The sequence below is a fragment of the Rahnella sp. CJA17(1/100) genome, from assembly GCF_963881615.1.
In the GTDB taxonomy this organism is placed as follows: domain Bacteria; phylum Pseudomonadota; class Gammaproteobacteria; order Enterobacterales; family Enterobacteriaceae; genus Rahnella; species Rahnella aceris.
On sequence record NZ_CAWOJA010000011.1, the window covers coordinates 170,393 to 228,063 of the forward strand.

Consider the following 57,671-nt stretch of genomic DNA (forward strand, 5'->3'; position numbering starts at 1 on the left):
TGAAAATTTATTAACCCAGATACAATAATTACTTATAAAACTAACGCATTAAAACAAAGAGGCTCACGCAGGAATTGTGTAATAGGTTGTAATATTATCCTGACGCAATTGATATCAATATTGGTTTGTGTAGAATCAGAGTCACTAATTTAATGGCACATATCTAAAGTGAGCACATCATGGACAACGCATTAAACGTTTTGAATAATATCCGTACACTTCGGGCTCAGGCTCGCGAAATGCCTTTGAGTACTCTGGAAGAAATTCTTGAGAAACTGACTGCCATTGTTGAAGAAACTCGCGAAAATGCCAAAGCGCGCAGTGCGCAGCAACAAGAGCGCGACGAAAAATTACTGAAATACCGCGAAATGTTGGCAAACGATGGCATCGCGATTGATGACCTGCTGGGCCACCAGAGCGCGAAAGAAACCACTAAAGCCAAACGTAAGCCACGTCCGGCCATTTACGAGTACACAGACACTGACGGTTCTAAAAAGACCTGGACGGGTCAGGGTCGCACGCCTTCTGCCATTAAAGCAGCGCTGGATGGCGGCGCTACACTTGAAAGCTTCCTGATCGCGCGCTGACCTCACGGCTGATGTGCTGCGCTTTTCTGCCCCGCTTTTTAGCCGGGCAGAAAAACGTACTTCACCGCCAGTTTTTATTCTGCTGTTCCCCCTTTTAAAAATTCTCGCGTTTCTGGGGATTTTTTCCTTTTCATTACTCTCCGTCATTGTTCTTAAGGTAAGCTTAAGTCTGCATAAGTAAGGTTAACGTCTCTTCGTTTACCGGAACTTCTATGCGTACCCGATATTCTTTCGTTCAAATTATGCTCCACTGGCTGGTGTTTGTGTTAGTCGTACTGACCTATGCCACGATGGATATAAAAGGGTGGTTTGCAAAAGGCACGCCAGCGAGGGAGTTATTAGCCCTTACGCATTACAGCCTGGGATTTTGCGTATTATTCCTGATGTGTATGCGTCTGTTTGTTCGCGCAATGTATGTCACGCCGCCGGTTAAACCCGTGTTGTCGCGCTGGCAGCATTATTTGTCAGGTTCGGCTCATGTACTTATATATCTGATGTTTTTAAGCTTGCCGGTGCTGGGCATCTTGTCACGTTATTATGGCGGCCATGACTGGACGATGTTTAACATCCTTATGCCTAAAAGTGTTTTTCCGGATCTCCCTTTACAGAAACAGTTTAAAACGCTGCATGAATGGCTCGCGAACGCCGGGTATTATCTTATCGGATTACATGCTCTGGCTGCCCTCTGGCATCACTATCGCCGGCGCGATAACACGCTAATCCGGATGTTACCTTCGCGAAAATAACCCCCGGATGCGTGGGTCTGAGAAACCGTTGCAAGTTTCGGGTATCAACGGAGCGATTAACGTGACGGAAGGAACAATGATGATATCCAGTGCGAGGGGGCATATTGCCTGCTAATAAATGCGGCAGTATCCTAAAGCCCTTCTAATCAAAAGGATATTGAAATGGATACTACTGAAACACTGGGCGGTACATACTTTTATCACGGCAACGACAATGTAATGAAAGAAGAGTTGTTCTGGTTAATCTTCTTGGAATCTTTCTCAAATCACACCGGTATAGAAATAGAAACTGCCGCAACCATCATTGCAGGAGCGCCACTTATACCAAAGCGGAAAGTCTTAGGTTCAAAGGGAAGCAGGACAAGCATTGCATCAAAAATGTCACGCAGAATCTTTAAGGATGCCAAGCTTCCAAGTAATCTAAAAATTCCCACAATCGCCTATGGTCAGGTTAGGAACACAAATCAGATTGGTACGATTGTTGGCCGCTGGGTTCCGTATTTAGGCTACGCTCAGGCGGTAATAATTTGTGCCATCGTGGCAAAGGATACACGCGATAAATACAACCTCATCGCCTATCCTCAAGACCGCATTGCATGGACGTACTTCTGATGCAAGTGGATGAAAATGAGATTCTTCAATACATCACGGAAAAATACAGTGAGTGGAGAAAGCCAGTTAGCAAGGACTGGACGTTTCAGGAACACTTTAATTTAGTGACAGACGAATTAGGGGAAATGCTGACTGACCTGTTCACTCGGTATAGCATCAGCTATGAAAATTTTAATCTCGACAATTATTTTGAGCCTGAATTGCCGTGGTGGTGGTTTCGGCTTAGGAGAGAGTATAAAAATAAGGTGTACAAGCCTCTTACGGTCGAGATGATTATCGAGTCAGCCAAAGCTGGTAAGTGGCTTTACGATTAAGGGGCATCGCGCCCCTTTTTTCACATTATGCCGTCTGGCGGTCGTTCCATGAGTCGGCAAAAATAATGTTGCCGTCGTTATGCTTCCACGTGATTTTTTCGTAGCGTAACTCTACGGTTTCCAGATGGTTATCCTGTGGATTATCGCTTCCGGCCATAGCTGGCGAAATCGAAACGATCCTTAACTTCTCTAGCAGCATGTTGAAGTATTCAACCTCCCGGCCAGCATCGTTGATGCGGTACCATTTAATCTCGGCAGATTCGAGACTCTGACCAGTTGCCACCGCTTTATAGATGTAGGGGCTGGAACAGTCAAAGTCCTTCACGATCAGCAAAGGGGAATGCATGCGCGTTCCTGTAACTTTGCCCGTCGCATTATCAGTAGGGATCATCAGATTATGGTGAAAGCCCTTCACTTCAATACTATGCTCACGACCGATAACATCCACACCGCCTTTAATCAGTGCGCCGCCATCATCCTTCAACCATAAGTATGCTGGTATAGCCATAGTCACAAACTCCTTTTCATTAGGTTCAAAATAAAGAAACCGCCCCTGGGGGCGGTTCTCTAATGCTACTTCCCTTGAGTGAAATTAATGTTGACCTGATTGCCAGTTATCTGCCAGCCCTCATGTCCAATACCATTAAAACCACCCAATACAATGAGCAATGCATAGATGCACTTTTTCATTGAAACGGCCTCAATTGAAACCGCTTGCCACGTTTGATTTGCCAGAGAACCCACCGTAGCACAAGCGATGTAGGTCGCCTGTTTAACGGTACTGTGAATCTTTTCTGAATCTGGCACCCAGAGCTACCCGGCGAAAAGTCCACGGAGATAGTATCAAGGCAAAGAGGAATTTAATTTGATCTCAACACTTAAGTGAAATTTATTGATTAATCGAATGTTGAATCTGAAATCGCATGCGTTAAGAAAAACGTAACATAACTCCGATTTGTGCGAACAAACCTGAGGTTTGTTCAAGATCAACTGTTACGAAGAACGTAACATAAATTGTGGTCACAAATTGCATTTTGCGGTAACTTTGTGCATGTAGGTCGCCTGTTAGGTGTTAGACCGCTAATCGAAGCACCGCATTGAACCCGCCTGATGGCGGGTTTTTTGTTTTTGTGGGTGAGGGGTCGTCTGCGTTAAAGATAGACAATGTGTGGCTGTCTGCGCATTTCTGCTTTTGGGGCAATCGTAGGAGTAATGCAGCGCAATAATGGGAAATCGCAGATTTTGAAAACGCCCGTTCAGCATTTTAAAAATGCACAACAGGCGGAAGGCTTTTAGTGAGATTCGTGGTTTTCCTGATACACACACAAATGCGTATACGCCGCCTGTAACAGCGGAATAGTAATCCCCACACGCGTTGCGCGCTCAACCAGATCGCCAATAATCTGCTCTGCTTCGATGGGGTAACCCTGCATCATATCGCGGTACATGGAGGAGGTCTGCGGTGAGTTTTTATCAGTGACAGCGTCCCTGACTTTTGCCACGGCAGCGGCGCGTTCCGCGTAGCCAAAGGCTTTCATGGTGGTCAGCGCCTCGGTGACAATGGCATTCGCAAACTCCGTCCCGCCCGGCGCAGAAGCCACCTGGCCGATATTGCCGCGCATGGAGCAGGTGATCGCGCCGAAGCTTGAAAGCAGCAGCCACTTCTCCCACAAATCACTGATAATGGTTTCAGAAAGCACCGCCTCGATATCCGCACTCTGGAATGCCTGATCGACTTTCAGGATGCGTTCAGTTTTTTCGCCGGAGAGTTCACCGTAAATAATCTGATGCATTGGCGTCATCTGGTGAATATGTCCGTCAGTATCCAGCGTCGCGTTGATTTTGCACAAACCACCGATTAACGCATGTTCACCAAAACGCAGGCTCAGCGTCTCCATATGTTTCATTCCGTTCAGCACCGGCATGACCATCGTGTTTTCACCTACTACCGGCGCGATATCTTTCATTGCCGCTTCCAGCCCGAAACTTTTTACAGTCAGCAAAATCAGGTCATAAGGCCCGGTCAGCTGCGATGCCTGTAAGACATTGGGCTGGAAATGGAAATCACCGTGCGGACTGTGAATGGTTAGCCCGTCCTGCTGAACGGCCTGCGCCCGTTTTTCACGTAAAAGAAACGTCACATCCTGCCCGGCCTGCGCCAGACGGGCGCCAAAATACCCACCGGTCGCACCAGCACCCACCACTAAAATTCTCATGCGTTATCCTTTTTTATCAAGACATTCAGAAACCCTGTGTTTGTTTAAACTACGGGAGGAGGGCGGCAGGGATCAAGAGCCATGATGAATGAGGGATTTTTGAAGATTTTGCCGCGTGATACTATGCCCCATCACTATTTCAACAAGGAGCACTGAATGGCAGGTTATCAGCCTCCGTACAGTATCACACCGCATATCCTCAACCGGGTTGTGGACGTCGGGGAATTGCTGGGGCGTTGGGCTGCGCATGCTGAACAGTCATCTGTGCTGCTGCGAAAAAAAAACCGTATCCGCACGATTCAGGCTTCACTCGCTATCGAACACAACAGCCTGTCGACACCGCAGGTGACCGCCATTATGGAAGGCAAACGCGTGCTGGCGCCGCAAAAAGATATTCAGGAAGTGCGTAACGCCATTCTGACGTACGAACAGTTACCGGCATTGAAAAGTCATCGTCTTGAGGATGTTCTGAAAGCTCACCAGACGCTGATGCTCGGACTGGTGGATGCGCCCGGCCACCTGCGCAGCGGCAATGTGGGTGTGTATCGTGACAATCAGCTGATTCATATGGCACCACCGGCCGGGCAACTCCCGCGTCTGATGTCAGATTTGCTGAACTGGCTGAAGGAAACGGATATCCACCCGCTCATCGCCAGTTCGATTTTCCATTATGAGTTTGAATTTATTCACCCGTTTGCCGACGGTAATGGCAGGATGGGGCGCTTATGGCAGACGCTGATCCTCAGCCAGTGGCGTTCAGAGCTCGCCTGGCTGCCGGTAGAAACGCTGATCCATAATCAGCAGCAGGATTACTACCGCATTCTTGGCGAATGCGATCGCGCCAGCGACTACACGGCATTTATCAGTTTTATGCTCGATAACCTGGCGGAAGCGTTACGTGAAGGCATTGAAACGCAATCCTCACACTGAACGTCAATGACTCATTCGACACCCCCCGCCCGAAGACGGGGGAGTTACACCGCTATTTCCCCCGCGCCAGAACCTTGCGGTACAGCACCGGCAGTGAAATCACCACGATCAACATCGCACCGACAATCACCGACATCACGATACCCGGCACATTCAGCAGACTGAGGCCGAAAGTCAGCAGCCCCATCAGGAACGCGGCAATAATTACGCCGGTCATGCTGCCGGAACCACCGAGCACGCTGACACCGCCGAGCACGGCCATGGTAATCACGCTCAGTTCCCAGCCAAGTGCCAGTGTTGGCCGCGTGCTGCCAAGCCGTGAGGTCAGCAGCACCGCTGCCAGTCCGGACATTACGCCGACCAGCACGAACAGCGTCAGATTATGGCGTTTCACGTTAATCCCGGAGTACCACGCGGCGACCGGATTGTTGCCGATGGCATAGGTGCGGCGTCCAAAGTTAGTTTTGTGCAGCAGGAAATAAAACACCGCGCCCAGCACCAGGAATAGCGCAAATTCAAACGACAATGGCCCCCAGACATAGCCCTGACCAAACCACGCGAAACTGGCGGGATATTTATTCAGCGACTGATCGCCGAGCAGCACGTAGGTGATGCCACGGAACAAGCTCATGGTGCCGATGGTAATCACGATAGACGACAGATTCAGCCGGGTGACCAGCAGGCCGTTAATCAGCCCGCACAACAGGCCGACGCTCAATCCGACACCGACCAGCGCCGGTGTTGGCAAACCGGCCTGCGCGCAGAATCCCATAATGGTGGAACTCAGCGCCATGGTTGAAGCGACCGACAAATCGATTTCCCGGGCGATAATCAGCATCGCCATCGGCAGCACAATGATGGCTTTTTCGGTGAAGTTAAACGTTGCGTCCGACAGATTCCATATATTGAGGAAATACGGCGAGGCGAACGCATTCACCACAAATACCAGCAGCGTCACAAGCAGTAAAAATCCTTCCCAGCACATCAGGCGGCGGAAAAACGGCGTGACAGCCATGGTGGTGTTTTCTCCGGCAGCGGAATGCGGCGTGTTGCGCGACGTTAAGGTCTTGTTCATGATCTTACCCCGGTTTCAGTTCGCACAGGCTGGACGGCGGGAGAGTGGCGCAGAATCAGCCGTCCTTTACGTTTGTTGGCGCGTTCGTTGAGGATGACGGCAATCACAATCACGCCGCCGGAAATCGCCATCTGCCAGAACGGTGACACTTCAATCACCGGCAGGGCATTGTTGATGACGCCGAGGAACAGCGCGCCCAGCAGGCAACCGACCACCGAGCCGATGCCGCCCATGGTGCTGATCCCGCCAATGACGCAGGCTGCAACAATTTGTAATTCAAAGCCGTTGGCGACGTCCACGTAAGCCACGGCGAAGCGTGAGATCCACAGATAGCCGCAGAAACCCGCCAGTGCGCCGGAAAGGCAGAAGCTGACGAACTGCATTTTGCCTGCGTTGATGCCGGTGTAATACGCCGCCGTGGCGTTGCCGCCAGCCGTGTAAAGTGCGCGTCCGGTCCGGCTGTAACGCAGGAAATACGCCACCAGAATCAGCGCGGCAATCGCACACCAGCCAAGCAGCGGCAGACCAATAAAGGTGGCGCGTGGCAGACTGAGGAATTCCGGGCTCATCTGATGGGCATTGATCCAGCCGCCGTTGGAAAGCAGGAAGATAATGCCGCGATAAATGCTCATGGTGCCGAGCGTCACCACAATCGGCGGAATACCGACTTTCCATACCAGGAGGCCATTAATCGCCCCCATCACCAACCCGAGTACGGTTGCCAGTAACACCAGTGACCACACCGGAATATCCGGATGATGGAAGTTAATCAGCGCGACGATCATGCCGGTCAGCGCCAGATTGGCGGCCATCGACAAATCGATACCTTTGGTCAGCAAAACCATCATCTGCCCGAGCGCCAGGATGATCAGAATCGAGGTATCGTTAAACATCTCCAGCAGGTTTCCGGCACCGATAAACTCCGGCGAGCGGGCGCCGACGCCCAGCACCATCAGTACGATGACCACCGCCAGCAGCAGCTCGCGATATTTCAGCAGGTTCTTGATCATGCTGCCTCCTCGCCCGCGCCGCTGGCCGCACTGACAATCATTTCTGCGCTGGCTTCACCGGCGTTGAATTCCGCCACCATCAGCCCTTCGTGCATCACGATGATGCGATCGGCCATGCCCATCACTTCCGGTAGTTCTGACGACACCATAATCACCGCCAGCCCGCGACCCACCAGTTCCGACATAAACTGATGCACTGCCGCTTTCGAGCCGATATCAATGCCTTTGGTCGGTTCATCGAGAATGATGATGTCCGGTTTGGTCGCCAGCCATTTGGCGATCACCACTTTCTGCTGATTTCCGCCCGACAGCGTGCCGACGGCCTGTTTCCAGCTTGACGCTTTCACCTGCAACCGTCTGGCGTAATCATCGGCCAGCGCCCACTCTTTTTTGTCGTTGAGCACGCCGCGCGGATTAAGCTGGCTGAGCTGTGGCAGGCTGATGTTCTGGCTGATGGGCAAATCAATAATCGCGCCTTGTTTCTGGCGCTCTTCCGGCACATACACAATCCCTGCGCGGATGGCCTGAGAAGGACGGGAAAAATGGTGTTCTTTGCCGTTGATCAGAATTTTGCCGCCGTTCGGTTGCGTGACGCCAAATAACGCCTGCATCAGTTCGGTTCTTCCCGCACCGACCAGCCCGTAAAAACCGAGGATTTCGCCTTTGCGCAGTGAGAAGTTAATGCCTGCGAATTCGGTCGGATGGCTGAGGTTTTGCACTTCCAGTACCGTGTCGCCCGGTTTGCAGTTCACTTTCGGGTAAGCCTGACTGACTTCACGTCCTACCATCATGGTCACCATCTGCTGTTCGCTGATGTCGCTGATTTTGCCGGAGCCGACATAGCTGCCGTCGCGCAAAACGGTGTAGTAATCGGAAATGGAGAAGATCTCGTCGAATTTGTGCGAGATAAACAGAATCGCTTTACCCTCCTGTTTCAGGCGTTCGACAATCTGATAAAACTCAACGATTTCATGCTGAGACAGGGCGGCAGTGGGTTCGTCGAGAATGACCACCTGCGCATCAAACGACAGCGCACGGGCGATGGCCACCATATGGCGCTGCGCGATGCTTAACTCTTTCAGAATGGCATGCGGATCAATGTTTACTTCCAGACGCGTCAGAATATCGCGTGCCTGCTGATGCATCGCCGGCCAGTTCAGACGTTTAAAAATGCCGCGGTAAAGATAGTGACCGACGAAGATATTCTCGGTCACGGAAAGCTCGTCAAACAGCACGGTTTCCTGATGAATGGCGGTGATGCCGATTTTGTGTGCGGATTCCGGATTCGGCAGTTTTATCGGAATGGCTTTATAGTGCAACTCGCCTTCTTCCGGCTGATAAATGCCGGTCATGACTTTCACCAGCGTCGATTTCCCCGCGCCGTTTTCGCCAATCAGGGCGGTTACTTTTCCCGGATACAAATCCACATGAACGTTATTTAACGCCCTGACACCCGGAAAGACTTTGCTGATGCCCTTCAATGACAACAACGGTGTCGCTGAATCACTCATGGAGTTTCCCCTGTCTGGCTAAGTACAACAAAACGGCTGAACGGTAACCCGGTCAGCCGCATTCAGGATCAGAAGATTTTAGAGAATTTATCGATGTTGCTGGCGTCGTAGACAAACGGTTCAGCCATGGCGCCGCTGCCGTCTGCATCGAGTTTCACTTTGCCTAAACGGCCCATGCTGGCTTCGGTTTTAGTGGCGGTGCCTTTCACTAAATCATCAGCCAGATAAGTGGCGGCGTAACCCAGATCAATCGGGTTCCAGATGGCAAAACTTTTGGTGGCGCCCGATTTTACTGCGCCCGCCATTTCAGACGGCAGCCCCAGTCCCGTTACGTAAACCTTGCCGATTTTGCCCTGATCTTTCACTGCCTGTGCGGCCGCCACGATACCCACGGAAGAAGGGGAAATAATCACTTTCAGGTCCGGATAGGATTTCAGCAGGCCAATGGTTTCGCGGTAGCTTTTATCTGACAGATCATCGCCATAAGCGACCGTCACCAGATTCACCGAAGGGTATTTCGGCAGCACTTTTTTCATTTCCGCAATCCACAGATTCTGGTTGGTGGAGGTTGGCGTGGCGCTCAGGATGGCTACATCGCCTTTTTCTACGTTCAGGGCTTTCAGCGCATCGGCGGCCAGTTTGACGTTGGTTTCGCCAATCAGCGCGTTGTTAGACGGATTAAGGTGGATCTGGCGGCCCTCTTTGGCGACACCGGAATCCCATGACACGACTTTAATGCCGCGCTGCATGGCTTTTTTCAGCACCGGCACCAGCGCATCCGGGTCATTGGCGGAGACAGCAATGGCATCGACGCCCTGGGCGATCAGGCCATTGAGCACTTCTATTTGCGCCTCGGCGGTGGTGGTGGTCGGGCCGGTATAAATCACTTTCACATCGCCCAGTTCTTTAGCTGCCTGCTGTGCGCCAACGTTTGCTGCTTCAAAAAAACCATTACCCAACGATTTTGCTACCAGGGCGATCTTCACTTCTGCCGATGCCGCGCCTGCCAGCAGGATGCTGCTCGCCATCAGGGTAAGGCTCAGTACGTGTTTTAATTTCATTTTTTGTACTCCGCATAAGTCCGCATAAAGTTTAACGACCAAAAAGTTGCCGACGCGCCAGGCGCATGATCACGACTCTAGGAGGTTGCTGACAGCCTCACCTTTCCGCGAGTGCCAGTTCAGTGCGAACTATGGCAAAGACGCAAAGGTTTGAGCGAACAACCTCACAATTTGATAACAATCTTATTTCAGGCAGGCTAAACGGTCAGAAAAACACACATTACCGGTTTCAGAAAACCGCACTGAAATAAGGCATAAAGCTACGCAGAACGCCGGATTACACCGGATTTCATCAGGCGGGAAATGTTTTGTTCAAAAGCGGCTGGCGGATCACAGTTTCAGCCCGATGGCTGCCCCGGCGACGACTAAGATATTACGATAGTGTTAATAAGGAGTCGGAAATGACCGTGTTACGCAGTAGTGAGTATTTCCCCTCAGGAGATTTCCCGGTCGCCATTGAACCCCGTTATCCGCAGGAAACTTTTCCTGAACATCATCATCAGGATTTCAATGAAATTGTCCTGGTCGAGCAAGGTACCGGCACGCACGTTTTTAATGACCAGCCGCTGATCCTCAGCGCGGGGAGCGTCTGTTTTGTGCGTCACAGCGACCATCATCTTTATGAAGATACCGAAAACCTGCATCTGACCAACGTGCTGTATCGCAGCCCGAACGCGTTTCGTTTCCTTAATGGCGTCGGTGATTTATTGCCGCAGGAAGTGGACGGGGTGTATCCGGCGCACTGGCGCATCAGCCCGACTCAGATTGTGCAGGCCAAAACGCTGATTAATTTGCTGGCGCGACAACCCGCCATGCAATCGCCGGAATCTCAGGCTCAGCAGGAATTATATTTTATGCAGCTCTTATTATTGCTGCGCAAAGGCAGCCGTGATGTCGGATATCGCGGGCAGGGCGGTGACCTGAACAATGTGCTGGACTGGATGAATGAACATTATGATGAGGAAATCGACTGGCCGGCACTGGCCGCGCAGTTCTCGATGTCGCTGCGTACCTTGCATCGTCAGATGAAACAACAAACCGGCTGCACACCGCTCAATTACCTCAACCGCCTGCGTCTGCTCAATGCGCGCAACATGCTGCGTTTCAGCGACAGCCCGATCACCGAGATTGCCCACAACTGTGGTTTCTGCGACAGCAATTACTTCTCCACATTGTTTAAACGTGAATTTGGCTATGCACCCAGAAGTGTTCGTCAGTATCAGTAAGCGGAACCCTGTATTTTGCAAAATTGTTATGTCGGGCCGTCCGACCATGACATTTTTGCCATTTCTTAAAGTTAAGTGGCAATCACGGAAAGGTAAAAACCAGACGGATAGAACAGGCTGTTAAAACTTCACAAAAAAGAACTTTTTTATTAACAACTCGTTCATCAACTCTATCCGTATTTTGGAGACCCTTACATGAGCACAGTTCAGAAACGTATGTACATCAACGGCGAGTTCGTTGAAAACACCGACGGTAAGTGGATCGACGTTGTGAACCCGGCGACAGAACAGGTGATTTCGCAGATCCCTGAAGGCTCAGCAGAAGACGCCAGAAAAGCCATTGATGCAGCAGAAGCGGCGCAGCCGGGCTGGGAAGCGTTACCTGCGGTAGAGCGCGGCGTGTGGCTGCATAAAATCGCCGACGGTATTCGTGAGCGCGAAGCTGAACTGACGGAAACCATTATCGCGGAAGGCGGCAAAACCTACGGCCTGGCGCAAACCGAAGTACTGTTCACCGCCGACTACCTTGATTACATGGCGGAATGGGCACGCCGTTACGAAGGCGAAATCATTCAGAGTGACCGGCCAAATGAAAACATCTTTGTGTTCCGCAAAGCCATCGGCGTGACCACCGGTATTCTGCCGTGGAACTTCCCATTCTTCCTGATCGCCCGTAAAGCCGCCCCGGCGCTGATCACCGGCAATACCATCGTCATCAAACCGAGTGAAATCACGCCAAACAACGCGGTGATTTTCGCGGAAATTATTCACAAAATTGGCCTGCCAAAAGGTGTGCTGAATATTGTCACCGGCTACGGCCCGACCGTCGGGCAGGAACTGGCGGCGAATCCTAAAGTCGGCATGGTCAGTCTGACCGGGAGCGTGGCTGCAGGTATCGCCACCATGACTGCGGCGGCACAGAACGTCACTAAAGTCTCACTGGAACTGGGCGGCAAAGCACCAGCCATCGTGATGAATGACGCCGATTTGGATCTGGCGGTGAAAGCCATCGTGAGCTCGCGCGTTATCAATACCGGGCAGGTGTGTAACTGCGCGGAGCGTGTTTACGTGCAGGAAGGCGTATACGACGAATTCATTTCGCGCATCAGCGAAGCGATGAAAAAAGTAACGTTCGGCAATACCGCCGAGCAAAAAGAGCTGGATATGGGACCGCTGATCAGCGCGGCGGCATTGCAGCGTGTGGAAGATAAAGTGGCGAAAGCCGTGTCACAGGGCGCAAAAGTGCTGCTGGGCGGCAAACGTCATGGCGACAAAGGTTTCTTCTATCAGCCGACGGTGCTGGTGGATGTGAAGCAGGACATGCCGATCATGCATGAAGAAGTGTTTGGTCCGGTGCTGCCGGTCGCCACGTTCAAAACGCTGGATGAGGCGATTGCCATGGCAAACGACAGCGAATATGGCCTGACGTCATCGATTTACACCAGCAATATAAATACGGCGATGAAAGCGCTGAAACAGCTGAAATTCGGCGAGACTTACATCAACCGTGAAAACTTCGAAGCCATGCAGGGCTTCCATGCGGGCTGGCGTAAGTCGGGCGTCGGTGGTGCCGACGGTAAACATGGCTTGCAGGAATATCTGCAAACGCATGTCGCGTACCTGCAGTTCCATTAATTAACACACTGTGGCCGGAGCAGGGGAACCTGACTCCGGTTTTGCTGACTTTCACCTGACAAGGAAACCCCATGAGCCGCAACGATTTCCTGACCGGCATTCGTCAGCATAAATTCATGCAAACGCTGTTCCCGCCACCGGCTGAAAAATCCCATCCGCAGCAAGAATTTGGCCGTGCGCTGACCCTGATGGGCGGTATCTGGGATGACCGGTTCCTGCGGGCACCGCAAAATGGCTACACCACGCTGAATGCCTATCTGCGCGGGTTATATCCGGCAGACTCGCTGTTTTGCTCCGCCACGCCGGAGATTATCGCAGAGAGGAGTCTCGACGCCCGTACTCAGGCGGCATCGCTGAAAGATGTTGATGTCGGCGTGGTCCGTGCCTGTTTTGGTGTCGCAGAAACCGGCGCCGTCTTTCTCAGTGATCCGCAACTTTGTGTGAACACCCTCAGCGCGATGGCTAAAAACCTGGTCGTGCTGCTCGACGTTAACCACATCATCGAACATCTGCATCTCGCCCACCGTCAGCCGCAACCTTTCAATGCCCGCTACACCATTATGATCACCGGCCCGGCGGCGATGGCCGACAGCGAAAGTGCGCTGATGCTGGGTGCCAAAGGCGTCCAAAGCCTGCGGGTGATCGCGCTTTAAGTCCGAAAACCCACGGATCCTGCTGTACTCATCCCGCTTAAAATAACTCCTGTAAATAAAATAAATCCTATCTGATACAATCAGTAAACGGGTGCACAACGGGCGTGCCCTGACTTTTTACGGCAAGTGAGTGCGGCAACCATGAGCGTGATACAGAGCCTTATCAAACAAGCATTTGGAACCGGTAACAGCAACGAAGCAGCCACTTTCCTGGCCAGTGCGTGCAACCGGATGAAAGCCATGGATAAAACAACCATCGCCCGCGAAGTGGAAAGCGCGCTCAGAGGCATCAGTTTCAGCCGCGCCGAGACAGATAAGGCAAAAGTAAAAACTGTTTATAAAGACACCGCCGTCACGCTCGAAAAGCTCGCCTCACTGGAAAAACAGGTGTGCAGCCTGAAGAATGAACTGGCCGTTGCGCGTAACCAAACAGGCAAAGGCAATACAGAAGACGCTGAGCGGATGAAAGGGGAGTTGTTGCGTCTTAACACCCGCATCAGCGAACTGCTTCGACAATCTGACATACAGAAAAAGCAGCACGCCGATGAACTGGCATTGTTGCGTTCGCGCCAGCGTGCAGACGGCCATTCAAACTCCGCAGAACTCGATGCCGCCAACAGCCTGATTGCGTATACCGGCAGTCAGATGACCGCGATGGCGGCGGCGCGTGATGCGCTGCAACAGCGTTTAACCCGGCTGGAAACCGAGTCGGAACGCCGTGTGCGTGAGGAAGAAGATAAACGCCATGCCGCCAACCGCCGTGCTGACGGGAATTACGCCCTGCTCGGACAGCAGAAAGAACTGACGGCCGAGGCGAACCGTAAAATCACGCAGCTACGGGCCAGCCTGAAACTCGAAGAGTATGAAGGGCAGAACGCGAAGAACGAAAAGGCAAAACTGAAGAAGCAGATTGCCGAGCTGGAAGATGAAAACAGCCGCCTGGCCGAACGCTTGTGTGATAACGAAGAAGACTGCGAACGGCTCAGTAATGCGCTGGAAAGAACAAATCAGGAATTTGCTGCCTACAAAAAGCAAAAAGAACGCCTGACCCGCTGGATCCACATACCCGGCGCCATCATGGGGATTTCCGTCGTTGCGCTGGTATTGTACTCAGATGCCCAACCCGGACATCTGTTTGACAGTCTTGCCCCCGCTGTATTTCTGGGCAGCGTCGTCTATGCCCTTTCCCTGATGATTGCGTTTACCCGCAGGGCGTAACCGGGGGGCGGGTCTAAAGAGCCTCTGTTGTGGTCAGATAACAGAAGGGCTTCACTACCTTTTGTCTGGTACCTCTCATTATTAACACTTCCCGAATTCCCAATTCTGAGTAAACTCTATTCCCACAATTTCACCATGTGAATACAGTTTCCTCACACCCCGAAAAGCAGGATGCTTTTCACATGTCAGCCAGGGACCGGAATGAACACACTTTCCCGCTATTCTCTCGATATCTGGAACAGCCCGTACCATCTGGACGTGCTGAACTTTCGCGGCGAGGAATATCTCAGCGAGACTTTTTCCTACACCGTTGACGTCACCTGCCCCGAACCGGATATCGGTGCCGCGCAGATGCTGCGCCAGTTTGCCCGCTTTACCGTGGGCACGCCTTTCCAGCCTGAACGCGCCGTGTACGGCGTTATCCGTGACTTTCAGCGCCTGTCCACCTCCGCCGACGAAACCCTGTACCGGATCCGGACCGGGAACGCTACACCTCACTTGATGCGGCAACGGACAGCCTTTTAACGAAATAACAGGGACAATCACCAATGGATGACAATTTCGAAAAGGCGCTGGCATTTTTCACCCCGCCACCTGACAGCTGGGTCTGCAGCGGACAAAGAAAAATTGAGGCCGCAGGCCAGTGGATTTGGGAAACCCTGCAGGGAGATTTCAATACCGGACAAACCACCGGACAGGTCGTCACGGGGACGGTGATTTCCATGATCCCTTTTGTGGATCAGCTCTGCGATATCCGCGATCTGGTGGCGAACTGCAAAAAAATTAATGAAGACGACAGCGACACCTGGGCATGGGTTGCGTTATGCCTGACATTGATCGGCTGCTTCCCGGTGTTAGGGTCGCTGTGCAAGGGCGGATTTAAAGTCCTGTTTTTGTATTTGCGCAAAAGTCATCTGGATCAGCTAAACAACCCCGGCCAGCTTTACCGTGCTCTTGAAGGCGCCATCGGCTCATTGAACGATTTTCTGAATATGCCCGCCACGCGCAGCGCGCTGAAGTATCTGAAAATTTATAACCCTTACCGTTTCCTCGAGGAGAAATTACGCGGCGTGATCGACAGCCTGGACGTCTTCGACCTGTTAAGTGTTTTTGATGAGCTCCTCTCCGTCACCAAAAAACTTCTCGATAAAGTCACGGCCTGGGGCCCGGCATCGTTAAAGCAACCCGTAGCCGCGTTGTGGAACATGCTGATGGCAGTACGTCGCAACGCGGACCGGATGCTAAGTAAAGCCCTCGGCCCCGTCACGGATTTACTGGAAAAACTGGCAAACCGCCTGCGTGTTGAAGGTGACAATGCCTACCGCGCGCATGTGGGCACCAACGTACACCTCTACGGCGGCGAACGGGCGGCTAAAGAAGTGGAGATGTTTAAGCAGGAAAAACCGGATTGGGTGGATGTTGGGGTATCCGTGGAGAAATATAAGCCGATTAAAAAACTATCCAAACCACAAATCGTCCAAATTGACCAAGGCTGGCCAGACATTAAAAACATGCCTCACCGCAAAACACCTTTGAATGGGAAATTTAATACTTTCGATAATTCCATGACAGGCGTTGAAATTCCCCCGGGTGAAATTATCTATCGGGTCATTGACCCAAACTCTTCAGACAACAGCATCTGCTGGATGCGTAAGGCAGAGTTTGAAAAACTGACATCGAAAAGTGACTGGCGTAAAAACTTTGCCGTATGGAAAAGCTGGAATGAAAACGGGGAATATGTCGTTTACACCGTTCCGCCGGGGCAACCGCTTAAAGTCTGGGAAGGTCGCGCTGCAACACAAGTTAATGAGAATGCCAAAGAATATTCGCTGGAAGGTGGAGCGGTACAAATCGTACTGGACCCGTCGCAGCTTAGAAAAGAGTTTACCGGTGAGCGGCGTAAAACCGGCTGGGGCTATGGTGATGTGGCCGGTGACCCTGTCAGCCCTTATCTGGGGCTACCGAAGCTAGAGAATAAAAACAACTGGTATGAACCAAAAGGAAAAGAATAATGGGTATTTTACATCCGCAGGAATGTTACTTTTTAGAAAAATTTATCTCAGCAGAACATTATGCCGAAACCCGTGATGCCATTATTGCTTATATCGATGCACATGAGGAAGCACTGGCAAGATATAAACGTGAAATGCCGCTTAACGCCAGAAAGCTCCCACAGTGGCAACAGGCCGATGTGGTATGGGAGTCTCGGGTGATGCCTAATATCAGGCCAATGAAAGAACGATATATGAAAGCTTATATCCTACGAACTCATAACGATATCAAAGCATTCGATATCGGTCATGCTATGAGCAATATTAACAAAGGTATTGTCGAGTTTTGGAATGGCTGGATGAAGGAGGAGGATATTTTAAATATCTCTGAATTAGAATATAAAGCATCAGCATTAGACAATAGACTGTCATATACTTTGCGCGGCAATTGGGACGACGGGGATTTGACCTATACCGGCTGCGGAAGCTTATATTCAAACATTGAACTCCCAGCAAAAATACCTTGTTATGAACTTGATCCTTCCGTAAGAATAGAAATAGGACAAAATCCCGAACAAACAGGATTCTATCTTCCGGATATTAAGTTTGCACCAGCCCGGTTTATTCCCGAGGACTTTGGGCAACCAGTCCCTGCATCTCAGGGCATCAGGCGCAGTAACTGGTCAGACCCAGACACAGGTGAAAAAGATTACGGTTGGGAAGAAACTGAGTGGACCGAAACCGGCTGGACCCTTATCCGTCGGGTTGAAGGCGAATTTATCGATGTGCCGCCAGAAGGTTTTTTCCCAAAAGGATTACCGGAAGAATTATACGGCTGATCAAAGTGTTCGCCTTAGTCCGCCGTCAATAATTTTACTTCACTGCCCCCATTGCCGCCTGCTCAATCAGTGCGGCCACTTCTTTTGGATGTGATTCATAAACGGAATGGCTGGCGCCTGCGATTTCCACGGTGTGGCTGTGTGCGCGTTTGGCGTACATGCGTTCTAAATCAGGGTTAATGATCTTGTCGGACTTCGCCACCATGTACCAGCTCGGTTTCACTTTCCAGGCCGGATCAGGAATGTTCGCAGTAAATACGCTAGCGGATGTCAGCATCTGGGCCTGCGCTTCAAATTCAGCCTGTTTACGTGGCAGGTCTGCGGCGAAATCAGACGGGAAATTGGCCGGATTGATGTACAGGAAACCGTCCGGTGTTTTCACAAACGGATGCGCGGAGTTCGGGAATTTCTTACCGTTAATCGCTTCGGTTTCCCCGTTGTCCAGCGCATGCGCCGCGATATACACCAGCCCCGCTACGTGCGGATCGTTGCCTGCTTCAGTAATAATCGCGCCGCCATAACTGTGGCCGACCAAAATGGCAGGGCCGTTTTGTCTGTCCAGAATACGTTTAGTGGCTGCAACGTCATCGGCAAACGACGTCAGTGGTTCCTGTACCAGTGTCACTTTATAGCCATCGCGGGTCAGAATGTCATATACCGGACGCCAGCCAGAGCCGCCAACAAATGCGCCGTGAACCAGCACGATATTTTTCACTGGCGCAGCGGTGGCTGCCTGGGAACCGAACGCCGCAGTGGCGGCAAACAACAATGTTGAAACTACACGTAAACGCATGGCACGACCTCTTTTACTGTGATCAGAAATGAAACTCAGTGTGTGATGCCACTTTGCGTGTGGCGCTCTGACAGAGGAGTGACCTGCGGATGACAAAAAAGTCATAAAGCCGCTGACCCGCAGGATGCGGTGAAAACGTTTCCCCGGCTTTATTTGCGGGTATTTTAAGCGCTGTGAGAATTCTCCATTTTATATCTTTTGTAAAGACGCCACGGTTTCATTACATGGAACTTATCGTCTGAAAAAACAGCGATGAATATGCCGCTGTCTTGAAATAGTGGTCTATATTTATTCTGAAGTCTGCGCCTTCGTCTGGATTTCGAAAGATAAAAAGGAATTAGCCAGCTGAAAATATTCTCTGATAAATACGCATCAGGTGCATTTTTGTTTTCCGGTAAATAACCTAATTATCAGATGGTTGTATATTGTGTAATCGTTACCACTGAGGCGCGGATAAATACCGGGAGATCGTTGGATGATTTTTCGAATGAAAGCGGATGTTTATTTTGTGTCGGAATATAAACGGTATCAGACGAATAAAACCCTGTATTTTGCGCGGAGATAGAATTTGAAAATGGCCTCAGATGTACACTGCGTGCGGTATTTTGTTAAAAAGTTATATTTGTAAAGTTGCGTATGTACTAACAAGAAGAAAAAATCTATAGTGAGCCCCTTCACGGCTCTCAATCAGATTGGTCAATTTATGTCTACTTCTTATGTCCAGAATTGAGAGATGCGTCGTATTTTTTGACTCAACCTTTTAACGTAAAACAAAAGAACTCATAAAGTGAACGCCAAAACCTCTGCTTTTATCATCACGTTTTTGTCATTTTTTAACCCGGTATCAGTCAGTTACGCCCAGTCTTCGACAGCGTCGCCGAAAGATGATGCGGGTGACACCGCCGGCTCATCAACAATGATGGTCATCAAGCGTGAAAGCACCGGTAAATTATCCGAACTCGATACCCCGGCGGCAGTCAGCGTGATTGATGGCGGGGATTTCAGAAACAGCAAAGCGCAGGTCAATCTGTCTGAAAGCCTTGGCAGCGTCCCCGGTTTACAGGTTCAGAACCGCCAGAACTATGCGCAGGATCTGCAACTTTCCGTTCGCGGATTCGGCAGCCGTTCCATGTATGGCGTGCGCGGTGTGCGTATTTACGTTGATGGTATTCCTGCCACCATGCCGGACGGGCAGGGACAGACCTCCAATATCGATCTGAACTCGGTAGAGCGTGTTGAAGTGCTCCGCGGGCCGTTCTCAGCGCTGTACGGCAACGCCTCCGGCGGCGTGGTGAACGTCGATACCCAAACCGGTTCACAGCCTGCCAAACTGGAAGCGGGCACTTATTTCGGCAGCTACGGTTCGTTTCGTAACAGCGTCAAAGCCAGCGGCGCAACCGGCGACGGCACCCATGCCGGTGATGTGAATTACCTGATTTCCGGTTCCCGTTTCACCACTGACGGCTACCGTGACCATAGCGGTACGCAGAAAAATCTCGGCAACGGCAAACTGGGCGTGCGTATTGATGATGACAGCACCCTGACGCTGATGTTTAACAGCGTGTCCGTGGATGCCAACGATCCGGGTGGCCTGACAGAATCTGAATGGCATGATGACCCGAAGCAGGCCAAACGCGCCGATCAGTACAACGCACGTAAGAGTCTGGATCAGACTCAGGTCGGGTTACGCTATCAGCGTCAGATGGGCGAAAACGACGAGTTCAGCCTGATGACTTATCACGGCGAACGCCACACGACGCAGTACCAGACCATTCCGGCGGCATCGCAGAAAAATCCGCTGAACGCGGGCGGGGTGATTGTTCTGGAACGTAAGTATTCCGGTGTGGATACCCGCTGGAAACATGACGATCAGATAGGTTCCGTGCCGTTTTCCGTCACCGGCGGTCTGGATTATGAAACCATGACCGAGCGTCGTTTCGGTTATGAAAACTTCAATGATGAAGGCGATCTGGGCGTGAAAGGCGACGAACGCCGTAACGAAAAGAACGTGATGTGGAACCTCGATCCCTATCTGCAAACCACGTGGAACCTGACATCGCGCTGGACGCTGGATGCCGGTGCGCGCTACAGCACCGTGAGTTTTGACTCACAGGATTATTACATTACCGGCAGCAACCCTGATGACAGCGGTTCGCGCCGTTATCACAAACTGCTGCCGATGGCGTCACTGAACTATGCCGTGACGCCTGCACTGAACACCTATATTTCGGCCGGGCGCGGTTTCGAAACGCCGACCATTAACGAGCTTTCTTACCGCACCGACGGTAAATCTGGCCTGAATCTGGGACTGGAACCTTCCACCAGTAACACCGTGGAACTGGGCAGCAAATGGCGCGTGGGCAACGGTTTAGTGACCGCTGCCGTCTTCCAGACCGATACCGATGACGAGCTGATTGTGGCACAAAGTGTCGGCGGGCGGTCGAGCTACACCAACGCCGGTAAGACACGCCGTCGCGGTCTGGAACTGTCGTTAGATCAGCAGATTGAAGAAAACTGGCGCGTGAAAATGGCCTGGACGCTGCTCGATGCTACTTTCCGCAACGAGACCTGTGGCGCGGGTGATTGCACACCAGCAGGCAACCGACTGCCGGGTATTGCGCGCAACATGGGCTACGCTTCTCTTGAGTGGGCACCGGTTGACGGCTGGCACGCGGGCGCCGATGTGCGATACATGAGCGACATTGAAGTAAACGACGAAAACAGTGAACAGGCCCCCGCTTATACCGTGGCCAGCGTGAATGCGGGTTACCGCTTCAACTGGAACAAAGTGACGCTCGATTTGTTTACCCGCGTCGACAACCTGTTCGACAGAAATTATGTCGGTTCTGTGATTGTTAATGAAGGCAATGGCCGTTATTTCGAACCGGCACCTGGCAGAAACTACGGTGGCGGCGCTACGCTTTCTTATAGTTTCGAATAACTTTTAGTCAGTACGTTCAGTCAGCAGAACAACGAACCACGCGGTGCTGCCCGTTACCTGCACTTTTTGACGCGGGGCAGCACATGCAAGGAATGACACCCGGTGAGAACCGGATGTTCTTGAAGATTCGGGCTATGCCTGAATCGACGATTATAAAAAATCAGTAAGGTCATCAACTATGGAAACGAAAGCCTCGTTATCACGCATCGTCGTCATAATTACCGCTTTGTTCGCCGCGTTAAGCGGGATTTATCTTCTTGTCGGCGGTATCTGGCTGGCAAAATTAGGTGGTTCTCTTTATTACATTATTGCCGGTGTTATCTCGCTGGTTACCGCGTGGTTGCTGTATCGCCGTCGCTCTTCTGCATTACTGCTGTACGCAATCTTCCTGTTCGGCACCACGGTGTGGGCGGTGTGGGAAGTAGGCACAGACTTCTGGGCACTGACGCCGCGTTTAGACGTCACCTTCTTCCTGGGCCTGTGGATCCTGCTGCCGGTTGTGTATAACCAGATGCTGGCGAAAAACGCTTTCGCACGCGGCGCTCTGGCCGTTTCCCTGCTGTTCACCGTGATTGTGCTGGCGTACTCCGTCTTCAACGATCCGCAGGAAATCAACGGCACCCTTAAAGCTGCCGATGCTGCACCGGCGGCAACCGATTCCGGCGTTCCTGCCAGTGACTGGCCGGCCTATGGCCGTACTCAGGGCGGTACCCGTTACTCGCCACTGAACCAGATCAACGATAAAAACGTCAGCAAGCTCGACGTGGCCTGGACTTTCCGTACCGGTGATCTGAAGACCCCGAACGATCCGGGCGAAATCACTGACGAAGTGACGCCAATCAAAATCGGCGACATGCTTTACCTGTGTACGCCGCACCAGAAGCTGTTTGCTCTGGATGCCGCGACCGGTAAAGAGAAGTGGAAGTTCGATCCGCAGCTCAATTCTAACCCGACCTTCCAGCACGTGACCTGTCGCGGTGTGTCTTATCACGAGACCACACCTGCTGCACAAGGTGATGCGGCTAATGGCGCAGCGCCTGCTGTCTGTTCACGTCGTATCATTCTGCCCGTCAACGATGGACGTCTGTTTGCGCTGGACGCTGAAACCGGCGCACGTTGCCCGGCATTCGGTAACAACGGTGAGCTGAACCTGCAAGGCAACATGCCTTACGCAACGCCAGGCCACTACGAGCCAACGTCACCGCCAATCATCACTAAATCTGTGATCATCGTGGCGGGTGCGGTTACCGATAACTACTCAAACCGCGAGCCTTCCGGCGTGATCCGTGGCTTTGATGTGGAAACCGGCAAACTGCTGTGGGCCTTCGATCCGGGTGCGGCTGAACCGAACAAAATCCCTGAAGATGGTCAGCACTTCACGCCAAACTCCCCGAACTCATGGGCGCCTGCGGCTTATGATGACAAACTGGATCTGGTCTACCTGCCAATCGGCGTAGCGACACCAGATATCTGGGGCGGCAACCGTACTCCGGAAATGGAACGTTATGCGAGCGGCCTGCTGGCGCTGAATGCGACCACCGGTAAACTGGCGTGGTTCTATCAGACCGTTCATCACGACCTGTGGGATATGGACGTTCCGGCGCAGCCAACGCTGGCTGATATCACTGACAAGAGCGGCAACAAAGTTCCTGCGATTTATGTACCGACTAAAACCGGTAACATCTTCGTGTTGGATCGCCGTGACGGTAAGCTGATTGTTGATGCACCTGAAAAACCTGTTCCGCAAGGCGCAGCGAAAGGCGACCACGTTTCTCCGACTCAGCCGTTCTCCGAACTGACTTTCCGTCCGGAAGCCAAACTGACCGGTAAAGACATGTGGGGCGCAACGATCTATGACCAGCTGATGTGTCGTGTGATCTTCCACAAACTGCGTTATGAAGGCACCTTCACACCGCCATCCGAGCAGGGCACGCTGGTGTTCCCGGGTAACCTCGGTATGTTCGAGTGGGGCGGTATTTCTGTGGATACCGACCGTCAGGTGGCTATCGCTAACCCGATCGCACTGCCGTTCGTGTCTAAACTGATCCCACGTGGTCCTGGCAACCCTATGGAGCCAGATGAGAACGATAAAGGTGGTTCCGGTACTGAGACTGGCATTCAGCCACAGTACGGCGTGCCATTTGGCGTGACGCTGAACCCGTTCCTGTCTCCGCTGGGCTTCCCATGTAAACAGCCTTCATGGGGTTACATCTCCGGCGTTGACCTGAAAACCAACGATATCGTGTGGAAAAAACGTATCGGTACCGTGCGTGACAGCTCACCATTACCGCTGCCGTTCAAAATGGGTATGCCAATGTTGGGCGCACCGATTTCTACCGCCGGTAATGTGTTCTTCATCGCAGCGACCGCAGATAACTACCTGCGTGCATTTGATATGAGCAACGGTGACAAACTGTGGGAAGCTCGTCTGCCAGCAGGTGGCCAGGCGACCCCGATGACTTACTCTGTGAATGGCAAACAGTACGTTGTTATCGCAGCAGGCGGTCACGGTTCGTTCGGCACCAAACTGGGCGATTACATCATCGCTTACGCACTGCCAGACGCTGACGCTAAATAATTAGCTGTCATAAGCTCTGAAATCTGAAAGGCCGCGAAAGCGGCCTTTTTTATGGCTACAACGCCCGTAGCCATCACGCCGTGGCCGATAAAGCAATTTTCCCCGACAGTGACATATTCACAAATAAAGGTATGCGACTGGATTTTTGTCCCCCGTCCGATGCTGGTGTTGGCCTGAATTTCCACAAAGGGCCCGACAAAAACGTCATCACCGAGAATACAGTCATACACATTAGCGGGTTCGTAAATCACCACATCCTGGCCTGCTTTCACATTACGGATTGTCACGCACATTGATGACCTTACGCAGATGGGCAACATCTTTTAGCGGTGGCAGACCAAAGATGCGGGCGTAATCCCTGTTAAACTGGGGCACACTCCTGTACCCCACTTCCTGGGCAACAAACGTCACGCTTTGTTGCCTGCCTAATAACATCGTTCTGGCATGAAGTAGCCTAACGCGCTTTTGATACTGTAAAGGACTCATGGCCGTGACGGCTTTAAAGTGACGATGAAAAGCCGATACGCTCATCGCCTCCCGTTCGGCCAATGATTCAACGACAAACTCTTCTGTAAAATTATGTCTTAACCAGCGAATGGCATTGCCGATTCGGGCCAACATCGTGCCCGGAGAAGCAATGTCCCTCAGCATCCAGCCATGAGGTCCTTTCAATACGTGATACAGAATTTCGCGCTCATAATTGGGCGCGAGGGCGGGGATATCGTCGGGGGTCTTCATCAGACGCAGCATTCTGACCCACGCATCAAGAAGTTCCGATGTCACTGAGGCAACAGAGAACGCGCCTTCCGGTCTGTTTTTCATGGCTGATTGAGGTAAATCGTCCAGCATAGCAGCCACCCGTTGAGGTTCCAGGGTCAGACTCACCGCCAGATACGGTTCTCCCGTCGCAGACGGATGAACAGCACCCACTGCAGGTAAATCAACCGACATCACAAAATACGAGGCAGGGTCATAGTTGAAAACCCGGTCGCCCACCGTCATCGACTTACTTCCCCTGAGGATCAGATTGATCATTGGCTCATAAACCGCAGCCAGTGCCGAAGCCGGAATATTTCCCTGAACCATCGCGACGCGTGGGATCCCCGTCTCCGTTCGCCAGTTGCTGGCGTGTGCGGCAAGACCACAAAGCTCATCAAGCTGGGATTGCATCATCATGTCTTACATCCTCGGTCTCATCGTTGAAAGGAGCATAAAGCAGAAACAGGCAAGAATCGAGCAGGAACACGGAAGCCCCTGTTTGACCCTTATCTTACTATTACTCCAACGCAAACACAGAGAAAGGAAACATCATGAAAGTTATTCTTGTAACAGGTGGAAGCAGTGGTATCGGAGCCAGTACGGCTATCCAGTGTGCCGCACGCGGTATGGGCGTGGTACTCACCTACCATAATCATCCCGAAGCCGCTGACAAGGTTATCAAACAAATCGAAGCGACTGGCGGTAAGGCTATCGCTGTCCAGCTTGACGTTTCGCGCTCTGAAACTTTCCTTACCTTTAGGAAGACCCTTGAGGATTTACTACACCGTTTCTGGCAACGTTCTGATTTTGATGTACTGATCAACAATGCCGGTTTCGGCCTTTTTAACCCGATTGAAACGGTGACAGAAAATGAGTTCGACAGTCTGTTCAATGTTCACCTTAAAGGCCCGTTCTTCCTGACACAGGCTCTTTTGCCCGTCCTTGCTGATGGGGGGCACATCGTGAATGTGACCAGCGCAACGACCCGAGTTGCGACTTCAGGCGTGGCGCCTTATGCCGCTTTCAAAGGAGGGCTCGAGGTACTGACACGCTATATGGCCAAGGAGTTTGGGCCACGCCGTATTCGCGCAAACGCTATTTCTCCAGGTGCAATTCGTACCGGCCTGGGCGGCGGCCTGAATGATGAGTTCGAAGCCTTACTCGCTTCACAAACAGCGCTTGGACGCGTTGGGGAGCCTGACGATGTAGGTAAGGTCATTGCGAGTCTGGTGTCGGATGAAAATGGCTGGGTTAATGCTCAGTCCATCGAAGTGGCTGGCGGCTATCACATTTAATGATGACAGGAGGCTCTATGATCGATCATATCTTTCTATCGGTGACTGAAATCGGGCGTTCCGTTGCGTTTTACACCGCAGCCCTGGCGCCTCTCGGCGTCACCGTTCGCCTGGACTATGACGGAAATGATGGGCCGCCGGGGCATCCTGACCTCAAAGGCTTTGGTGCCAACGGCCGGATATTTTTCTGGCTGCGCGAGGGGGACGCTGCAGGCGGGGCCACGCACGTTGGCTTTGTCGCCAATAGCAAAGAAAGGGTTGATGAAGCCTATGCCGCAGCAATGAGTGCGGGAGCCGCTGACAATGGTGCGCCGGGCGCACGCCTTTATTATGATCCCCGTTATTACGCTGCCGGCGTTATCGATCCCGACGGCTACACCCTGGAATTCGTCTATAAAAGTTGGCAGCACACCTCATCATGAAAACATTACTTATTTACGGTGCCACCGGTTATACCGGACGCATGATTGCCAAACAGGCAAAAGACGCTGGTCTCAATTTCGTGATTGCCGGCAGAAATAGAGAAAAACTGGATGAACTGGCGAAAACATTGGACGTAAGGGCCCATGCTTTTGCGTTGGATGATGCCGGGGCTCTCCCTCGTCATTTAGACGGGATAACGGTTGTATTGAACTGCGCCGGTCCTTTTGCTCACACCTCAGAATCACTGATGCGAGCCTCCATTATTCAGGGTGTTCATTACCTGGATATTACTGCAGAAATCAACGTTTATCGGCTGGTGGAGTCACTGCATGATCTCGCCTCCACGGCCAGGGTCATGTTACTGCCTGGTGTGGGATGGGATGTTGTGCCAACGGATTGTCTCGCGGTGACGATAGCTGAAAAGGTGCATGAGCCTGTACGCTTGAGAATTGCGCTGCAGGTTGCAGGCTCAATGTCACGGGGTTCGGCCTTCAGTGTGGGAGAGATTATCAGCGCGGGTCTGCTTGCCAGGGTCAATGGTGAACTGACGACGAAAACCGATGCCAAAACAGACTTTTTTGATTTTGGTGAAGGGAAAGTAGAATGTGCGCCACTCTCTTTCGGTGATCTTGTTACTGCATGGCATTCAACCGGCATTCCAAATATTGAAATGTATGTCCATGTGAGTGGCGATGCCTTTCCATCCGGAGATTTATCACGCTTGCCTGATGGCCCCTCTCAGGAAGAGCGCGCAGGTAATGTCGCTCGTGCAGTGGTAGAAATGACCGGGGTTGATGGTGACATTCACCATGCAGTCATTGAAACGGTCAACGGATATTCCTATACGCCACTCGCTGCGGTCGAAGCCGCCAGACGGGTGCTTAGCGGAGCAAGCCAGCCTGGATTTCAGACGCCGGCTAAAGTATTTGGTGCAGATTTTGCGCTGAGTATTCAAGGGACGCGTATTTCCATACTCTGAGCCATAGGTGTGTAAAGCCATGCTAAAGCTGCGTGGCAGTTGACTGGTTTTATCAGCAGGCAAGTTGATTATGCAGCTTCAGTCTGACTGGCCAGTCATCTATCAACTTTCCTCGGTTAATCAGCACCGCTGCCGCTTATTGGCCATACCTGGCAGTGGATATATCGCGTCTGACGCCAGGCAGCCATATCATTACGCGTTTGTCTGCGCATTGCACAGCGGATCGCCGTTCTAAGCGCGGCAGTCAGTCTCGAGCATCTGTTCAATAAGATTGCGCACCGTTGGCAATCGCTCATGCCTTCGAAATAGTGCCGCCACCTCCGAAACAATAGCAGGGCCGGCAATTTCTCTGAAAACGACATTCGGCAATTGAATCGTGTTGATCAGCACACTGGGAATGATTGCGACACCCATACCCAGCGCTACTTGTGTCAACACCGCAACCAGAGTTCCGGGCGACGAGACGATATGTGGATCGAATTTTCCACGCCTTGCGACCTCACGCAAGCCCAGACCTTGTTCTGGGATCACAAACGACTCATTGGAAAGCGCGCGCGGGAGTATGTCCGTCGACATCTTCGACAGAGCGTGGTCTGCCGGCAGAGCCACACAGAATCGGTCCCGTGCCATGACATGGCTGGAGACAGACAGAGGCAGATGCACGGGCGTTCGGACAAAAGCCAAATCTATCCTGCCTTCCTCAAGGAGCGGCATGATCTGCTCGGTGGGTAATTCCTTCGTGTTAAGCATAACGTCGGGCCATTTATTGCGAAACCGCTGGACCTGTTCCTGGAGTACCCCGAAAAATGCCGCTGAACCAACATAACCTATCTCCACTCTTCCAACCTGACCACGCCCGGCGCGTCGGCCCACGTTGATCGCTCTCTCAAGCTGTTCGAGTGTTGCACGCGCTTCCGTCAAAAATATCTCTCCGGCTGGCGTCAGATGAACTGTTCGTTTTGTTCGGTTAAATAGACGCGCTTGCAGCATGCGCTCCACCTCCTGAATCTGTGCGGTGAGGGTGGGTGCAGACACGCCCAACTGCTCAGCTGATCGAGAGAAGTGCAGATTTTCAGCAACAGTGATGAATGAACGGAGATGACGTATATCCATGGTAGTCGAATTTCCTATTCAGTTTTACTGAATTATAAGAACAAATCACTTTAATGAACTGAATTATTTTCTCTGTTTAAATCAATGAACCTTCCTTCTCAGGAGTTAACTATGTATCACCTTTCCAATCTCACCACATCCCTTGTACTTGCCGGGTCTCTTGCGCTGGCTTCACTGCCTGCAACGGCAATCGAGTTGCCGAGCCAGCCAGTGCTGACTCTCTCCGTCGCTCAGCAGGTACTCACCGCTGCACAAGACAAAGCGCAAACGTCCGGGTGGCCGTGCGTGATCGCAGTTGTCGATAGTGCTGGCTCGCCCATCGCTCTGGTACGCATGGATAACGCGGCTGTGCCGGCAGGCGTCGAACTTGCTCCAGGCAAGGCACGGACCGCAGCTCTTTTTCGTCGACCCAGCGGTGCATTAGAGGACGCAGTCAATGGTTCAAGACCGGCCGCCATTACCGCCCAGGGCTTCGTTCTGATGCGTGGTGGCCTTCCAATCGTCTTTAATGGTCACACTGTGGGAGCGATCGGGGTATCCGCAGACACGCCCCAACATGATGAAGAAATCGCTCAAGCCGGGTTAGCGGCTTTCAATAAAAAGCTCACACCGTGATGAATCATGCAGTTTCTGCACGGGAGAAAAGAGAGCCTTATCCACCACGTGAGGAATGTTCCCAATGACGATGCGTAACCGGAAACTTGCACAGACAGGAGAGGCGGGGGCTATCATTTTCGATCTGGATGGTACTCTTGTCGATTCAGTGAGCGATATGACAGCCGAAATAAACAAATTACTGGTCGAAAGAGAGCTTGAGCCTCTGCTCGTCAAAACTACTTCAAAATTTCTCGGTGACGGAATGAGGTCATTTGCCAGGCGAGCATTCAGCTTACGTGGCATGAATGACCGGGAAGACGCGCTGAATACCTTCGTCTCGCGCTACCGACGTTCGGCCCATTCGCTCACGACTCCTTATGAAGGTGTAAAGGAGACGCTTAGCGCCTTGCGCGAGAGGGGATGGCGGATATCCGTCTGTACAAATAAAGACGAATCGATTGCCACTGCTATTCTCAAAGAAACTGGCCTGTTGAAGTATATGGATGTTGTATGTGGTGGAGACACCGTCTCCTTTCAGAAACCTGACCCCAGACACCTACACGCAGTTGTAGCACGTGCCGATTACGGTAAGCTTCATAAGATAATGATCGGAGACAATAAGAATGATTTTGAGGCCGCCCAGGGATACGAAATGTCGTTTGCATTTGCCAATTGGGGTTATGGATCTCTGGTGGACGAGAGTGAAGCAGTCATTCTCAGAAAATTCATAGATATTCTCGACTTCGTGGATTTACCATCTTGATGAACCATCGTGTATTTGTTGACCACTTCAATGCCGGATGGCAGGGAAATCTGGACATAGGTTTCGCTATTTCCCGCAGCCTGTCACTTGCGGATAATTGCGGCAAACCAGCATGAGTTTATGTTTCGGTTCAAAACCTTTATCCAGCATGCATTGCTGAACTTTCGCGGCCTTAAGAATGGTCGGAACGAAAGGAACCGAGCCTAGCGGTTTCGGATATCCGCATTCATACATCATTTGTAACGCGAGCTTATCGTTCTCCACAGCGTGTGAAAAATGCAGTGAGGCGCCCGCTTTACGCCAGCTGATGAGCTGTGACTCATCCCGGCCTGAATCCGGTTTGATCGGGTGAAAACCCTTATCGGCGACAAAAGGTAGCGCTTCGAGCTGTCGCTGACTGAGCGGATGTCCCTGTTGTTTCTCGATGCAGGCAGGGGTGTTTTTGTAGTAATCGCAAATATGGAAATCGCCCTTATAGGTAAATCCTTTCCCCTCCATGCACTGGTAATACAGCACCGTTTCATTGTCGGTAAAAGAAGGTTCCGGCCCCGGAAGCGGGACGCCGCATTGCCCCATCGCAACCCGCGCGTCATCTATGGTGCTGCCAGGGCGCTGCCACTGCGTTAAATCAGGCGGGGGCGGACACCCGGTGAGCAGAAAAACCGAACCGATCAGTGCAGATGAAGAAACCAGAGAAGTGATGCGGGGCATAAAAATCCTTTTTAATAATAATGTTATAGAATTCTTTGACTCCCTTAATGCAGCGGGAGTGGCATGAGAAGGATAACTTTAGTTCAGTTTCAGGAAACAGAAGCGTTTATATGTCCTGAAGTAAGGAGAAGACAGATGACCGTTGTTTTGGATGAAGGCACGCCAGCGGCTGAAACTCTGGCGTGACACTGCGCGGAACTAAGAAGCACAGCCCTCTGGCTTAAATACCCGTGTTATGGACGCCGGATTATTGGCCAGTTTATTGGCCGGTCTGCGCGGACGGGCAACGAGTTCTCCGCCACAGTTGGGGCATATCCCGTGAAGTTTGTCTTCGGCACAGGTTACACAGAATGTGCATTCAAACGAGCAAATTCTGGCATCAGCAGCAGGGGGGAGATCGGTATTGCAACACTCGCAGTTGGGTCTCAGTTCCAGCATAGAATTTATCCTTCAACAGTATGACTTCAGGGATAACCATCAGACGTTCGCCGGTCTGTTTCGTCATAAACATATCCTGAAACAGGTGTTTGGGAAAGATCCGGCGCAAGGACTGACCGGAATAACAAAACATCTGCGGCAATCGCTGGAATGCGTATCAGAACCCGTTGATTTAAGCAGAGCGCCTGTGAGGGCGCTCCGGGTTGAGCTGTTTACTCTATCGACAACCGGTAAACCCGCAGGCGATACCCGTCAGGATCCAACGCGAGAAAGGTATAGCCGAAATCCATCTCAACAGGTTCCTGCATTATCTCAATTCCCTTATCGCGCCAGAGAGAGCAGAGAGCATCGACCTGTTCATTGCTGTCAGCAGAAAAGACGATCTCACCATTTCCGGCATAACCTTCAGCGGCGGGTTCGACAGTATGCTTTGACCAAAGGCCCAGCCTCATCCCTGAGGGTAGAACAAACATGGCGAAAGTGGCTGAAACCTCAACGGGTTGTTTTTCCAGAAGTTCTTCATAGAATCTGGCGCTGACCTGCGGATTGTTGACGTACAAAATAACAAAGTTTGAATCAATCATTAGTGGCTCCTCAGGAATGAAAAGACATCCGGTTTGATGTCTGTTACTGAGTATCTTAGTGGCCACCACTGCCAGTTTCTGTCAGGAGTGATTCGGGTTACTGAGGTGAGATTTGTTCCTTATCCTGCCACTCTTTCAGCAATCTCTGACGCCGCCTTGGGTAGCGCTCATCCGTTCGTTTGAGAGACATAATGCAGTCGGTGCGGAAATGACGAAAGCTCTGACGCGACTCGCACCATGCGATCAGTATCTGAACCTGATCGAAATAACCGAGGGCAAATGGCCAGATCACCCGGGAGGAACTTTCATTTTTCAGGCTGCGATAAACAATTTCAATTTTACGTTCGTCTTTAATTGCCTGACGGATTTGCGGCAACAAGGCTGCGTCTGCGCCAGAATTGTCTGCTGGGCCGATGAGTAAGGTTGTCGATTCCAAAGACATGCGCAGATCTTCGGGCAGCACCGCTGCAATTTTGGCAAGCGCGTTTTTTGCTGCCGCGCTCAGTTGCCCGTCGCTACGTCTGGATACCCAGCGGGAACCCAACACCAGTGCCTGGATTTCATCCTCGGAAAACATCAGAGGAGGAAGCATGAAACCGGGACGCAAAATATATCCCAGCCCCGGCTCGCCCTGAATATCGGCTCCCTGCTCCTGCAATGTTGCGATATCCCGGTAGAGCGTTCTGACGCTGATATTGAGTTCCGCAGCCAGCGTTAACCCGGTCACCGGAAACCGGTGGCGGCGGAGGATCTGAATTAAATCAAGCAAACGCTGGGAACGGGACACGGTGTTACTCTCTTAGGTATCGGTTATCTATTATTTCCATTATTTCTCCGCCTGCAAGTGACCGCGCTGACCTCGCAAGCGGCTCAGGCTGATCAGCATCGCCAGCACCGTCGCCATCACCGCGACCCACAAACTGACCTTCACCGCCTGCGCTTCGTGTAACACCGTGCTGGCAGAATAAAGTGTCAGGATAATGCCGACGCACGCCGTTCCCAGACACTGTCCGAAGGTGCGCATGATCGCCAGCACGCCGGAGGCATAGCCGCTGTTTTCCCGTGAAGCGTTGGAGAGCATTTCACGGTTGTTCGGACTCTGGAAACAGCCGAAGCCCAGTCCGCAGATAAAGCTTCTCAGGCCGATATCCCAGACCTGGGGTTGCGCAGGAAGTTGCGCGAGTAACAGTAATCCCACCGCAAATACCGCCAGACCCACAGTAGAAATAATGGCGGCCGGATAACGGTCGGCAAGGCGTCCTGCATGCGGTGCCGCCAGAATAATCCCCAGCGGCCAGGGCGTGAAAAGTAATGCGGAAACAAAGGCGCTGTAACCGTAAACGCTCTGAAACAGGAACGGCAGCGCGACAAAGGTGATGCCCTGGCTGACGAATGAGGCCAGCGAGGTGAAGGCCGCCAGCGTGAACCGGGTGGAGGCAAACATGCCGAGCGGCAGCAGCGGTTTTGGCGCCCGACGCTGACGCCAGACAAAGGCCACGCCTGCAATTATCGCCGTCAGGCCATAGGTTATGGCGGTGGCAAGTTTGTCATTTCCCGGATGCGCAAAGGATTCTGCCGCCATAATCAGCGCGCCCAGTGCGACTGCCGATAAAATCGCCCCGGCAGTATCAAACGGCTGGCGCGTACTGGCGGGGTTTGATGGCACCACGCGCAGCGTAAGAATGACCGCAATAATGCCGAGCGGAATATTGATCGCGAACAGCCACTGCCAGCTCATCGCCGATAATATTGTCCCGCCCAGCACCGGCGCGACAGCGGTGCTGGTGGCGATCATCAGAGCATTCAGCCCCAGTATTCGCCCGAGAAGGCGGTTGGGGAAAACGGAGCGCAATATCGCCGGGCCAATACTCAGCGTGGCTGCTGCGCCAATTCCCTGAAGCACCCGCATGATAATTAACATGTTGAGCGACGATGCCAACGCACAACCCAAAGAGGCAAGGGTGAACACCGTCAGTCCGGCGGCAAACAGCGGACGGAAACCGATGTGGCTGGCCAGCGCGGCGAAGATTGCCAGTGTCATGGACGCCGACAGCAGATAACCGTTCGACACCCAGACCGCTGCACCTGCCGAGATATCCAGTGCATGTGCAATCTGTGGCAGGGCGATGTTGACCATCGAACCGTCGAATACCGCCATCGTTGCCATGATCATCACGGCGGCCATGGCAAATCCCCGTTCACGGCCGGGTAATCCTTCATCGCCTGGTTTGTCGGAAAATAATTCCATAACGCATTCGCCTTATTGATATTGAGTCAGGTAACTATACCGGCAGGTAATATAGTGCGGAAGACGCAGCATCTGCACTTAATACCTGCACCAAACGCCTTCTCTCATTATTGCCGTTGCGTTACTCTGTTCAGATGACTGAACCCGATCTGAACTTACTTATTGCACTTGATGTGCTGCTGGCTGAAGCAAGTGTAGCCGCTGCTGCCCGACGTCTGGGATTAAGCGCCTCTGCCATGAGCCGTACACTGGGTCGCCTGCGCGAAACCACCGGCGATCCGCTGCTGGTGCGCGCCGGACGAAATATGGTGCTGACGCCTTATGCCGAAGAAATCCGCCAGCGCACCCGGAATGTGGCGTTTGAGGCGCGCGCCCTGTTGCGGCCTTCATCAGCAGATTTCAATTTAGCCAGACTTGAGCGTACTTTCCTGATCCGTTCCAACGATGGTTTTGTGGTGGCATTTGGCGCGGCGATGATTGCCGCCGCTGCGCAGGTGGCCCCGTCCGTATGTTTGCGATTTATGCCAAAACCGGAAAAAACCTCAAATGCCTTGCGGGAAGGGCGGGTGGATCTTGAGATTGGTGTTTTAGGCGAAATGGGACCGGAAATTCGTTTGCAAACTTTGTTCCGCGACAGGTTTATGGGCGTGGTGAGAAAAGGTCATCCGCTGGCGCTTAAGAAAACGATTACCGCGCACGAATACGTGTCGTTCGGGCATGTTGTCGTTTCACGTCGCAACAACACTTACGGACCTGTGGATGACGCGCTGGCCGAAGTCGGGCTGAAAAGGAAAATTGCCGCCGTCGTGCCGGGTTTTTCCGCCGCCCTGGCGATTGCGCAAAACTCCGATCTGGTGGCGCTGATCCCCGCGTCATTCCTGATTGCTGAGCCAGACCGGTTATATGCTTTCGAACTGCCGCTGGAAACCCGTGAAATCACGATTTCCCAGATGTGGCATCCGCGTTCAGAAGTGGACCCTGCGCACCGCTGGCTGCGGCAACTGGTGTTGGGTGTGTGTCGGGATAAGGTGCCGCTGTAACGCGTTACTCTACCTCCAGATAATGCCTGAGGGTCATCCGCAGGTCAGGCGTTAATTCTTTGATGTTATTCAGCATCCAGCGCAGGTACATCGGGTCGTCTTCGGCGATTTCAGCAATTTTTCTGCCGCGATATTTCCCAAACATCATGGTGCTGACCAGCGCAGGGCGGCCGGTAATGGTCACCATTTCTTCCGGTGTCCAGCCTGATTCATCCATGATGCGGATAAGTAACGCGGCGGTGATATAGCAGTCAAACAGTGCGCGGTGATGATGCAGATCCGCAGGCGTTGCCACGTCCAGCTTGAGGGATTTGTAGAGCGCCATGTTGCTGTATTTGATCCCCGGCCATAAACGGCGGGAAAGTTTCACGGTGCAAATCCAGTCACCCGGCATATCGGGTAGCATGCGCTGGTCAAAGCTGGCGTTATGGGCCACATAATATTGGCTGCCGTGATAACGTGGAATGATCTCTTCAATCCACGGTTTGTCGGCCACCATGGCCTCGGTAATTTTGTGGATGGCCATTGCCTGATGGCTTATCGGCCGGTCGGGGCGCACCAGATCACTCATCGGGTTGACGATTTTCCCGTCTTCAATGTCGACCGAAGCCACTTCAACCACGCCGCCTTGTAATCCACAAGTTTCCGTATCAATAACGCGCAACATATTCCACTCCGACTGGTCAGCAAACACCTTCTAAAAACGTTAGCCTAACGGATTGACTTCCTCGTGCCCACTTTTCTCATCACAAAGTAAAGGCCGCAATATCCCCCTACATCCCATCCGTCTATTTCCTGTACAGATCACACTTCCCCTCACTTTCGTGAAAATGCTCACATTCCGTCGTGCAGATGCCCAAATTTACCGGCAAATTTTCGGCTTTTAGCCGTGGAAATGCGTCACCAAACTGGCTAAGTTCAATAATGAAACGCTATTTTATTATTGTTGGATTGCGGTTTTAAAGAAGTGTGAGTGTGCTCACACTGCTGAATGGACGCGCAATGATGAAGCGCTCTGAAGAGCGTTAACTCTCTCAGTAATGGCAGGTATCGCTGTGAAAATAAGTTCTGTTGAAGTCTCTGTTTTTACTTATCCGACCCGTCGCGTTTCTGACAGCGCGGGTCATTCTCATCCGGGTGAAGAAAGTCAGGCGAAAATGGCCATGTTAACGATCACCACTGACGAAGGTGATTGCGGATATTCGTTCGCACCGCCGGAAGTGGTGCGTCCGCATCTGGTGAACGCATTTTTCAGGAAAGTGCTGATAGGCCAGAACCCGTTCGACCGCGAACGCCTCTGGCAGGATCTGGTTCACTGGCAACGTGGCAGTGCGCATCAGCTGACCGAGCGGGCACTGTCGTTTATCGAGCAGGCATTGTGGGATCTGATTGGCCGCAAACTGAATATGCCGGTGCACAAACTGCTGGGCGGATTCCGTGAAAAAGTCCCGGCTTACGGCAGCACCATGTGTGGCGATGAACTGAAGGGCGGGCTGTCGACGCCGGACGAATTCGGGCAGTTTGCCGAAAAACTGGTGGCCCGCGGTTATCAGGCTATCAAGCTGCACACCTGGATGCCGCCGGTGGCATTTGCGCCGGATCCGAAAATGGACATCAAAGCCTGTGCCGCCGTGCGTGAAGCGGTCGGGCCGGATATCGAACTGATGCTCGACGGCTATCACTGGTACAGCCGCAGTCAGGCGCTGACCATCGGTAAGGCGCTGGAAAAACTCAACTTCGCCTGGTTCGAGGAACCGATGGAAGAAGAGAGCATGGCTTCTTATGCCTGGCTGGCGGAAAACCTGTCTATCGACGTGATCGGGCCGGAAAGTCTGGGTGGCAAGCACCACAGCCGTGCGGACTGGGTGAAGGCCGGCGCCTGCGACATTTTACGCGCCGGTGCCAACGGCGTCGGCGGCATCTCGCCGTGCATGAAAGTCGCCAGTCTGGCGGAAGCTTTTGGGATGGACTGCGAAGTGCACGGCAACGGCGCGGCGAGTCTGGCGGTGGTCGGCGCCATCCGCAACTGTCGCTGGTACGAACGCGGCCTGCTGCATCCGTTCCTGGAATACGACGAACCTGCTGCATACCTGAACAGCATTGTTGACCCGATGGATGAACACGGCTTTGTTCATCTTTCTGACCGCCCCGGCCTCGGAGAGGACATTAATTTTGATTACATAGAAACCCATACCGTCAGCCGCGACTGACCTGCGGGCAGAAAAAAATAATAAACCTCTGACTCTACCCGGAAGGTACATCATGAACTCTGGCAAACCGTGGGGCGCATGGCTTTTCGCGCTCCTGCTGATGACGGCTGGCTGGACGGCGCAGGCAAAAACGCCGCCCGACCAGCTGATCATCGGCATGAACATGAATAACCTGTTAACACTCGATCCGGCAGCGATGACCGGCAATGATATTGTCGGCATCGTGGTCAACCTTTATGACCCGCTGATTGAGCTTGATCCGCAACAACTCACCAACGTGCGCCCGGCGCTGGCGACCTCGTGGGAGGTCAACGACGCCCGCAACCTCATCACGTTTCATCTGCGCGAAGGCGTGAAATTCCACTCCGGCAATCCGGTCACCGCGGATGATGTGGTGTGGTCGATGCGCCGCATTCTGCATCTCAATCTGGCACAGGCCTCGGTGTGGAAATCCTACGGATTCAGCAAAAAGAATGTCGATGAGATGGTGCGTTCGCCGTCTCCCGGTATCGTCGAAATTCAGTTACCCAAACCCAATGACCCGAAACTGGTGATCTACTCGCTGGCCGCGCTCGGCAGCGTGGTGGCGCTGGACAGCAAAACCGTGCAGACCCATGAAGTGAATGGCGACTGGGGTAACCGCTGGCTGACCACCAACGAAGCCGGTTCCGGGCCATTTCGTCTCGACAGCTGGCAGGCGAAAGATGTGCTGAACATGAGTCGCAATCCGCAGTACTGGCGCGGTGATCCGCGCCAAAATCGTTACCGGGACCGGCAACCAGATTTACGGCGCGATGCGTGAACGCAAGTTCGACATGCTGGTCGGGCGCGGCGGCAGCGGCGTGGAACCGCATCCGCATTCCAGCCTGCGCGCGCTGGTCTACAACCCGGATAACAACGATGCGGCACGGTTGACCAATTTTCAGGGCTGGCGCACCGGTTTCTATGACAAACAGCTGAATGCGGATATCGATCAGGCGCTGCTTGAACGTGACCCCGAGAAACAGAAACAGGATTACTTCGCCATTCAGCAACGCTACGACGCGCTGATCCCGGCGCTGGTGCCGCTCTCGCAAATGGTTGATTCCATTGTGGTGCGCAGGGACGTCAAAAACTACCTGCCGCATCCTTCTGCCACCACGTTCCTGCGTGACGTCTGGAAAGATGAACCTGCTGACGTGCAGCCAACCGGAGGTAAAGGGTTATGACCATGCAAATTCCGGCTCCTGCTTCAAAGCAAACGGCGCGGATGTCACTCCCCGCCGGGCGCATCGGCAAACGTCTGGTGCAGGTGGCGGTCACACTGTTCGGACTGCTGCTGCTGACGTTTTTTATCGGCCGCGTGATGCCGGTGGATCCGGTGCTGGCGATTGTCGGACCGGACGCCGACCACAGCACCTATGAGCAGGTTTACCATCAGCTCGGCTTTGATAAACCGCTGTGGACGCAGTTCGGTATTTACCTTTCCGGGCTGGCGCATGGCGATTTGGGCAATGCGCTGCTGACCGGTAAACCGGTGACGCAGGACATTCTGCGCGTGTTCCCGGCCACCATGGAACTGGCGACGCTGGCGATCATTCTCGGTGCGGGCGTCGGCATTCCGCTCGGTGTGCTGGCGGCGGCAAAACGCAACAGCATCGCGGATTATGTGGTGCGCATCATCAGCCTGGCTGGTTATTCCACCCCGATATTCTGGGTCGGCATGATGGGCTTGCTGGTGTTTTACGCCTGGCTGGGCTGGGTCGGCGGTGCCGGGCGGCTGGATTTCAGCCTCGACGGACAGGTTACCCGCCACAGCGGATTTATGCTGATCGACGCACTGATCGCAGGCAACTGGGAAGTGTTTCGCAACGCGCTTAATCATCTGATTTTACCCGCGTCACTGCTCGGTTTTCACTCGCTGGCCTACATCAGCCGCATGACCCGCAGTTTTATGCTGGCGCAGCTTTCGCAGGAATTTATCATCACCGCCCGCGTGAAAGGGCTGAGCGAATGGCATGTGCTGTGGAATCACGCGTTCCGCAACATTCTGGTTCAGTTGCTGACTGTGGTGGCGCTGGCATACGGCTCGCTGCTGGAAGGCGCGGTGCTGATCGAAACCGTGTTTTCCTGGCCGGGCTTCGGTTCGTATCTCACCAGCAGCCTGATGCTGGGCGATATGAATGCGGTGATGGGCTGCGTGCTGGTGGTGGGTATGATTTTCGTGGTGCTGAATTTGCTCTCTGACCTGCTGTATCAGGTCTTTGACCCGAGGACAAAAGTATGACGATTTCCCTTGATTCCGTCACGCTCAGCGCGGGCGACGAAAAACGTCAGCGCGTGAAAAGGGCGTTTGGCCGGGCGGGCCATTTTCTGTGGCAGATGGCGTGTAATCCGCTGACCGCCATCGGTGGCGCGATTGTTCTGGTGCTGATGATTGTGGCGGTTTTTGCGCCGTGGATCGCACCGTTTCATCCGCTGGTGCAGGATTTAAACAATGCGCTCAGCCCGCCGTCGGCGGCGCACTGGTTCGGCACTGACGAGTTTGGCCGCGATATCTTCAGCCGTCTGGTGTATGGCTCGCGTATCACGCTGTACATCGTGTTGCTGGTGTCAGTTACCGTCGGGCCGCTCGGTTTGCTGCTTGGCGTTACCGCCGGTTATTTCGGCGGGAAAACCGACATGGTGCTGATGCGCGTCACTGACATCTTCATCTCGTTCCCGAGTCTGGTGCTGGCGCTGGCATTTGTCGCGGCACTCGGGCCGGGGCTGGAACATGTGGTGATCGCCATTACGCTCACCGCCTGGCCGCCGATTGCGCGTCTGGCGCGGGCCGAAACGCTCTCGCTGCGACAGGCTGATTTTATCTCGGCGGTGCGTTTGCAGGGCGCGAGTCCGCTGCGGGTGTTGTGGCGTCACATTGTGCCGCTGTGCCTGCCGTCGGTGATTATCCGTATCACCATGAATATGGCCGGTATCATTCTGACTGCCGCCGGTCTGGGCTTTCTCGGGCTTGGCGCCCAGCCGCCGGATCCGGAATGGGGCGCAATGATTTCCAGCGGCCGTACGTACATGATGGAGTGCTGGTGGGTGGCAACAATCCCCGGTCTGGCGATCCTGATTAACAGCCTGGCGTTCAACTTCTTAGGAGATGGCCTTCGTGACATTCTCGATCCCCGAAATGACTGACGCTCCGGCGTTACTCGATGTGCAGGATTTGCACGTCAGCTTTGTGAATGGCCGTCAGGTCACGCAGGCAGTACGCGGCGTGTCTTTCCAGCTCGGGCGCGAAAAACTGGCGATAGTCGGTGAATCCGGCTCGGGTAAATCCACCGTAGGTCGCGCGTTATTGCATCTGCATCCTTCAAAAGCGCAGATCACCGCCAGCAAAATGCAGTTCGCCGATGTCGATTTGCTGCGTGCCAGTCCGAAGCAAATGCGTCAGGTGCGCGGTAAGCGGATTTCAATGATTATGCAGGACCCGAAATATTCGCTGAATCCGGTGCTGTGCGTCGGCGATCAGATTGCTGAGGCATGGCGTTCACACCACAAATGTTCCTATAACGATGCCAAAAGCAAAGTGCTGAACATGCTCGACGTGGTGCGTATCCGCGAACCTGAACGTGTATACGGCCTGTATCCGCACGAGATTTCCGGCGGACAGGGGCAGCGCATCATGATCGCGATGATGCTGATCACTGACCCGGAAATGGTGATTGCCGATGAGCCGACCTCGGCGCTCGATGTGTCGGTGCGTTTACAGGTGCTGGCGCTGCTTGATGACCTGGTGAAAACGCGCGGTCTGGGGCTGATATTTATCAGTCACGACATCAATCTGGTGCGCAGTTTCTGCGACCGCGTGCTGGTGATGTACGCCGGGCGCATTGTCGAATCCATTGCCGCAACCGATCTGGATAACGCGCAGCATCCGTACACCCGTGGTCTGCTGAACGCGCTGCCGGACATGGATAACCGCCGTTATCCGCTGCCGGTGATGCAGCGTCAGGCCAGCTGGCTGACCGATTAAGGAGCACGTATGCCACAGAAAACGATGATAGACGTGCGCAACCTGAACCTGAGTTTCGGTGAGGGCGCGAAGACCACGCAGGTGCTGACCGATGTCAATATTGCCGTGCGTGAAGGCGAGATTTTCGGGCTGGTGGGCGAATCCGGGTCCGGTAAAACCACGGTGCTGAAATGTCTGGCGGGATTGTTTACTCACTGGCAGGGTGAGCTGGAAATCGACGGCCAGCAGCTTGAGCACCGCATTGGCCGCGAGCGTTGCAGACTGGTGCAGATGGTGTTTCAGGATCCGTATGGTTCACTTCATCCGCGCCACACCATTGGTGATATTCTGGAAGAACCGTTGCAAATCCACCGTATCGACCAGCGGGAGCAGCGGATTAACACCATTCTGGAAAAAGTGGGTCTGAACCGCGCATTTCGCAGCCGCTATCCGCACCAGCTTTCCGGCGGTCAGCGTCAGCGTGTGGCGATTGCGCGGGCGCTGATCCTTAAACCACGTGTTCTGCTGCTCGATGAACCCACGTCTGCGCTGGATGTTTCCGTGCAGGCGGAAATCCTTAATTTGCTGTTCGATCTTCAAAAAGAGGAAGGGTTGACATATCTGATGGTGACACACGATCTGGGGGTTATCGCCCATCTTTGCCAGCGTGTTGCAGTAATGAAATACGGCAAAATCCTCGAAACGCTGGACACTGATGCCTTGCTGCGCGGCGATATCCGGGATGACTACACCCGTGTGCTGGTCGATGCCAGCCGTGACTACAGCCGGGAAATGGCGGCAAAAGTGATGCTATAGGAAGGAGAAAAGGCCACTGTAGCGGCAGTGATGCAGCGGCCTTTTTACCTCTTATCCCTGATCCTGCCCAGTTTCATCGTCACCTGTTCCGGCATTTTATCCAGATTATCTTCCCGCAATCCCAGCACCACGTTGTAACCCGCGAACAGAGTGCGATCGCCCAGACGCGGCAGCGGTGCGCATCTTTCCCCGTGCGGGTAAACGCTATCTCATAGCGCAGAATATCGCTGATAGCCTCGCTGCCGCTGAACCTGAGCACCGAAATATCGATGCCGGGCTGCTGAGATTCAAGTCTTTTAAGACGTAGCTGATAATGGTTGTGGACCGGTAATTTACTGCCTGCAAGAATATATTCCTGAATGCTCATTTTTAATTCCCTTTGACACAACGCAGCATGTGGCTGGTTAATCGACACCCTGTTTACTGGTTATGAAATGAATCCATTGTGTTTCGTTAACATAATGCCAGATAAATGCCGGCGAAGCGGCTCAGAATTGAACGGTAGTGTATGAGTGTATGAGTGTATGAGTGGATTGAGGGATGTCGTTCAGGGTTGACAGAATGGCGGAAGCTGTTTAATTTCGTTGATACTATCAATTAACAGAGTTAAAGATGACGGCCATTCATTCGATCCGCACCGAGCTGCGTTACCTTGTCAGGGAGCTCGGGTTGCTGGATAAAAACTGTTTTCGCTCGGGTTTATCTCTTACGCAGGCGCATCTGCTGACCTATCTTTCAAAGAACGGCGTGACGTCTTTTGCTGAGTTATGCCTGCAACTGAGCATGGATAAGGCCTCGCTAAGCCGTACGCTGAACGTGCTGGCCGGAAAAAATTATGTTGAACCGGTCACCGGAGTGAGAGACAAGCGGCAAAAAAGTTTTCAGCTGACGACGGCAGGTGCGCAGTGTTTAGCCGCGGCTGATGCTTCGGCGGATAATGAATTTTCATTTGTTCAAAATGCAATGGAATTACAGCAAGCGCAGGAAATAATTAATGGGTTACGTGCGTTGAGAATAAATACTTTCCGGCGGAATGCCGCACGTCATCCGCAAAGAATACAAATTGAAATTATGCGCAGTAATTACCTTCCCGAAGTGACAAAACTCTTGATGGAGACTTTTTCGCAGGAACAGAATATTCCGCAGGCGCTTATTCTGTTACCCGCAGAGCTTAAAACTAAATGCTGGATAGTTCGCTCGGGAGAATATGTTCTGGGCACTGTCGCCTGCTGGCAGGAAAATAACGAATGGCACTGGGGAAGATTTGCCGTTAATCCTTGTTATCGCGGGATGGGCATCGGCAGGCAACTGGCGCGGGTTTCCCTGACGGAGATGCTTGAAGAAACAGATAACGTGATAATGGAGGCGCGGGATTCCACGGTCAGGATCATCAGCGAGCTGGGCGGAAAAATCACCGGGCCCACCCGTGATTTCTACGGCATGCCCATCACGCCGATGCATCTGAAAAAAGAAGATTTTGAGCACGTAACAGAACAGCGAAAAAATACACGCCTGACCGGAGATTGACAGTGAGGCGACATTGAGTCTGGCCGGTCATCAGGGCGGCAGTGCCGTCAGATTGGCGCGAAAATAATGATTCAGGTAACAGTTCAGCCAGCCCTGACGGTTTTTTTCCAGCGCAAACTGCTCATCGTCACCGCCATCACGGACAGCAGCGCCAGCGCACCGGCAGGCGCGAGCACACTCCACGGGGCGCGTTCAATATAGGGCATCCCTTCCGCCAGCACGCGTCCCCATTCCGGGGCGGGCGGGGATGCGCCAAGCCCGAGAAAACCTAATGACGCCAGCGCCAGCGCGATGCCCGGTAAACGCAGCAGGGCGTGGCGCAACAGCGGACCCGCGAGCGCAGGAAACACATAAAATACATTACGGCGCAATGCGCCCACGCCAATGACCGCAAGCATCTGCATGTATGGCCTTGCGCGGATTTCGGCCACCAGCGCGGCGGTATGTGCTGCCAGCGGCGCCCAGCTGACGGCGGTGACGGCAATCGCCGCGCCGGTGGCGGTTGGGCCATTGATGGCAGCGATCACCAGCCCGGCAATGACCGGCGGCAGTGCGTTAGTGACTTCAATCGGGCCGGTCATAGCACGGGGAAAAGCACCGGTAATCACGCCTGCGAGCAGGCAAATCAGTGAAACACTCAGCGCCTGCAAACAGGTGCTGAATGTGCCACGCGCCACGCGGGCGAGAAGGTCACGGCCCATCGCGTCAGCGCCAAACGGCAAAGCGAAAGAGGGGGATTGCAGGCGCAAATACTCTGATGTCAGCGGGTCGCGCGGCAAACCGGTGAGAACCATAACGACCAGAACGCTCAGACAAAGCCACGGCAGCCATGCCCGCTGTTTTTCAGGCGTGGCATCGGGTTGCGGAACCGGCACCGCACCCAATGACAACGCACGGCCCAGTAATATCCGCCGCATGCCGCCCGTCAGCATGCCGATGGCGGAGGCCAGCAGCAGCAGGATCAGCACGCCGGTTTGTAACGCCGGTAAATCTCCCGCTGCCGCCGCGCCCAGCGTAGCGCGCCCCAGGCCGGGGATGGCGAAGACTTTTTCCACCGCGATTGCACCGCCGGTCAGCGACACCAGCACCAGTCCGGTTAACGGCATTACCCCGGGCAATGCGCGCCGGATGATGGCCAGTGCGGTATGGCGGCGCGAAATGCCCAGCACGCTCCAGGTGGTCAGCCAGCTTTCATTAAAGACACCGCTGAGGGCATCGGAATACAGCCGCCCGAGATAGCCACCCGCCGGAATGCCCAGCGCCAGCGCAGGCAGCACAGCGTAATACCAGCCGGACCAGCCATAAGGCGGGAAAAAGTTCAGCCAGACAGCGCCGGTAATCAGCAGCACCGACGCCAGTAAAAACTCGGGCAGCGCGGTCAGCAGTGCGGCCAGAAAACCGGCCGGGCGTGCCGTGCCGCCCTGCAAGCCACGAATCATCGTGCCCGCGCATAACAGCAGTGCAATCAGAAACGCCACGCCAGCGGAAACCGCCATCAGCGTCAGTGAAACGCCGGTGGCCCGCAACATGCCGGGTAAAACCGGCATGCCGGATACCCAGGAAATTCCCGCGTCACCCCGCAACAAACCGGCCAGCCAGTGCGTCAGTGCATGCCACGGCCCCTGATCTAACCCCAGCGTCAGGCGGATCGCATTGAGTGTTTCTGCCGTGGCTTCCTGCTCACCGGATCTTGCGCGCAGCAAGGTCAGTGCCGGATCACTGCCCGACAGCCACGGCAACAGGCCGATCAATACCACGATGGCGGCCAGCGTCAGCAAGCGCGAAATCAGCGGTATCCACGCGCCGCCGGTCTGGCTCATGCGAACACGACTGACGGCCATGCAGGTGCGGCAATACAGAGATTCACTCATCAGTCGGCCTGAACCGCACGTTGTGTCGCGGCATTGATTAATGTGCGTTCACGCGGGTCGCGCACCGCGTCACGAATATCCGCTGCTTCGCCCTGAATCACCCGTTCATGCAACATTGGAATGGCGGCATCCGTGGCGAGGATCAGGTTTTCAGCCTGCATGATCGCCTGACGGCGTTCAGCGCCCGCTGGAATAACGGCAGCCTTTTGCAGCGCCTGATCGATGTCAGGGCGGCAAAGCTGCGCAATGTTAAACGACCCTTTGCAGGCAAAATCGCTGTACATATAGGCCACCGGGTCGCCGGAATCCAGTACCGTCGCACGGGATAAAATAAAGGCATCGAACTTGCCTGCCAGCGCGTCAGATTCGATTTGTGAGTATTCGCGCACTACCTGTTTCACAGTAAAACCGGCGGCCTTCAGTTGTTGCGCAAGGTACACCGCCACCTCCGGCAGTTCAGCGCGGTCACTGAATGTCGCTAACGTGATGGTTTCACCGGCCGGTTTACGGGCAGCTACCGGATGGCTCACCGGCTGGCGCAGTTGTGCTGCCCAGGGGAGTGCCGGACCGAGCAGACCCTGCGCCACATCGGCGCGTTTTTCGTAGACATTATCCACCAGTTGCTGACGGTTAATCGCCTCGCGAACGGCGGCACGCAGCGCCGGATCCTGCATGACGCCGAGGCGCGTATTGAGATACAGCGTGTTGGTGCGCGGCATCGGCACCTCGTGGATTAAGTTCTGATCGAGCAGCGGGGCCTGAGACACGGGAATGGCTTCGACAATATCCGCTGTGCCGCTGCGTAATGCCGCGCCGCGTGCGGTGCCGTCCGGCACGAAACTGACATCAATGCCGCTGGCTTTGGCCTTTTCACCCCAGTAACCGGCGAAACGTTCCAGCCGGGCGCTGCTGGTGCCATTCACCTGCACCAGTTCAAACGGGCCGGAACCGGTATGGCGTGGATCGACCACGCCGCTGGCGCTGTAGGCTTTTTGTGAAAGAATCGCCAGTTGCGGGCTGGACAGACGCTGCGGCAGCAACGGATCCGGCAGTGCGGTGGTCACAATCACCGCCAGTGCGCCGTCAGCCACGGCGGTCAGTTGCACGCCATCCAGAATGCGCGGTTTCGGCGCGGCATGGGCGGCGACGGTCAGTGCATTCACCACTGTGGTGGCATCAAGCGGGCTGCCGTCGTGGAATTTCACACCGGCACGCAGCGCGAAACGCCAGCTGTTATTACCGATTTGCTGCCAGCGGATGGCCAGCGCCGGTTGCGCTTCGCCGAGCTTATCGAGCGTCACCAGCGTCTCTGCTGTACTCCAGCGTGAGAGTTTAAATGCATCGTCGCTGAGCGGCGTCAGACCGGAACGCGGCGGCTGTAACATCGCCAGCCGCAGGCGTTGATCCGCACTTTTTTCGGGGGTTTTATCGGCTTCACTGAAGCAACCGGTCAGTAAAAGGGCAGCAGAAAGCAGCCCTGCCAGCGGGCTTACACGTAACAGAGACATCAGAAGTTCCTTGTCAGATTGCAGGAGGGGGCAACTGGCGGCAGATTCGCCACATCGCCAGCGCGCTTAAAAAGGGAACGGCGGCCAGCGCCAGCCACGGAATCACTGCGCCCGGAGACGGTGTCAGGGCGTTATCGAGCAGGCCACCGAGCAGGAAATTGCCCGCGAGCACCGCAGCGCCGCCCATCGACGACAGCGCACCATAATGCGCACCGAGATTATGTTGCCCGGCAAAGCGCGGAATGAGATCCATCCCGACCGGCACAATCAGCATCTGGCCGACTGTCAGCAGGGTAATCAGTAATACGGAAGGCAGCAGCCGCAGCCAGCCTTCCGGCGGTATTGTCCAGGCGAAAAGCGCCACGGCGATAAACGCGGAAGACAGCAATCCGAAGCCCGCAGGTAAAATCCGCGCCGCGCCTACCCGGCGGGAAAAACGCGCCAGCGGCATTTGCAGAACGATCACCAGAACCGAGGCCAGCACGAACAGCGGCCCGAGGTCCTGCTCGCTGCCGCCCGAACGGCGCAGCTCCACCGGCAGCGCCAGATACAACTGGTTGTAGCTGAACAGATAAGCGCTGTAGGCAATAATAAAGGCCACAAAACGCGGCTGACGGAAGGTCTGCCACCACGGCACAATTTTCAGTTCAGCGGCGCGTTCCGGCGTGGCGGGCAGCGTGAAAAACAACACCAGCAACGCCATCAGAAACAGACCGGAACCGGCCAGCGCCACCGGCTGAAAACCGTAACCGGACAGCAGCGATCCGAGCAATGGCCCCAGCACCGCACCCAGTTCCGCGCAGACCGCCGAGAGCGCGAACCATTCTGCCCGGCTGCGTTTTCCGGCTTTCTCGCTGTGCGTTCCTGCCTGTGCCAGCAGCGCTTCGATCGAAGGGGAAAACAGTGCGCCGCCGATGCCGGTCAGACAGGCGCCGAGAATCACCGGTGCCAGTGTGTCGGAAAGCCCGAGCAGCAGAAAACCGGCGATACGCACCACGCAGCCCAGCAGAATGATGACCCGTGCGCCGTAGCGGTCAGACAGTGCCCCGCCGAGCAAAAACATGCCCTGTTGCGAGAATGTCCGCAAACCCAGCACCAGCCCGATCGCCCAGCCGGAAAGCAATAAATCGTCGCGCAGAAAAATCGCCAGGAACGGCACGACGGCATAAAAGCCAATGTTAAATACCAGATTGCTGGCGAGCAGCAGCGGTGGTTTTGGCGCAGAAGCGCGGGCAATGGAACGGGTCAGCATCCGGTTATCCGTTAACGGTCAAAGGTAAATGAGGAATGGCCTGCAGCAGTTGCCGGGTATGCGTATGGTCCGGGGCGCGCAAAATATCCTGTGTGGCGCGGTCTTCCACAATTTTGCCGCCGTGCATTACCAGCAACCGGTCGCATAGCCCGGCCACCATCGAGATATCGTGCGTGACCATCAGCAGACCCATGCCATTTTGCTGCGTCACCTGTTGCAGCAGTTGTTTGATCTGCCCGCGCAGGGGGAGATCCAGCCCGCTCACCGGCTCGTCGGCCACCAGAAATTGCGGGCGGATCGCCAGCGCACGGGCAATCGCCAGCCGCTGCGCCTGCCCGCCGGAGAGTCCGGCTGCCGTACGCCCTATCAACGTTTCGTTCAGGCAGACCTGCGCCATCACGTCAGTCACGCGCAGACGGATATTGCCGCTAAACCCGAGGCGTTTCAGCGGTTCGGCAATAATTTGATAAACGGTCTGAGCCGGTGGCAGCGAACCGGCCGGATCCTGCGGAATGTACTGCACGCGCTGCCGGTATGCGCGCAGAGACCGCGCAGAGCCGGGGCGAATTTTAACACCGGCGCAATATACTTCACCGCTGTCGGGAGATTCAAGCGCCAGCAAGATTTTCAGCAGGGAGGATTTTCCGCAGCCAGACGCGCCGACCAGCCCGAGCGTTTCGTGGCGGCCGATACGCAGCGACAGATGCTCAAAAAGCGCAGCGTGCTGCCTGCGCCAGCCGGAACGCGGCAGGGCGAGATGGCGGCTGACGTTATGCAGATGCAGAAACGGTTCGGTGGTCAGATGCAGTGAAGATTCCATCAGACAGCAACCCCGCGCAGCGACGCGGCATTCTGATGCAGCGCGGCGGCCTGTCTTGCAGCGTGAACCAGTTTTCTGGAATAAGGATGTTGCGGATGACGGAGTAACTGCGCCATACCGGCAGATTCCACCAGCACGCCGTTTTCCATTACCAGTGCGCGCTCGCATAGCTGCGCGGCGACGGCAATATCATGGGTGATAAACAGCAGCGCCCGGGGTGATTGCGGACGGGTGCAGGCCTTATGCATGACCTGTAAAACCTGTTGCTGAGTCAGCACGTCGAGCGCGGTGGTCGGTTCATCCGCCACCAGCAGCGAAGAAGAGGATTGCATCGCCAGCGCCAGGCACAAACGCTGGCGCTGGCCGCCGGAAAGCTCCGCCGGATAACGGGTGGAAAATTGCGCAATATCGCCCAGCCCGACGGCATCCAGCATCGTGCAGATTTCGTCTTCGCTGGCGGCGGGCAGGGCGAGACGTAGCTGTTTTCCGAGCGTCATCAGCGGGTTCAGTGCGGTGGAAGAATCCTGAAAAACCGTGGCGACGCGGCTGGCAGCACAACGTGAAACCGGATGTCTGCCGCGCACTTCGACGCTATTCACCCGAATACTGCCGCCGGGTATCGCGCCCGCAGGCGGCGTGCCGGTGATGGCTTTGGCAGTCAGTGATTTACCGGAGCCGGAAGCACCAAGCAGACAAACCCGTTCGCCCGCACTGACGCTGAAACTCAGTCCGCTGACGCGTTCTTCACCTGCGAGCCGCACTGTCAGCCCTTCCACCGCGAGAACCGGTTCAGTATTTTGCGTCCTGTTGTGTGTCATTCCCTAAACCTGTTCATCGCTGCGACTGTTTTGATATGTGATAACATAACAAAATGTGTCAATTTAATGCAAAAGGTTTTGTGATTTTCTCTGTGCTATTTGCCGGTGCAACTGTGTGCAGCACCCTTTCAGGCAGCGAAATGATGAGTTCGCCGCTGTCGTAGCCGGGACATGATGAAGCAAAGCTGGCAGGAACAATCAGATGACGCGAGATGAATTAACATCTCTCATCATCCTCATGTGACGACATTGAATATCTATTTGATCTGCGAGAAGTGCGGGGAACGCCAGTGCAATTTAGGGGTTAAAAAGCATTGTGGCTGTGCGATGGGTTGTTCATTCATCAGATTACTGATCATGCTGAAGCAGTGCATGGCCAGCTCCCCGCAGTCCTGAGCGACGGTATCAATTTTCACGGACAGCGAGTCGTAAAGATAGTGATCGTCAAAACTGCAAAGATGGATATCACTCTCAAGCAATTGATGCTGGCTCATATAGCGCAGAACCCCTTCCATCAAACCGCAGGAGGCCACGAAAAGCGCTTTGGGTGGACGCCCAAGCCGGGCACACAGTTGCGCAAACATTTCGTAGCCGGAGCTCGGGTGGTAGTTGCCGTACACAATCCAGTCGGGGTCGAGACTGACACCTGCCCGCTGCAGGCCAAGCTGATAGCCTGCGAGGCGATCGCGGGTCGGAGAAATTCGCGGCTGGCCGCCGATAAAATAAAACTCGTCCCGCTGAATTTTCGCTATCCGCGAAACCAGTTCTGCTGAAGATTCGATGGCTTCACAGACAACAATAGGGAGCTGCGTGTCCTGCATATGACGGTCAAACAAAACGACGGGGACTTGCTGGCTGATTTTTACGTATTCCGCATCGCTGAGCATGCTGGACGCCACAATCAGGCCATCGACCTGACGCTGGATGAGATTATTGACCACCATGGTTTCCTGGCTGGTATTTTCATCCGTACAGGCAATCAGCAGCTGCATGCCGTTCTCACGACACAGTGTTTCAAGTTCGTTAGAACAGGCAGCAAAACCGTAGTTGGTCATTTCCGGCACCACCAGTCCCAGGGTGAAACTGCGGCTGACATTCAGCGAGCGGGCGTGAATGCTCGGCTGATAATGATGTTCAGCCGCCACGGCGAGCACCCGATCCCGGGTAGGATCGGAGATACGAAACTTCTTGCTGTGCCCGTTGAGTACCTGGCTGGCAGTCGATTTCGATACGCCAGCCAGTTCGGCTATGCCACTGATAGTGATGCGTTTGGTCTTTTTCACTGCGCCATATTCTGTTGTCCGGAAAGACATTTATTCTATCACGCATTCCGCCAACGACCAGTGGCGCAGCGTAATCTGATGAGAACCCTGCAAGTTCAATTGTGCTGGTAAAACAGGGAAATAGCGTGCGGACATCACCGCTTCTCCGTCATTAATGAAAATTTCAAGGCTTGATGCATCGCTTAACACCGTCAGCTTACGTAACTGCCCCTGCCAGACACGATGTTCAGGCTCACCCGTACGCCGGTTTTTACGGCTTAAACGCAGCCATTCTCCGTCAAAGCTGAGGGTGATATCGCCACCAAAATCGGCGATGAAGGGGTGCTCAGTGACAATCTCTGTCTCGGCGTGGGTGATGTCCAGAGGCAGGCAATTGTCCGCAATCCCTTGCCATGTCTGCTCGTCACGACGAAGTTGTTGCAGTTCACGGGCCGGTTTCTGGATGATTTTTCCCGCGACCAGTGTCAGTTCGCGCGGGCAGGTCAGGGTATGCAGCCAGCCGTTTTGTATCGTTGGCTGGAAAAATTCATCGCCGTCCGGGATCCCCATCCACCCAATCAGCAGGCGTCGCCCGTCATCCGTCTGCGTGGTTTGCGGTGCATAAAATTCGAACCCCAGATCCAGCTCAGCGAAATCGCCGTGCGTAAACGTGGCATTGGCGTAATCCAGTTGCCCGACAAAATAACCCGACTGGAAGGTATTCAGATAACGGTCAGATTCCGCCGCTAAACCTTGCGGGCAGCAAATCAGAATGTCGTTTTCGGCCAGCCGGAATAAGTCCGGGCACTCCCACATGTAACCGAACTCACCCAGCCCGTGTAAACCTGAACCGGCAATTTCGCCGAGCAGATCCCACGCGGATAAATCGTCAGATCGCAGCAATAACACTTTGCCCTGAAGGCTGAGATCCTGAGCGCCCAGCACCATGTACCAGTGTTTGTCATGCCACCCGACTTTCGGATCACGCACATGTCCGGTATAGCCTTGCGGCAGGTTGAATACCGGCCCGGTTTTATCAAACTCACCCTCAGCATTTTCGCGCGCCAGACACTGAAACGCCGTGCGGCTGCCATCGGGATATTTCACGTTGCCGGTGTAAATCAGCGTCAGCTGGCCGTTGTCTGTTACGGCTGAGCCGGAATAACAGCCGTGGGTTTCGTATTCTTCTGACGGCGCCAGCGCCAGTGGTTCATGCTGCCAGTGAAGTAAATCTGCTGAACTCCAGTGCCCCCAGAACTTGGCACCGTGCGCGCAGGCCAGCGGGTTCCATTGATAGAACAAATGGAATCGACCGTTATGCTGGATAAAGCCATTAGGGTCATTGAGCAGCCCGACCGGCGGCGCGAGATGCCAGCCGGGACGGTACGGATCTGCCGCCGCTCTGACCTGACCGGCCACCACACTGCGCAGCGCTTTTTTCAGCAAACTGACTTCTGTCATTTTTCACTCTCCGTGTTGTATTTCAGCAGCAATGACAACAGGAATGCGCTGCCGAAGGCAATCACCAGACCAATCAGGTAGCTGAGAATCGAACTGGACTGCACGATGGCCAGCCCCGGAATACCGGTCAGGCCAACCGCCGTCATATTGACGTGCATCGCAACCACCCAGGCGCCGCCAAGCGCACCGCCGACCAGAGCGGCGAGAAACGGTTTCATGAAGCGCAGGTTGATACCAAAAATTGCCGCTTCCGTTATGCCCAACATCGCGGAGAATGCTGAAGGCACGGCAATGGCTTTAATTTTCGCATCACGCGTTTTGAAATAGACCGCAAGACAGGCTCCTCCCTGTGCAACATTCGCCATCGACCAGATAGGCAGCAGGAAATTCACCCCGATATTCGGGTTCCCCAGCAAACCGGCCTCAATCGCATGGAAGCTGTGGTGAATACCGGTGATCACGATAACCGAATACAATCCGCCAAACACCAGACCTGCCACCCAACCGGCATGGGTAATTAACGTGCTGAGAATAAAGGAGATACCGTCCCCGAGCGCACGACCCGCAGGGCCGATGATCAGGAAAGCGATAAAACCGGAAATGATGACCGTCAGGAAAGGCGTCAGGATCAGATCCAGTGCATCAGGGATCACTTTGCGCAGGCGTTTTTCGATGAAGCTCATAAACCAGACCGCCAGCAAAACCGGGAATACCGTGCCCTGATAACCGATCATCGCAATTTCGATACCAAAGAAATTCATGGTATGGAAACCACTGGCAACGCCCCAGGCGTTAGTCAGTGCCGGGTGAGTCAGAATGCCGCCCAGTGTTGCACCCAGGAACGGATTACCGCCAAATTCGCGCGCGGCAGTGAAACCAATCAGGATCGGCAGAATGATAAATGCCGCCGAGCTGAACATATCGAGCATGATAAAAATCGCGCTCTCAGGGTTGGCCCAGCCGTAGGTTTTCACCATGCCGAGCAGCCCCATCAGCAGGCCGGATGCGACAATCGCCGGAATAATCGGCACAAAGATATTCGACAGCACGCGCGCGAGTCGCTGGAAGGGATTGAGTTTTCGCGCCGCAATATCGGCGGCTTCGGATTTGCTCGATTCGCTGATACCGGCCACTTTAATAAACTCGGCGTACACCTTGTTCACCAGTCCCGTACCAAAAATGATCTGAATCTGTCCGGCGTTGCTGAAACAGCCTTTTACGCCTTCCACTTTTTCGATAGCACTTTTGTTGATCAGACTGTCGTCTGCCAGCACCAGGCGCAGACGTGTGGCACAGTGTGCCGCGCTGGCAATATTGTCCTTCCCACCCAACAGCGGAAGCAGCTCAGTCGCGATTGCATTGATGTTCATAGAATCCCTTAATTTATCTTTACCGTTAACACCCGGTCAGACCGGGTGCTTTTTTTTTTAAAATCAAACCCTGCCGTTTAGAACCAGGTTTCCATCTGGATGCCGAAATTCCACTGTCCGCCCGCCGTAAAGCCATCTGTACCAAATGAATCACTGGAGGAATAACTGTCGAGTTCTTTGCTCCAGTCCATGTAAGTGGCAAAGAAGCGAATTTCAGGGCGGCTCAGCATGTTGCTGATATCGCCCACTTTGAAGGTTGGTGCGAAGGTCAGTTTGTAGAAACCGCCTTTCACTTTGTTGTAATCGCTGTAACCCTGCGGATTGAGATCCATATACTGATAGCTGCCTTCATACGCCAGCTCGAAGTTCTCGGTAATTTGCTGAATCAGCCGGGTGTTGAAGGTCAGCCATTTATAGTCATCGCCGGAGACATAACGGTCTTTGCTCTGCTGAGCCAGAACAGCCGGAGCAATACTCCAGTTTTTGCTGATCGGTGTGATGCCGTAGGTTGCCAGACGCAGCGTACTGGCATCGTCAGTCAGATGTCCGTCAGAGCCCAGTGCTTTCACCTCCGCCCCCAGTCCGTGACCGTAAAGCAGCGCGGTTTTGGATGACCCTTCACGCAGACCATAGAAACTGTCGCCGTGGTACGCCAGCATGGTATGGAAGCCGGTGTCCGCCGCATTAGTGATCCCATTTGTGCCGCTATTTTCGCGATCCTGATTGTTTTTGGCACGCAACCCGCTCAGCATCCACTGGAAAGGCCCGGCATAGTTGTTGGCAGTGACAATGTAATTTTCGATGCGGGTATCATCGTTGTTATCGTCTTCAAGATCGTCAAAGTTTCTTCCGTAAAGCGAGAAGTTACTTTTCAGGTTATCTCCCCATTTGACGTCATAGATCCCGCCGCCGGTCCCCGCCAGGAAGATGATGTCGGAATCAAGCCAGTGAATGTCGAAATTATCGCGGTCAAAGCGTTTACCCGCCCACAGCGTGGAATCTTTCCACGGACCGGTGAACGTCGGCAGCGAGCCGAGTTCAACAAAGGCCTGACGGATATTTAAATCGCTGGTCGCGCCGGTCCAGTCGTTGTAGCTGCGCTGACCGTCAGCCAGCATAACTTTGTAGCGGGAAGTCGCACCGCTGGCCATTGTCTGGTTATGCTCCAGATTCAGCTCAACGTAGGTGTTGTTTTCATTGCCCAGACGCCCGACTGCACCGCCGGTTTGTCCGGCAGGCGTCACGTACGGGCCGCTTTCCGTGGAGGTCGCCGAGTCATTCATGATCACGCCGGAACGTGCATATCCCGTGAATTTAAACCCGCTGTTATCACTGCTGTTTTTATTGTTATCAGCGGCTAACGTTTCAGTGCGTTTAGCCACATCGGCGGTTTGCTGCTGGGTGATTTCAGCCGTCTTCGCCACCTGACGGGTTTGCTGTTCGTTGCTGGCGGTGCGTGTCTCGAGTTGCTTGACCTGCTGTTCTGCCTGCGTAGCACGGGCTTCGGCCTTAGCGGCGCGGCTTTCGGCGAGTTGTAGTCGTTTTTCCATCGCCGCAAAGCGCGCTTCAATCGCACTGGCGGAGATATCGGCACCCTGGGCCGCAGAAGAAAGAATAAGTCCAATAGCAACAGCAAGATAGCGAGGTTTCATCATCATTTTTATCCCTTCAGAGGAAGTTTAATTATTATGGGAAAACCATTTTGCTAAATTGCTAAACTGGTTTTCCTGAGCACAATAAACACCCGTTATGTATTTACGCAACGAAGTTCGGCAGCCTTGTGCTGGATTTGTGATCTTGCTGGCAATTCCATCTCTCGTCCTGAAAATTCATTTGCTCTTGATTAGCTAAACCGGTTCTTCTATTTTATCGACAGACGATTTATCAGGATTTAAAAAAGGAATGAAGATGAATAACCGGGTTTGGGTTTTGGGTGACGCGGTGGTGGATCTGATCGCTGAAGAGGATGACCGCTTATTAAAATGCCCGGGCGGGGCACCGGCGAATGTTGCCGTCGGGATCCGCCGCCTCGGGGGAGACAGCGCATTTATCGGGCGCGTGGGCGATGACCCTTTCGGGAAGTTCCTGATGAAAACCCTCGCGGATGAGGGGGTGAATATTGACTGTATGTACCTTGACCCTCATCACCGTACCTCCACCGTGGTGGTGGAAAACGATGCTGACGGCGAACGCTCTTTTACCTTCATGGTGCGTCCGGGTGCGGATTTATTCCTCCAGGCAACCGACATTCCGGCTTTCCATCCCGGGGATTTCTTGCATTTATGCTCAATCGCGTTATCTGCGGAACCTTCACGTTCCTCCGCCTTTCTGGCAATGGCGAAGATGAAAGCGGCAGGCGGTTATGTCTGTTTTGATCCCAATATCCGGCATGACTTGTGGTCTGATGAGGGACAACTGCGTGAAAATCTTGCCCGCGCCTTGTCGCTGGCTAATGTGATTAAAGTCTCAGAGGATGAGCTGGAATTTCTGACGGGCGAAGCGTTGCTGTCGGAGGGGATGCTGCGTCTGTGTGACCGCTATAATCCCGAACTGCTGCTGGTCACGCAGGGAAAACTGGGGGTTTCGGTTTACCGGAAAAATAATGCCAGTCTGCAGCACTATCCGGCCCGCGAAGTGAAAGCGGTGGATACCACCGGCGCCGGAGATGCTTTTGTCGCCGGATTACTGGCCGGGCTGGCGCAACACTGGCCGCTGACCTCGGAGAGTGTCTGGCAACAGATCATTCATCAGGCACTGGCATGCGGTGCTCTTGCCACCACCGCCAGAGGCGCAATGACCGCATTACCCGACAGCGTTACCTTAAAAGCGTTCTCTTCTCAGGGGTAACCGCGCCCGACGATGTTGCCCGGACCGCAACTGTTCACCCGACGAAAATAATGTAAGTAATCTGTAATCCAACGTCATGTTTTACGAAAATCAAATGTTTGCCGCTGAACCTCCTATATATCCCACAGTCTGTTAGCGAGGTTATTTCTTCTGATAGCAAAATATTTTGTTAACAGGAATTTTTGTTAGTTGAAAAACGGCGAGCACGGATCACATGACAATGAAAAAATTACTCTTAGCGTCGCTGCTGTTCAGCAGTGCCCCGGTTTTTGCTGCCGGCGGGTTTGTCGTAAAAGACATTCACGTCGAAGGATTGCAGCGGGTCACCGTCGGCGCAGCCTTGCTGAGCATCCCCGTGCGCGTGGGCGATACGGTATCCGATGACGATATCAGCCAGACGATCCGTGCCTTGTTTGCGACCGGCAATTTTGACGATGTGAAGGTGCTTGAAGATGGCAACACGCTGATTGTTCAGGTGAAAGAGCGGCCAACGATTGCCAGCATTACGTTCTCGGGCAACAAAGCCATAAAGGACGAGATGTTGCAGCAGAACCTGGAAGCCTCAGGGATCCGCGTCGGGGACGCGCTGGATCGCACCACCATTTCGTCGATTGAAAAGGGACTGGAGGATTTTTATTACAGCGTCGGCAAATACAGCGCGAGTGTAAAAGCGGTGGTGACGCCGTTGCCGCGTAACCGCGTGGACGTGAAACTGGTCTTTACCGAAGGTGTGTCGGCAAAAATTCAACAAATCAATATTGTGGGTAATAAAGCTTTTACCAGTGACGATTTAATCGCCCATTTCCAGCTACGTGATGAGGTGCCGTGGTGGAATGTGATTGGCGATAAAAAATATGAAAAACAAAAACTGTCAGGTGATTTAGAAACACTTCGCAGTTTTTATCTCGACCGCGGTTATGCCCGTTTTAATATTGATTCCACCCAGGTCAGTTTAACGCCGGATAAGAAAGGGATTTATATTACCGTCAATATTACTGAGGGTGCGCAATATACCGTGTCCGGCGTAGTGGTGACCGG

51 protein-coding genes and 5 pseudogenes (1 of these 56 cut by a window edge) are annotated in these 57,671 nt (G+C 53.7%); 29 read left to right on the forward strand and 27 right to left on the reverse strand.

The features are described 5' to 3' along the window. Positions 1-179: 179 nt before the first annotated feature. From AACU55_RS07080 to AACU55_RS07095, 4 genes are all read left to right on the forward strand, one after another. A complete protein-coding gene (locus AACU55_RS07080; RefSeq protein WP_013578019.1) occupies positions 180-587 on the forward strand; it encodes an H-NS family histone-like protein in 408 nt (135 codons plus the stop codon). Between the two features lie 212 nt (positions 588-799). Next, entirely contained in the window at positions 800-1,333 is a 534-nt protein-coding gene (locus AACU55_RS07085; RefSeq protein WP_037032725.1) for a cytochrome b, read from the forward strand. 162 nt (positions 1,334-1,495) lie between these two features. Next, positions 1,496-1,945: an STM2901 family protein gene (locus tag AACU55_RS07090; RefSeq protein WP_134705302.1), complete on the forward strand. Its 450-nt coding sequence runs from the start codon at positions 1,496-1,498 to the stop codon at positions 1,943-1,945. Then, positions 1,945-2,259, forward strand: coding sequence for a DUF1493 family protein (locus tag AACU55_RS07095; protein WP_134705303.1), 315 nt, complete (start codon positions 1,945-1,947; stop codon positions 2,257-2,259). Before AACU55_RS07090 ends, AACU55_RS07095 begins: the two co-directional genes overlap by 1 nt. A 25-nt stretch (positions 2,260-2,284) precedes the next feature. Here the strand turns inward: AACU55_RS07095 and AACU55_RS07100 are convergent, their stop codons facing one another. The 3 genes from AACU55_RS07100 to panE all read right to left on the reverse strand — a co-directional run bounded on the left by AACU55_RS07100 (position 2,285) and on the right by panE (position 4,475). Beyond that, a complete protein-coding gene (locus AACU55_RS07100) occupies positions 2,285-2,767 on the reverse strand; it encodes an Hcp family type VI secretion system effector (protein WP_134705304.1) in 483 nt (160 codons plus the stop codon). A 65-nt stretch (positions 2,768-2,832) separates the two neighbouring features. Further along, complete coding sequence (locus AACU55_RS07105) at positions 2,833-3,066, reverse strand: hypothetical protein (protein ID WP_134705305.1); 234 nt, start codon at positions 3,064-3,066, stop codon at positions 2,833-2,835. 485 nt (positions 3,067-3,551) lie between these two features. Next, complete coding sequence (gene panE, locus AACU55_RS07110) at positions 3,552-4,475, reverse strand: 2-dehydropantoate 2-reductase (RefSeq protein ID WP_134705306.1); 924 nt, start codon at positions 4,473-4,475, stop codon at positions 3,552-3,554. A 156-nt stretch (positions 4,476-4,631) separates the two neighbouring features. Here panE and AACU55_RS07115 point away from each other — a divergent pair. Next, positions 4,632-5,402, forward strand: a pseudogene (locus AACU55_RS07115) (Fic family protein); the annotation flags it as partial. Between the two features lie 55 nt (positions 5,403-5,457). Here the strand turns inward: AACU55_RS07115 and AACU55_RS07120 are convergent. The 4 genes from AACU55_RS07120 to rhaS (AACU55_RS07135) form a co-directional block, all read right to left on the reverse strand. Beyond that, positions 5,458-6,420, reverse strand: a complete 963-nt coding sequence (locus tag AACU55_RS07120) for an ABC transporter permease (RefSeq protein ID WP_099049221.1) — start codon at positions 6,418-6,420, stop codon at positions 5,458-5,460. A gap of 56 nt (positions 6,421-6,476) precedes the next feature. Continuing rightward, positions 6,477-7,490 carry an ABC transporter permease gene (locus AACU55_RS07125; RefSeq protein ID WP_134705308.1) on the reverse strand — a complete coding sequence of 338 codons (1,014 nt, stop codon included), beginning with the start codon at positions 7,488-7,490 and terminating at the stop codon, positions 6,477-6,479. Then, positions 7,487-9,001, reverse strand: a complete 1,515-nt coding sequence (locus AACU55_RS07130) for a sugar ABC transporter ATP-binding protein (protein WP_134705309.1) — start codon at positions 8,999-9,001, stop codon at positions 7,487-7,489. Before AACU55_RS07130 ends, AACU55_RS07125 begins: the two co-directional genes overlap by 4 nt. 68 nt (positions 9,002-9,069) lie before the next feature. Next, a complete protein-coding gene (gene rhaS / locus AACU55_RS07135) occupies positions 9,070-10,062 on the reverse strand; it encodes a rhamnose ABC transporter substrate-binding protein (RefSeq protein WP_013578029.1) in 993 nt (330 codons plus the stop codon). A gap of 401 nt (positions 10,063-10,463) precedes the next feature. Between rhaS (AACU55_RS07135) and rhaS (AACU55_RS07140) the strand changes: the two genes are divergently transcribed. The 7 genes and pseudogenes from rhaS (AACU55_RS07140) to AACU55_RS07170 all read left to right on the forward strand — a co-directional run bounded on the left by rhaS (AACU55_RS07140) (position 10,464) and on the right by AACU55_RS07170 (position 17,624). Then, on the forward strand, positions 10,464-11,288 hold the full coding sequence (gene rhaS / locus AACU55_RS07140; RefSeq protein ID WP_037032737.1) for an HTH-type transcriptional activator RhaS: 825 nt from the start codon (positions 10,464-10,466) through the stop codon (positions 11,286-11,288). A gap of 195 nt (positions 11,289-11,483) precedes the next feature. Continuing rightward, positions 11,484-12,923, forward strand: a complete 1,440-nt coding sequence (gene aldA, locus AACU55_RS07145) for an aldehyde dehydrogenase (RefSeq protein WP_134705310.1) — start codon at positions 11,484-11,486, stop codon at positions 12,921-12,923. 71 nt (positions 12,924-12,994) lie between these two features. Further along, complete coding sequence (locus AACU55_RS07150) at positions 12,995-13,576, forward strand: LutC/YkgG family protein (RefSeq protein WP_037032739.1); 582 nt, start codon at positions 12,995-12,997, stop codon at positions 13,574-13,576. A gap of 240 nt (positions 13,577-13,816) precedes the next feature. Then, on the forward strand, positions 13,817-14,794 hold the full coding sequence (locus AACU55_RS07155) for a hypothetical protein (protein ID WP_240785613.1): 978 nt from the start codon (positions 13,817-13,819) through the stop codon (positions 14,792-14,794). Between the two features lie 201 nt (positions 14,795-14,995). Continuing rightward, a pseudogene (locus AACU55_RS07160) lies at positions 14,996-15,268 on the forward strand (contractile injection system protein, VgrG/Pvc8 family); the annotation flags it as partial. Between the two features lie 74 nt (positions 15,269-15,342). Next, positions 15,343-16,806, forward strand: coding sequence for a hypothetical protein (locus AACU55_RS07165; protein ID WP_134705312.1), 1,464 nt, complete (start codon positions 15,343-15,345; stop codon positions 16,804-16,806). Beyond that, the gene (locus tag AACU55_RS07170; RefSeq protein WP_013578035.1) at positions 16,806-17,624 is read left to right on the forward strand and encodes a hypothetical protein; all 819 of its coding nucleotides are present in this window, start codon (positions 16,806-16,808) and stop codon (positions 17,622-17,624) included. The genes AACU55_RS07165 and AACU55_RS07170 overlap by 1 nt, the downstream gene beginning before the upstream one ends. A gap of 34 nt (positions 17,625-17,658) precedes the next feature. On the opposite strand, the gene AACU55_RS07175 is transcribed toward AACU55_RS07170, so the two are convergent. Continuing rightward, on the reverse strand, positions 17,659-18,417 hold the full coding sequence (locus tag AACU55_RS07175; protein ID WP_134705313.1) for an alpha/beta hydrolase: 759 nt from the start codon (positions 18,415-18,417) through the stop codon (positions 17,659-17,661). Between the two features lie 787 nt (positions 18,418-19,204). Here AACU55_RS07175 and pqqU point away from each other — a divergent pair. Both pqqU and AACU55_RS07185 read left to right on the forward strand, forming a co-directional pair. Next, complete coding sequence (gene pqqU, locus AACU55_RS07180; protein ID WP_013578037.1) at positions 19,205-21,358, forward strand: TonB-dependent receptor PqqU; 2,154 nt, start codon at positions 19,205-19,207, stop codon at positions 21,356-21,358. A 178-nt stretch (positions 21,359-21,536) separates the two neighbouring features. Then, positions 21,537-23,936, forward strand: coding sequence for a glucose/quinate/shikimate family membrane-bound PQQ-dependent dehydrogenase (locus tag AACU55_RS07185; RefSeq protein ID WP_013578038.1), 2,400 nt, complete (start codon positions 21,537-21,539; stop codon positions 23,934-23,936). Between the two features lie 71 nt (positions 23,937-24,007). On the opposite strand, the pseudogene AACU55_RS07190 reads toward AACU55_RS07185, so the two are convergent. Together AACU55_RS07190 and AACU55_RS07195 are read right to left on the reverse strand one after the other, a co-directional pair. Further along, positions 24,008-24,229, reverse strand: a pseudogene (locus AACU55_RS07190) (hypothetical protein); the annotation flags it as partial. Further along, the gene (locus AACU55_RS07195) at positions 24,210-25,112 is read right to left on the reverse strand and encodes an AraC family transcriptional regulator (RefSeq protein ID WP_013578040.1); all 903 of its coding nucleotides are present in this window, start codon (positions 25,110-25,112) and stop codon (positions 24,210-24,212) included. The gene AACU55_RS07195 and the pseudogene AACU55_RS07190, both read right to left, overlap by 20 nt. A 134-nt stretch (positions 25,113-25,246) precedes the next feature. Here AACU55_RS07195 and AACU55_RS07200 point away from each other — a divergent pair, with 134 nt between their 5' ends. From AACU55_RS07200 to AACU55_RS07210, 3 genes are read left to right on the forward strand one after another with little or no spacing between them, the layout of a single operon-like run. After that, positions 25,247-25,990 carry an SDR family NAD(P)-dependent oxidoreductase gene (locus AACU55_RS07200; RefSeq protein ID WP_037032745.1) on the forward strand — a complete coding sequence of 248 codons (744 nt, stop codon included), beginning with the start codon at positions 25,247-25,249 and terminating at the stop codon, positions 25,988-25,990. Positions 25,991-26,007: 17 nt separating this feature from the next. Further along, complete coding sequence (locus AACU55_RS07205; protein WP_013578042.1) at positions 26,008-26,412, forward strand: VOC family protein; 405 nt, start codon at positions 26,008-26,010, stop codon at positions 26,410-26,412. After that, positions 26,409-27,392 carry a saccharopine dehydrogenase family protein gene (locus AACU55_RS07210; RefSeq protein ID WP_134705315.1) on the forward strand — a complete coding sequence of 328 codons (984 nt, stop codon included), beginning with the start codon at positions 26,409-26,411 and terminating at the stop codon, positions 27,390-27,392. Before AACU55_RS07205 ends, AACU55_RS07210 begins: the two co-directional genes overlap by 4 nt. A 231-nt stretch (positions 27,393-27,623) precedes the next feature. Here AACU55_RS07210 and AACU55_RS07215 read toward each other — a convergent pair whose 3' ends face one another. Continuing rightward, positions 27,624-28,505 (reverse strand): LysR family transcriptional regulator, encoded by an 882-nt coding sequence (locus AACU55_RS07215; RefSeq protein ID WP_134705316.1) that lies wholly within the window; start codon positions 28,503-28,505, stop codon positions 27,624-27,626. 111 nt (positions 28,506-28,616) lie between these two features. On the opposite strand from AACU55_RS07215, the gene AACU55_RS07220 reads away from it, so the two are divergent. Next, a complete protein-coding gene (locus tag AACU55_RS07220; protein WP_037032748.1) occupies positions 28,617-29,120 on the forward strand; it encodes a GlcG/HbpS family heme-binding protein in 504 nt (167 codons plus the stop codon). A 64-nt stretch (positions 29,121-29,184) separates the two neighbouring features. Continuing rightward, positions 29,185-29,865: an HAD-IA family hydrolase gene (locus AACU55_RS07225; protein ID WP_167686123.1), complete on the forward strand. Its 681-nt coding sequence runs from the start codon at positions 29,185-29,187 to the stop codon at positions 29,863-29,865. 66 nt (positions 29,866-29,931) lie between these two features. Here the strand turns inward: AACU55_RS07225 and AACU55_RS07230 are convergent, their stop codons facing one another. The 5 genes from AACU55_RS07230 to AACU55_RS07250 form a co-directional block, all read right to left on the reverse strand. Beyond that, positions 29,932-30,576 (reverse strand): hypothetical protein, encoded by a 645-nt coding sequence (locus AACU55_RS07230; RefSeq protein ID WP_013578045.1) that lies wholly within the window; start codon positions 30,574-30,576, stop codon positions 29,932-29,934. A 198-nt stretch (positions 30,577-30,774) separates the two neighbouring features. Next, positions 30,775-31,014, reverse strand: coding sequence for a DUF1272 domain-containing protein (locus tag AACU55_RS07235; RefSeq protein WP_072012244.1), 240 nt, complete (start codon positions 31,012-31,014; stop codon positions 30,775-30,777). 212 nt (positions 31,015-31,226) lie between these two features. Then, positions 31,227-31,598 carry a VOC family protein gene (locus AACU55_RS07240; protein WP_037032749.1) on the reverse strand — a complete coding sequence of 124 codons (372 nt, stop codon included), beginning with the start codon at positions 31,596-31,598 and terminating at the stop codon, positions 31,227-31,229. Between the two features lie 97 nt (positions 31,599-31,695). Then, on the reverse strand, positions 31,696-32,385 hold the full coding sequence (locus AACU55_RS07245; RefSeq protein WP_013578048.1) for a helix-turn-helix transcriptional regulator: 690 nt from the start codon (positions 32,383-32,385) through the stop codon (positions 31,696-31,698). Positions 32,386-32,424: 39 nt separating this feature from the next. Further along, positions 32,425-33,846: an MFS transporter gene (locus AACU55_RS07250; RefSeq protein ID WP_134705318.1), complete on the reverse strand. Its 1,422-nt coding sequence runs from the start codon at positions 33,844-33,846 to the stop codon at positions 32,425-32,427. A 134-nt stretch (positions 33,847-33,980) separates the two neighbouring features. On the opposite strand from AACU55_RS07250, the gene AACU55_RS07255 reads away from it, so the two are divergent. Continuing rightward, positions 33,981-34,886, forward strand: coding sequence for a LysR family transcriptional regulator (locus tag AACU55_RS07255; protein WP_112151461.1), 906 nt, complete (start codon positions 33,981-33,983; stop codon positions 34,884-34,886). Between the two features lie 4 nt (positions 34,887-34,890). Here AACU55_RS07255 and exoX read toward each other — a convergent pair whose 3' ends face one another. Next, positions 34,891-35,553 carry an exodeoxyribonuclease X gene (exoX, locus tag AACU55_RS07260; protein ID WP_013578051.1) on the reverse strand — a complete coding sequence of 221 codons (663 nt, stop codon included), beginning with the start codon at positions 35,551-35,553 and terminating at the stop codon, positions 34,891-34,893. Positions 35,554-35,941: 388 nt separating this feature from the next. On the opposite strand from exoX, the gene AACU55_RS07265 reads away from it, so the two are divergent. The 6 genes and pseudogenes from AACU55_RS07265 (at position 35,942) to AACU55_RS07290 (ending at position 41,897) form a co-directional block, all read left to right on the forward strand. After that, positions 35,942-37,096: a mandelate racemase family protein gene (locus AACU55_RS07265; protein ID WP_134705319.1), complete on the forward strand. Its 1,155-nt coding sequence runs from the start codon at positions 35,942-35,944 to the stop codon at positions 37,094-37,096. A gap of 52 nt (positions 37,097-37,148) precedes the next feature. Continuing rightward, positions 37,149-38,304: pseudogene (locus tag AACU55_RS07270) on the forward strand (ABC transporter substrate-binding protein). 41 nt (positions 38,305-38,345) lie between these two features. Next, a complete protein-coding gene (locus AACU55_RS07275) occupies positions 38,346-39,362 on the forward strand; it encodes an ABC transporter permease (protein ID WP_037033212.1) in 1,017 nt (338 codons plus the stop codon). Next, on the forward strand, positions 39,359-40,264 hold the full coding sequence (locus AACU55_RS07280) for an ABC transporter permease (protein ID WP_013578055.1): 906 nt from the start codon (positions 39,359-39,361) through the stop codon (positions 40,262-40,264). Before AACU55_RS07275 ends, AACU55_RS07280 begins: the two co-directional genes overlap by 4 nt. Beyond that, entirely contained in the window at positions 40,236-41,102 is an 867-nt protein-coding gene (locus AACU55_RS07285) for an ABC transporter ATP-binding protein (RefSeq protein WP_134705320.1), read from the forward strand. The genes AACU55_RS07280 and AACU55_RS07285 overlap by 29 nt, the downstream gene beginning before the upstream one ends. Positions 41,103-41,126: 24 nt before the next feature. Further along, the gene (locus tag AACU55_RS07290) at positions 41,127-41,897 is read left to right on the forward strand and encodes an ABC transporter ATP-binding protein (protein ID WP_134705459.1); all 771 of its coding nucleotides are present in this window, start codon (positions 41,127-41,129) and stop codon (positions 41,895-41,897) included. 44 nt (positions 41,898-41,941) lie between these two features. On the opposite strand, the pseudogene AACU55_RS07295 reads toward AACU55_RS07290, so the two are convergent. Then, positions 41,942-42,076, reverse strand: a pseudogene (locus AACU55_RS07295) (type VI secretion system baseplate subunit TssG); the annotation flags it as partial. Between the two features lie 433 nt (positions 42,077-42,509). Here AACU55_RS07295 and AACU55_RS07300 point away from each other — a divergent pair. Next, positions 42,510-43,424 carry a bifunctional helix-turn-helix transcriptional regulator/GNAT family N-acetyltransferase gene (locus AACU55_RS07300; protein ID WP_240785615.1) on the forward strand — a complete coding sequence of 305 codons (915 nt, stop codon included), beginning with the start codon at positions 42,510-42,512 and terminating at the stop codon, positions 43,422-43,424. A gap of 83 nt (positions 43,425-43,507) precedes the next feature. On the opposite strand, the gene AACU55_RS07305 is transcribed toward AACU55_RS07300, so the two are convergent. From AACU55_RS07305 to AACU55_RS07345, 9 genes are all read right to left on the reverse strand, one after another. Then, positions 43,508-45,295, reverse strand: coding sequence for an ABC transporter permease subunit (locus AACU55_RS07305; RefSeq protein WP_134705321.1), 1,788 nt, complete (start codon positions 45,293-45,295; stop codon positions 43,508-43,510). Further along, entirely contained in the window at positions 45,295-46,803 is a 1,509-nt protein-coding gene (locus AACU55_RS07310; RefSeq protein WP_134705322.1) for an ABC transporter substrate-binding protein, read from the reverse strand. Before AACU55_RS07310 ends, AACU55_RS07305 begins: the two co-directional genes overlap by 1 nt. A 13-nt stretch (positions 46,804-46,816) precedes the next feature. After that, a complete protein-coding gene (locus AACU55_RS07315; RefSeq protein ID WP_134705323.1) occupies positions 46,817-48,055 on the reverse strand; it encodes an MDR family MFS transporter in 1,239 nt (412 codons plus the stop codon). Between the two features lie 4 nt (positions 48,056-48,059). Next, positions 48,060-48,875 (reverse strand): ABC transporter ATP-binding protein, encoded by an 816-nt coding sequence (locus AACU55_RS07320; RefSeq protein WP_134705324.1) that lies wholly within the window; start codon positions 48,873-48,875, stop codon positions 48,060-48,062. After that, a complete protein-coding gene (locus tag AACU55_RS07325; RefSeq protein ID WP_134705325.1) occupies positions 48,875-49,693 on the reverse strand; it encodes an ATP-binding cassette domain-containing protein in 819 nt (272 codons plus the stop codon). The genes AACU55_RS07320 and AACU55_RS07325 overlap by 1 nt, the downstream gene beginning before the upstream one ends. 257 nt (positions 49,694-49,950) lie before the next feature. Further along, positions 49,951-51,006, reverse strand: a complete 1,056-nt coding sequence (locus AACU55_RS07330) for a LacI family DNA-binding transcriptional regulator (RefSeq protein ID WP_134705326.1) — start codon at positions 51,004-51,006, stop codon at positions 49,951-49,953. Then, positions 51,007-52,416: a sucrose-6-phosphate hydrolase gene (locus AACU55_RS07335; protein WP_134705327.1), complete on the reverse strand. Its 1,410-nt coding sequence runs from the start codon at positions 52,414-52,416 to the stop codon at positions 51,007-51,009. Then, the gene (locus AACU55_RS07340) at positions 52,413-53,786 is read right to left on the reverse strand and encodes a sucrose-specific PTS transporter subunit IIBC (RefSeq protein ID WP_013578077.1); all 1,374 of its coding nucleotides are present in this window, start codon (positions 53,784-53,786) and stop codon (positions 52,413-52,415) included. The genes AACU55_RS07335 and AACU55_RS07340 overlap by 4 nt, the downstream gene beginning before the upstream one ends. A 77-nt stretch (positions 53,787-53,863) precedes the next feature. Then, complete coding sequence (locus AACU55_RS07345; protein ID WP_119262343.1) at positions 53,864-55,444, reverse strand: carbohydrate porin; 1,581 nt, start codon at positions 55,442-55,444, stop codon at positions 53,864-53,866. A gap of 250 nt (positions 55,445-55,694) precedes the next feature. Here AACU55_RS07345 and AACU55_RS07350 point away from each other — a divergent pair, with 250 nt between their 5' ends. Both AACU55_RS07350 and bamA read left to right on the forward strand, forming a co-directional pair. Continuing rightward, positions 55,695-56,633: an aminoimidazole riboside kinase gene (locus AACU55_RS07350; protein ID WP_037032766.1), complete on the forward strand. Its 939-nt coding sequence runs from the start codon at positions 55,695-55,697 to the stop codon at positions 56,631-56,633. 214 nt (positions 56,634-56,847) lie between these two features. After that, positions 56,848-57,671, forward strand: partial view of an outer membrane protein assembly factor BamA gene (gene bamA, locus AACU55_RS07355; RefSeq protein ID WP_134705328.1) — the beginning only. The gene runs 1,600 nt beyond the window's last position; the window shows 824 of its 2,424 coding nt (coding positions 1-824); the start codon lies at positions 56,848-56,850; its stop codon lies off the right edge, out of view.

What these genes read in the sequence shown, in the direction of transcription:
- AACU55_RS07080 (WP_013578019.1), top strand. Translation starts at nt 180, where the DNA reads ATGGACAACGCATTAAACGTTTTGAATAATATCCGTACACTTCGGGCT.
- AACU55_RS07085 (WP_037032725.1), top strand. Translation starts at nt 800, where the DNA reads ATGCGTACCCGATATTCTTTCGTTCAAATTATGCTCCACTGGCTGGTG.
- AACU55_RS07090 (WP_134705302.1), top strand. Translation starts at nt 1,496, where the DNA reads ATGGATACTACTGAAACACTGGGCGGTACATACTTTTATCACGGCAAC.
- AACU55_RS07095 (WP_134705303.1), top strand. Translation starts at nt 1,945, where the DNA reads ATGCAAGTGGATGAAAATGAGATTCTTCAATACATCACGGAAAAATAC.
- AACU55_RS07100 (WP_134705304.1), bottom strand. Translation starts at nt 2,767, where the DNA reads ATGGCTATACCAGCATACTTATGGTTGAAGGATGATGGCGGCGCACTG.
- panE (WP_134705306.1), bottom strand. Translation starts at nt 4,475, where the DNA reads ATGAGAATTTTAGTGGTGGGTGCTGGTGCGACCGGTGGGTATTTTGGC.
- AACU55_RS07120 (WP_099049221.1), bottom strand. Translation starts at nt 6,420, where the DNA reads ATGGCTGTCACGCCGTTTTTCCGCCGCCTGATGTGCTGGGAAGGATTT.
- AACU55_RS07125 (WP_134705308.1), bottom strand. Translation starts at nt 7,490, where the DNA reads ATGATCAAGAACCTGCTGAAATATCGCGAGCTGCTGCTGGCGGTGGTC.
- AACU55_RS07130 (WP_134705309.1), bottom strand. Translation starts at nt 9,001, where the DNA reads ATGAGTGATTCAGCGACACCGTTGTTGTCATTGAAGGGCATCAGCAAA.
- rhaS (WP_013578029.1), bottom strand. Translation starts at nt 10,062, where the DNA reads ATGAAATTAAAACACGTACTGAGCCTTACCCTGATGGCGAGCAGCATC.
- rhaS (WP_037032737.1), top strand. Translation starts at nt 10,464, where the DNA reads ATGACCGTGTTACGCAGTAGTGAGTATTTCCCCTCAGGAGATTTCCCG.
- aldA (WP_134705310.1), top strand. Translation starts at nt 11,484, where the DNA reads ATGAGCACAGTTCAGAAACGTATGTACATCAACGGCGAGTTCGTTGAA.
- AACU55_RS07150 (WP_037032739.1), top strand. Translation starts at nt 12,995, where the DNA reads ATGAGCCGCAACGATTTCCTGACCGGCATTCGTCAGCATAAATTCATG.
- AACU55_RS07155 (WP_240785613.1), top strand. Translation starts at nt 13,817, where the DNA reads ATGGATAAAACAACCATCGCCCGCGAAGTGGAAAGCGCGCTCAGAGGC.
- AACU55_RS07165 (WP_134705312.1), top strand. Translation starts at nt 15,343, where the DNA reads ATGGATGACAATTTCGAAAAGGCGCTGGCATTTTTCACCCCGCCACCT.
- AACU55_RS07170 (WP_013578035.1), top strand. Translation starts at nt 16,806, where the DNA reads ATGGGTATTTTACATCCGCAGGAATGTTACTTTTTAGAAAAATTTATC.
- AACU55_RS07175 (WP_134705313.1), bottom strand. Translation starts at nt 18,417, where the DNA reads ATGCGTTTACGTGTAGTTTCAACATTGTTGTTTGCCGCCACTGCGGCG.
- AACU55_RS07185 (WP_013578038.1), top strand. Translation starts at nt 21,537, where the DNA reads ATGGAAACGAAAGCCTCGTTATCACGCATCGTCGTCATAATTACCGCT.
- AACU55_RS07195 (WP_013578040.1), bottom strand. Translation starts at nt 25,112, where the DNA reads ATGATGATGCAATCCCAGCTTGATGAGCTTTGTGGTCTTGCCGCACAC.
- AACU55_RS07200 (WP_037032745.1), top strand. Translation starts at nt 25,247, where the DNA reads ATGAAAGTTATTCTTGTAACAGGTGGAAGCAGTGGTATCGGAGCCAGT.
- AACU55_RS07205 (WP_013578042.1), top strand. Translation starts at nt 26,008, where the DNA reads ATGATCGATCATATCTTTCTATCGGTGACTGAAATCGGGCGTTCCGTT.
- AACU55_RS07210 (WP_134705315.1), top strand. Translation starts at nt 26,409, where the DNA reads ATGAAAACATTACTTATTTACGGTGCCACCGGTTATACCGGACGCATG.
- AACU55_RS07215 (WP_134705316.1), bottom strand. Translation starts at nt 28,505, where the DNA reads ATGGATATACGTCATCTCCGTTCATTCATCACTGTTGCTGAAAATCTG.
- AACU55_RS07220 (WP_037032748.1), top strand. Translation starts at nt 28,617, where the DNA reads ATGTATCACCTTTCCAATCTCACCACATCCCTTGTACTTGCCGGGTCT.
- AACU55_RS07225 (WP_167686123.1), top strand. Translation starts at nt 29,185, where the DNA reads ATGACGATGCGTAACCGGAAACTTGCACAGACAGGAGAGGCGGGGGCT.
- AACU55_RS07230 (WP_013578045.1), bottom strand. Translation starts at nt 30,576, where the DNA reads ATGCCCCGCATCACTTCTCTGGTTTCTTCATCTGCACTGATCGGTTCG.
- AACU55_RS07235 (WP_072012244.1), bottom strand. Translation starts at nt 31,014, where the DNA reads ATGCTGGAACTGAGACCCAACTGCGAGTGTTGCAATACCGATCTCCCC.
- AACU55_RS07240 (WP_037032749.1), bottom strand. Translation starts at nt 31,598, where the DNA reads ATGATTGATTCAAACTTTGTTATTTTGTACGTCAACAATCCGCAGGTC.
- AACU55_RS07250 (WP_134705318.1), bottom strand. Translation starts at nt 33,846, where the DNA reads ATGGAATTATTTTCCGACAAACCAGGCGATGAAGGATTACCCGGCCGT.
- AACU55_RS07255 (WP_112151461.1), top strand. Translation starts at nt 33,981, where the DNA reads ATGACTGAACCCGATCTGAACTTACTTATTGCACTTGATGTGCTGCTG.
- exoX (WP_013578051.1), bottom strand. Translation starts at nt 35,553, where the DNA reads ATGTTGCGCGTTATTGATACGGAAACTTGTGGATTACAAGGCGGCGTG.
- AACU55_RS07275 (WP_037033212.1), top strand. Translation starts at nt 38,346, where the DNA reads ATGTCACTCCCCGCCGGGCGCATCGGCAAACGTCTGGTGCAGGTGGCG.
- AACU55_RS07280 (WP_013578055.1), top strand. Translation starts at nt 39,359, where the DNA reads ATGACGATTTCCCTTGATTCCGTCACGCTCAGCGCGGGCGACGAAAAA.
- AACU55_RS07290 (WP_134705459.1), top strand. Translation starts at nt 41,127, where the DNA reads ATGATAGACGTGCGCAACCTGAACCTGAGTTTCGGTGAGGGCGCGAAG.
- AACU55_RS07300 (WP_240785615.1), top strand. Translation starts at nt 42,510, where the DNA reads ATGACGGCCATTCATTCGATCCGCACCGAGCTGCGTTACCTTGTCAGG.
- AACU55_RS07305 (WP_134705321.1), bottom strand. Translation starts at nt 45,295, where the DNA reads ATGAGTGAATCTCTGTATTGCCGCACCTGCATGGCCGTCAGTCGTGTT.
- AACU55_RS07310 (WP_134705322.1), bottom strand. Translation starts at nt 46,803, where the DNA reads ATGTCTCTGTTACGTGTAAGCCCGCTGGCAGGGCTGCTTTCTGCTGCC.
- AACU55_RS07315 (WP_134705323.1), bottom strand. Translation starts at nt 48,055, where the DNA reads ATGCTGACCCGTTCCATTGCCCGCGCTTCTGCGCCAAAACCACCGCTG.
- AACU55_RS07320 (WP_134705324.1), bottom strand. Translation starts at nt 48,875, where the DNA reads ATGGAATCTTCACTGCATCTGACCACCGAACCGTTTCTGCATCTGCAT.
- AACU55_RS07325 (WP_134705325.1), bottom strand. Translation starts at nt 49,693, where the DNA reads ATGACACACAACAGGACGCAAAATACTGAACCGGTTCTCGCGGTGGAA.
- AACU55_RS07330 (WP_134705326.1), bottom strand. Translation starts at nt 51,006, where the DNA reads ATGTCTTTCCGGACAACAGAATATGGCGCAGTGAAAAAGACCAAACGC.
- AACU55_RS07335 (WP_134705327.1), bottom strand. Translation starts at nt 52,416, where the DNA reads ATGACAGAAGTCAGTTTGCTGAAAAAAGCGCTGCGCAGTGTGGTGGCC.
- AACU55_RS07340 (WP_013578077.1), bottom strand. Translation starts at nt 53,786, where the DNA reads ATGAACATCAATGCAATCGCGACTGAGCTGCTTCCGCTGTTGGGTGGG.
- AACU55_RS07345 (WP_119262343.1), bottom strand. Translation starts at nt 55,444, where the DNA reads ATGATGATGAAACCTCGCTATCTTGCTGTTGCTATTGGACTTATTCTT.
- AACU55_RS07350 (WP_037032766.1), top strand. Translation starts at nt 55,695, where the DNA reads ATGAATAACCGGGTTTGGGTTTTGGGTGACGCGGTGGTGGATCTGATC.